General features: G+C 50.3%; 54 protein-coding genes, 2 pseudogenes and 1 other annotated feature (2 of these 57 cut by a window edge). Of the genes and pseudogenes, 32 read left to right on the top strand and 24 right to left on the bottom strand.

What is annotated here, in order from left to right; all coding sequences use genetic code 11:
* Positions 1–919, top strand: the 3' portion of a protein-coding gene (gene adeP / locus HUZ68_RS23065; protein ID WP_000082693.1) for an adenine permease AdeP. 419 nt of this gene lie to the left of the window's left edge; only the last 919 of its 1,338 coding nucleotides appear in the window; its start codon lies beyond the left edge, outside the window; the stop codon is at positions 917–919.
* 53 nt (positions 920–972) lie between these two features.
* Here the strand turns inward: adeP and yieF are convergent, their stop codons facing one another.
* The 7 genes from yieF to tnaC form a co-directional block, all read right to left on the bottom strand.
* On the bottom strand, positions 973–1,539 hold the full coding sequence (gene yieF / locus HUZ68_RS23060; protein WP_001291268.1) for a class I chromate reductase YieF: 567 nt from the start codon (positions 1,537–1,539) through the stop codon (positions 973–975).
* Positions 1,540–1,560: 21 nt separating this feature from the next.
* Positions 1,561–2,310 carry a 4'-phosphopantetheinyl transferase family protein gene (locus tag HUZ68_RS23055; protein WP_001296581.1) on the bottom strand — a complete coding sequence of 250 codons (750 nt, stop codon included), beginning with the start codon at positions 2,308–2,310 and terminating at the stop codon, positions 1,561–1,563.
* 156 nt (positions 2,311–2,466) lie between these two features.
* A complete protein-coding gene (gene yidZ, locus HUZ68_RS23050; protein ID WP_001362496.1) occupies positions 2,467–3,426 on the bottom strand; it encodes an HTH-type transcriptional regulator YidZ in 960 nt (319 codons plus the stop codon).
* Positions 3,401–4,576: a multidrug efflux MFS transporter MdtL gene (gene mdtL / locus HUZ68_RS23045; RefSeq protein WP_021578120.1), complete on the bottom strand. Its 1,176-nt coding sequence runs from the start codon at positions 4,574–4,576 to the stop codon at positions 3,401–3,403. The genes yidZ and mdtL overlap by 26 nt, the downstream gene beginning before the upstream one ends.
* Positions 4,577–4,707: 131 nt before the next feature.
* Positions 4,708–5,955 carry a low affinity tryptophan permease TnaB gene (gene tnaB / locus HUZ68_RS23040; protein WP_000131904.1) on the bottom strand — a complete coding sequence of 416 codons (1,248 nt, stop codon included), beginning with the start codon at positions 5,953–5,955 and terminating at the stop codon, positions 4,708–4,710.
* A gap of 90 nt (positions 5,956–6,045) precedes the next feature.
* Positions 6,046–7,461, bottom strand: a complete 1,416-nt coding sequence (gene tnaA / locus HUZ68_RS23035) for a tryptophanase (RefSeq protein WP_001295247.1) — start codon at positions 7,459–7,461, stop codon at positions 6,046–6,048.
* Between the two features lie 220 nt (positions 7,462–7,681).
* Complete coding sequence (gene tnaC / locus HUZ68_RS23030) at positions 7,682–7,756, bottom strand: tryptophanase leader peptide (RefSeq protein WP_001364348.1); 75 nt, start codon at positions 7,754–7,756, stop codon at positions 7,682–7,684.
* A gap of 399 nt (positions 7,757–8,155) precedes the next feature.
* Here tnaC and HUZ68_RS23025 point away from each other — a divergent pair.
* Positions 8,156–10,318: pseudogene (locus HUZ68_RS23025) on the top strand (ShET2/EspL2 family type III secretion system effector toxin).
* A gap of 138 nt (positions 10,319–10,456) precedes the next feature.
* On the opposite strand, the gene mnmE reads toward HUZ68_RS23025, so the two are convergent.
* The 6 genes from mnmE to HUZ68_RS22990 form a co-directional block, all read right to left on the bottom strand.
* The gene (gene mnmE / locus HUZ68_RS23015) at positions 10,457–11,821 is read right to left on the bottom strand and encodes a tRNA uridine-5-carboxymethylaminomethyl(34) synthesis GTPase MnmE (RefSeq protein ID WP_001282344.1); all 1,365 of its coding nucleotides are present in this window, start codon (positions 11,819–11,821) and stop codon (positions 10,457–10,459) included.
* A gap of 105 nt (positions 11,822–11,926) precedes the next feature.
* A complete protein-coding gene (yidC, locus tag HUZ68_RS23010; protein WP_000378250.1) occupies positions 11,927–13,573 on the bottom strand; it encodes a membrane protein insertase YidC in 1,647 nt (548 codons plus the stop codon).
* Positions 13,574–13,575: 2 nt separating this feature from the next.
* Positions 13,576–13,833 (bottom strand): membrane protein insertion efficiency factor YidD, encoded by a 258-nt coding sequence (gene yidD, locus HUZ68_RS23005; protein ID WP_001307474.1) that lies wholly within the window; start codon positions 13,831–13,833, stop codon positions 13,576–13,578.
* Positions 13,797–14,156 carry a ribonuclease P protein component gene (gene rnpA / locus HUZ68_RS23000; protein WP_000239730.1) on the bottom strand — a complete coding sequence of 120 codons (360 nt, stop codon included), beginning with the start codon at positions 14,154–14,156 and terminating at the stop codon, positions 13,797–13,799. Before rnpA ends, yidD begins: the two co-directional genes overlap by 37 nt.
* A 16-nt stretch (positions 14,157–14,172) precedes the next feature.
* The gene (rpmH, locus tag HUZ68_RS22995) at positions 14,173–14,313 is read right to left on the bottom strand and encodes a 50S ribosomal protein L34 (RefSeq protein WP_000831330.1); all 141 of its coding nucleotides are present in this window, start codon (positions 14,311–14,313) and stop codon (positions 14,173–14,175) included.
* Between the two features lie 229 nt (positions 14,314–14,542).
* Positions 14,543–14,623, bottom strand: coding sequence for a hypothetical protein (locus HUZ68_RS22990; RefSeq protein WP_122134670.1), 81 nt, complete (start codon positions 14,621–14,623; stop codon positions 14,543–14,545).
* 296 nt (positions 14,624–14,919) lie between these two features.
* On the opposite strand from HUZ68_RS22990, the gene dnaA reads away from it, so the two are divergent.
* The 6 genes from dnaA to yidA all read left to right on the top strand — a co-directional run bounded on the left by dnaA (position 14,920) and on the right by yidA (position 22,509).
* Entirely contained in the window at positions 14,920–16,323 is a 1,404-nt protein-coding gene (dnaA, locus tag HUZ68_RS22985; protein WP_000059111.1) for a chromosomal replication initiator protein DnaA, read from the top strand.
* Positions 16,324–16,327: 4 nt separating this feature from the next.
* Complete coding sequence (gene dnaN, locus HUZ68_RS22980; protein ID WP_000673464.1) at positions 16,328–17,428, top strand: DNA polymerase III subunit beta; 1,101 nt, start codon at positions 16,328–16,330, stop codon at positions 17,426–17,428.
* Positions 17,428–18,501 (top strand): DNA replication/repair protein RecF, encoded by a 1,074-nt coding sequence (gene recF, locus HUZ68_RS22975; RefSeq protein WP_000060112.1) that lies wholly within the window; start codon positions 17,428–17,430, stop codon positions 18,499–18,501. Before dnaN ends, recF begins: the two co-directional genes overlap by 1 nt.
* Positions 18,502–18,529: 28 nt before the next feature.
* Positions 18,530–20,944, top strand: a complete 2,415-nt coding sequence (gene gyrB / locus HUZ68_RS22970) for a DNA topoisomerase (ATP-hydrolyzing) subunit B (RefSeq protein WP_239593980.1) — start codon at positions 18,530–18,532, stop codon at positions 20,942–20,944.
* Positions 20,945–21,183: 239 nt separating this feature from the next.
* A complete protein-coding gene (locus HUZ68_RS22965) occupies positions 21,184–21,582 on the top strand; it encodes a YidB family protein (protein ID WP_033815327.1) in 399 nt (132 codons plus the stop codon).
* 114 nt (positions 21,583–21,696) lie between these two features.
* Positions 21,697–22,509 carry a sugar-phosphatase gene (gene yidA, locus HUZ68_RS22960; RefSeq protein ID WP_000985549.1) on the top strand — a complete coding sequence of 271 codons (813 nt, stop codon included), beginning with the start codon at positions 21,697–21,699 and terminating at the stop codon, positions 22,507–22,509.
* A 45-nt stretch (positions 22,510–22,554) separates the two neighbouring features.
* Here the strand turns inward: yidA and HUZ68_RS22955 are convergent, their stop codons facing one another.
* Positions 22,555–23,211, bottom strand: a complete 657-nt coding sequence (locus HUZ68_RS22955; RefSeq protein ID WP_000772950.1) for a YidX family protein — start codon at positions 23,209–23,211, stop codon at positions 22,555–22,557.
* 135 nt (positions 23,212–23,346) lie between these two features.
* On the opposite strand from HUZ68_RS22955, the pseudogene HUZ68_RS22950 reads away from it, so the two are divergent.
* A pseudogene (locus HUZ68_RS22950) lies at positions 23,347–23,460 on the top strand (hypothetical protein); the annotation flags it as partial.
* On the opposite strand, the gene cbrA reads toward HUZ68_RS22950, so the two are convergent.
* Complete coding sequence (cbrA, locus tag HUZ68_RS22945) at positions 23,457–24,521, bottom strand: colicin M resistance lipid reductase CbrA (protein ID WP_033815341.1); 1,065 nt, start codon at positions 24,519–24,521, stop codon at positions 23,457–23,459. The pseudogene HUZ68_RS22950 and the gene cbrA overlap by 4 nt on opposite strands.
* A gap of 100 nt (positions 24,522–24,621) precedes the next feature.
* Here cbrA and HUZ68_RS22940 point away from each other — a divergent pair, with 100 nt between their 5' ends.
* A complete protein-coding gene (locus HUZ68_RS22940; protein ID WP_033815340.1) occupies positions 24,622–25,836 on the top strand; it encodes a YidR family protein in 1,215 nt (404 codons plus the stop codon).
* Between the two features lies 1 nt (position 25,837).
* On the opposite strand, the gene HUZ68_RS22935 is transcribed toward HUZ68_RS22940, so the two are convergent.
* Entirely contained in the window at positions 25,838–26,170 is a 333-nt protein-coding gene (locus tag HUZ68_RS22935) for a YceK/YidQ family lipoprotein (protein WP_000620888.1), read from the bottom strand.
* A gap of 239 nt (positions 26,171–26,409) precedes the next feature.
* Positions 26,410–26,482: a sequence feature (ROSE (Repression Of Heat Shock gene Expression) occurs in the 5'-region of heat shock genes and acts as an RNA thermometer to modulate expression.), on the top strand.
* Between HUZ68_RS22935 and ibpA the strand changes: the two genes are divergently transcribed.
* The 3 genes from ibpA (at position 26,476) to HUZ68_RS22920 (ending at position 29,286) form a co-directional block, all read left to right on the top strand.
* Positions 26,476–26,889: a small heat shock chaperone IbpA gene (gene ibpA, locus HUZ68_RS22930; protein ID WP_001243437.1), complete on the top strand. Its 414-nt coding sequence runs from the start codon at positions 26,476–26,478 to the stop codon at positions 26,887–26,889. It overlaps the preceding feature by 7 nt.
* 111 nt (positions 26,890–27,000) lie before the next feature.
* Positions 27,001–27,429 carry a small heat shock chaperone IbpB gene (gene ibpB, locus HUZ68_RS22925; RefSeq protein WP_001243431.1) on the top strand — a complete coding sequence of 143 codons (429 nt, stop codon included), beginning with the start codon at positions 27,001–27,003 and terminating at the stop codon, positions 27,427–27,429.
* 195 nt (positions 27,430–27,624) lie between these two features.
* Positions 27,625–29,286, top strand: a complete 1,662-nt coding sequence (locus tag HUZ68_RS22920) for a putative transporter (protein ID WP_001279763.1) — start codon at positions 27,625–27,627, stop codon at positions 29,284–29,286.
* On the opposite strand, the gene HUZ68_RS22915 is transcribed toward HUZ68_RS22920, so the two are convergent.
* Positions 29,283–29,999 (bottom strand): GntR family transcriptional regulator, encoded by a 717-nt coding sequence (locus tag HUZ68_RS22915; RefSeq protein WP_001300779.1) that lies wholly within the window; start codon positions 29,997–29,999, stop codon positions 29,283–29,285. The two genes, HUZ68_RS22920 and HUZ68_RS22915, sit on opposite strands and share 4 nt — an antisense overlap.
* A 295-nt stretch (positions 30,000–30,294) precedes the next feature.
* Here HUZ68_RS22915 and HUZ68_RS22910 point away from each other — a divergent pair, with 295 nt between their 5' ends.
* The gene (locus HUZ68_RS22910; RefSeq protein ID WP_000952127.1) at positions 30,295–31,911 is read left to right on the top strand and encodes a PTS sugar transporter subunit IIB; all 1,617 of its coding nucleotides are present in this window, start codon (positions 30,295–30,297) and stop codon (positions 31,909–31,911) included.
* The gene (locus tag HUZ68_RS22905; RefSeq protein WP_000160112.1) at positions 31,911–33,233 is read left to right on the top strand and encodes a 6-phospho-alpha-glucosidase; all 1,323 of its coding nucleotides are present in this window, start codon (positions 31,911–31,913) and stop codon (positions 33,231–33,233) included. The genes HUZ68_RS22910 and HUZ68_RS22905 overlap by 1 nt, the downstream gene beginning before the upstream one ends.
* Here HUZ68_RS22905 and HUZ68_RS22900 read toward each other — a convergent pair.
* Positions 33,230–34,123, bottom strand: coding sequence for a helix-turn-helix transcriptional regulator (locus HUZ68_RS22900; RefSeq protein ID WP_239593979.1), 894 nt, complete (start codon positions 34,121–34,123; stop codon positions 33,230–33,232). The two genes, HUZ68_RS22905 and HUZ68_RS22900, sit on opposite strands and share 4 nt — an antisense overlap.
* Before the next feature lie 166 nt (positions 34,124–34,289).
* On the opposite strand from HUZ68_RS22900, the gene HUZ68_RS22895 reads away from it, so the two are divergent.
* Both HUZ68_RS22895 and HUZ68_RS22890 read left to right on the top strand, forming a co-directional pair.
* Positions 34,290–36,005 carry a solute:sodium symporter family transporter gene (locus HUZ68_RS22895; RefSeq protein WP_001087117.1) on the top strand — a complete coding sequence of 572 codons (1,716 nt, stop codon included), beginning with the start codon at positions 34,290–34,292 and terminating at the stop codon, positions 36,003–36,005.
* Positions 36,002–37,495, top strand: coding sequence for a sulfatase family protein (locus HUZ68_RS22890; RefSeq protein WP_033815326.1), 1,494 nt, complete (start codon positions 36,002–36,004; stop codon positions 37,493–37,495). The genes HUZ68_RS22895 and HUZ68_RS22890 overlap by 4 nt, the downstream gene beginning before the upstream one ends.
* Before the next feature lie 46 nt (positions 37,496–37,541).
* On the opposite strand, the gene yidI is transcribed toward HUZ68_RS22890, so the two are convergent.
* The gene (gene yidI / locus HUZ68_RS22885) at positions 37,542–37,991 is read right to left on the bottom strand and encodes a protein YidI (protein ID WP_000511299.1); all 450 of its coding nucleotides are present in this window, start codon (positions 37,989–37,991) and stop codon (positions 37,542–37,544) included.
* A gap of 108 nt (positions 37,992–38,099) precedes the next feature.
* On the opposite strand from yidI, the gene HUZ68_RS22880 reads away from it, so the two are divergent.
* Genes HUZ68_RS22880 through HUZ68_RS22870 form a run of 3 tightly spaced genes read left to right on the top strand, consistent with a single transcriptional unit; the run spans position 38,100 to position 39,293 of the window.
* Positions 38,100–38,447 carry a YidH family protein gene (locus HUZ68_RS22880; protein WP_000703959.1) on the top strand — a complete coding sequence of 116 codons (348 nt, stop codon included), beginning with the start codon at positions 38,100–38,102 and terminating at the stop codon, positions 38,445–38,447.
* Positions 38,437–38,799 carry a DUF202 domain-containing protein gene (locus HUZ68_RS22875; RefSeq protein WP_001113432.1) on the top strand — a complete coding sequence of 121 codons (363 nt, stop codon included), beginning with the start codon at positions 38,437–38,439 and terminating at the stop codon, positions 38,797–38,799. The genes HUZ68_RS22880 and HUZ68_RS22875 overlap by 11 nt, the downstream gene beginning before the upstream one ends.
* Positions 38,796–39,293: a radical SAM protein gene (locus tag HUZ68_RS22870; protein ID WP_021557341.1), complete on the top strand. Its 498-nt coding sequence runs from the start codon at positions 38,796–38,798 to the stop codon at positions 39,291–39,293. The genes HUZ68_RS22875 and HUZ68_RS22870 overlap by 4 nt, the downstream gene beginning before the upstream one ends.
* A 7-nt stretch (positions 39,294–39,300) precedes the next feature.
* Here the strand turns inward: HUZ68_RS22870 and emrD are convergent, their stop codons facing one another.
* On the bottom strand, positions 39,301–40,485 hold the full coding sequence (gene emrD, locus HUZ68_RS22865; RefSeq protein WP_001383664.1) for a multidrug efflux MFS transporter EmrD: 1,185 nt from the start codon (positions 40,483–40,485) through the stop codon (positions 39,301–39,303).
* Positions 40,486–40,816: 331 nt separating this feature from the next.
* Positions 40,817–40,906, bottom strand: coding sequence for a type I toxin-antitoxin system toxin TisB (gene tisB / locus HUZ68_RS22860; RefSeq protein ID WP_000060506.1), 90 nt, complete (start codon positions 40,904–40,906; stop codon positions 40,817–40,819).
* A gap of 564 nt (positions 40,907–41,470) precedes the next feature.
* Between tisB and ivbL the strand changes: the two genes are divergently transcribed.
* The 9 genes from ivbL to uhpT all read left to right on the top strand — a co-directional run bounded on the left by ivbL (position 41,471) and on the right by uhpT (position 52,039).
* Entirely contained in the window at positions 41,471–41,569 is a 99-nt protein-coding gene (gene ivbL / locus HUZ68_RS22855; RefSeq protein WP_033815324.1) for an ilvB operon leader peptide IvbL, read from the top strand.
* A gap of 105 nt (positions 41,570–41,674) precedes the next feature.
* Complete coding sequence (gene ilvB / locus HUZ68_RS22850) at positions 41,675–43,363, top strand: acetolactate synthase large subunit (protein ID WP_033815323.1); 1,689 nt, start codon at positions 41,675–41,677, stop codon at positions 43,361–43,363.
* Positions 43,364–43,366: 3 nt separating this feature from the next.
* Positions 43,367–43,657 (top strand): acetolactate synthase small subunit, encoded by a 291-nt coding sequence (ilvN, locus tag HUZ68_RS22845; protein ID WP_001181706.1) that lies wholly within the window; start codon positions 43,367–43,369, stop codon positions 43,655–43,657.
* Between the two features lie 262 nt (positions 43,658–43,919).
* A complete protein-coding gene (locus HUZ68_RS22840) occupies positions 43,920–45,215 on the top strand; it encodes a hypothetical protein (protein WP_033815322.1) in 1,296 nt (431 codons plus the stop codon).
* 608 nt (positions 45,216–45,823) lie between these two features.
* Positions 45,824–46,927, top strand: coding sequence for a hypothetical protein (locus HUZ68_RS22835; RefSeq protein ID WP_033815339.1), 1,104 nt, complete (start codon positions 45,824–45,826; stop codon positions 46,925–46,927).
* Between the two features lie 161 nt (positions 46,928–47,088).
* The gene (uhpA, locus tag HUZ68_RS22830; RefSeq protein ID WP_000633668.1) at positions 47,089–47,679 is read left to right on the top strand and encodes a response regulator transcription factor UhpA; all 591 of its coding nucleotides are present in this window, start codon (positions 47,089–47,091) and stop codon (positions 47,677–47,679) included.
* On the top strand, positions 47,679–49,181 hold the full coding sequence (gene uhpB / locus HUZ68_RS22825; RefSeq protein WP_001308147.1) for a signal transduction histidine-protein kinase/phosphatase UhpB: 1,503 nt from the start codon (positions 47,679–47,681) through the stop codon (positions 49,179–49,181). Before uhpA ends, uhpB begins: the two co-directional genes overlap by 1 nt.
* 9 nt (positions 49,182–49,190) lie before the next feature.
* Positions 49,191–50,510, top strand: a complete 1,320-nt coding sequence (gene uhpC, locus HUZ68_RS22820; RefSeq protein ID WP_000936560.1) for an MFS transporter family glucose-6-phosphate receptor UhpC — start codon at positions 49,191–49,193, stop codon at positions 50,508–50,510.
* A gap of 137 nt (positions 50,511–50,647) precedes the next feature.
* Entirely contained in the window at positions 50,648–52,039 is a 1,392-nt protein-coding gene (gene uhpT, locus HUZ68_RS22815; protein WP_000879194.1) for a hexose-6-phosphate:phosphate antiporter, read from the top strand.
* A gap of 47 nt (positions 52,040–52,086) precedes the next feature.
* On the opposite strand, the gene adeD is transcribed toward uhpT, so the two are convergent.
* Complete coding sequence (adeD, locus tag HUZ68_RS22810; protein ID WP_033815321.1) at positions 52,087–53,853, bottom strand: adenine deaminase; 1,767 nt, start codon at positions 53,851–53,853, stop codon at positions 52,087–52,089.
* Between the two features lie 174 nt (positions 53,854–54,027).
* On the opposite strand from adeD, the gene adeQ reads away from it, so the two are divergent.
* Both adeQ and HUZ68_RS22800 read left to right on the top strand, forming a co-directional pair.
* Positions 54,028–55,362 (top strand): adenine permease AdeQ, encoded by a 1,335-nt coding sequence (gene adeQ / locus HUZ68_RS22805; protein WP_001362489.1) that lies wholly within the window; start codon positions 54,028–54,030, stop codon positions 55,360–55,362.
* A gap of 52 nt (positions 55,363–55,414) precedes the next feature.
* Positions 55,415–55,867 (top strand): DUF1198 domain-containing protein, encoded by a 453-nt coding sequence (locus tag HUZ68_RS22800; protein ID WP_001295241.1) that lies wholly within the window; start codon positions 55,415–55,417, stop codon positions 55,865–55,867.
* A gap of 115 nt (positions 55,868–55,982) precedes the next feature.
* Here the strand turns inward: HUZ68_RS22800 and HUZ68_RS22795 are convergent, their stop codons facing one another.
* Both HUZ68_RS22795 and HUZ68_RS22790 read right to left on the bottom strand, forming a co-directional pair.
* Positions 55,983–56,306, bottom strand: coding sequence for a helix-turn-helix domain-containing protein (locus tag HUZ68_RS22795; protein WP_000125642.1), 324 nt, complete (start codon positions 56,304–56,306; stop codon positions 55,983–55,985).
* Positions 56,290–56,643, bottom strand: a complete 354-nt coding sequence (locus HUZ68_RS22790; protein ID WP_001521686.1) for a type II toxin-antitoxin system RelE/ParE family toxin — start codon at positions 56,641–56,643, stop codon at positions 56,290–56,292. Before HUZ68_RS22790 ends, HUZ68_RS22795 begins: the two co-directional genes overlap by 17 nt.
* Before the next feature lie 233 nt (positions 56,644–56,876).
* On the opposite strand from HUZ68_RS22790, the gene nepI reads away from it, so the two are divergent.
* On the top strand, positions 56,877–57,671 hold the 5' portion of the coding sequence (gene nepI / locus HUZ68_RS22785) for a purine ribonucleoside efflux pump NepI (RefSeq protein ID WP_001288548.1). 390 nt of this gene lie beyond the right edge of the window; the window shows 795 of its 1,185 coding nt (coding positions 1–795); the start codon lies at positions 56,877–56,879; the stop codon falls past the right edge of the window.

Raw genomic sequence — 57,671 nt, 5'->3', positions numbered from 1 at the left:
TCCGGTGAGTCTGCGTGTGGGCATTACCAGCGGTATCGGTCTGTTCATTGGCATGATGGGGCTGAAAAACGCAGGTGTGATTGTCGCTAACCCGGAAACGCTGGTCAGCATCGGTAATCTGACTTCTCACAGCGTGCTGCTGGGGATCCTCGGCTTCTTCATCATTGCTATTCTGGCCTCACGCAACATTCACGCAGCGGTGCTGGTTTCTATCGTGGTGACAACGCTGCTGGGCTGGATGCTGGGTGATGTCCACTACAATGGCATCGTTTCTGCGCCGCCGAGCGTAATGACTGTCGTGGGTCATGTAGATTTAGCCGGGTCGTTTAACCTCGGGCTGGCAGGGGTGATTTTCTCTTTCATGCTGGTCAACCTGTTTGACTCCTCCGGTACGTTGATTGGCGTGACCGATAAAGCAGGTCTGGCAGATGAGAAGGGGAAATTCCCGCGCATGAAGCAGGCGCTGTATGTCGACAGTATCTCTTCCGTGACCGGTTCGTTTATCGGTACTTCTTCCGTTACGGCTTATATTGAGTCCTCTTCCGGCGTATCGGTTGGCGGTCGTACCGGTCTGACGGCAGTGGTTGTTGGTCTGCTGTTCCTGCTGGTTATCTTTCTGTCGCCGCTGGCGGGAATGGTGCCAGGCTACGCTGCAGCTGGCGCGCTGATTTACGTTGGCGTGTTGATGACCTCAAGTCTTGCTCGCGTGAACTGGCAGGATCTTACTGAATCTGTTCCGGCGTTTATTACCGCTGTGATGATGCCGTTCAGCTTCTCGATTACCGAAGGTATTGCGCTGGGCTTTATCTCCTACTGCGTGATGAAGATTGGTACCGGGCGTCTCCGTGACCTTAGCCCGTGCGTAATCATCGTTGCGCTGCTGTTTATCCTGAAGATTGTATTTATCGACGCTCATTAAAATCGATAGCGCATTAAAAACCCGCCATGCATGATTGCTGGCGGGTTTTTTATTTAGATCTTAACTCGCTGAATAAACTCACCAAATGCGGTCAATTGCCCGGTCAGGTGGTCCAGCGTACCCTGATCAATCACTTCTCCGGTTTGCGGATCAACTTTGTTCTGAATCACGCCGCCCATAAATTCCGGCTTGTTCATCACCATTGCATCGAGGAAAACCAGAATCTGACGCAGGTGATACTGACAGCGCGCGCCGCCAATCACGCCCATTGAGCTGGTCTGAATCAACACCGGTTTACCGGCCAGCGGTTGATCCGGCAGGCGGGAAAGCCAGTCGATGGCATTTTTCAGCCCACCTGGTACCGAATAGTTATATTCCGGCGTGACGATCACCACACCGTCAGCCTGACGGATCTGTTCCGCCAGAGCTTCAACCGTTGCTGGAAAACCTTCTTCCTGCTGTACGTCAGCGTCATACAGGGGAATGTCGGCAATGGAAGGTAACGCATTGACTTCCATGCTCGCCGGAGCAATTTTCGGCAGGGTACGTGCAACCATGCCATTAAATGAGCCTTTGCGCAGGCTCCCCAGTAACGTAACCACCTGCAATTTTTCAGACATGATGACTCCTGTGGTTGTCTATCAATTTGGCGAAAAAGCCTTCACGGTAGAGAGCTGGGCAAAACGCATCATCCGGCTGGTAGGATTGTTGGCGCGGCTGTGAATATCGGGCAGGCTTTTCCAGCCGTGTTTGCCATCTAACTCCCAGACACTGAGCTTTTCAATCGTGGGCGTGACCGCCACGGACCACACCAGCACGTCCTCCGCGTCGCATAACGCTTCTACATGATTTACATGAGCACATTTCAGGCGTCCGGCAATGGGCAGTAGTTGCAGATCGCGCGGATCGTCATTCAAAACATCACCGGTTAGTTTTAGCACGCTTCGGCGCAGCGTGATGAGCTGCGCCCGCGCTTCGTTAGGATCGTTTTGTTTACTGATCCATAGCGATTCATTGCTGGAAAAGGTGTGGTTATCGGGCGCGTGTGGGCTATGAAACCCGCGCGTCGCACGCTGTAGTTCCATATCGAGGCCACATTCACCTTCGGTTGTTAACGCCACGCCAACCATATTCCCGGCATAGGAAATAGAAAACGAAGGCAAATTTTTATCACTGAAAACCGGTTTACCTTTCGGCAGGGTGACGATTTCCGGCAATTCGCCAATGCCATACAGCATGAACATCAGTTCTGCGAGTAAACCTCTGGACGCCAGAAAACGGCTTTGACGATGAGGGGGAATGTTTCGGGCTTCTTGATGACACTGGGAGGGGAGACGAACAGAAATCAGATGTCCTTCCGTTAAAATCCCTCGGGCAAAGTGAGTCGCCATTTTTCGCTCCATGCTTAATGGTCCATTATGAATACAAGAGTAATCATTTACTGGAATGATGGACAGACTAAAGCGGCTAAAAGTTCGATTCAGACAAGCTTATTACAACTTTTTTACATTTTATTGTGAAATCGGGTCGCGTTTCATACGATTCGGTTATGCCATCGACGCGTAAAGATTTTTAATGGTATCCCGTAACCAGACGATCTTCGGATTATGGCTGTTCCGTTTATGCCACAGCAGGGTAAAAGGGACTTCCAGCTTTTTTTGCTGGCTTTCGTCAAACGGGAGAGGAAGAGCAACCAACGGCAGTTGGTGGAGTTGATTGTAGTACTGACAGTAGCGCGGCGCGGTCGCCAGTAGCAGATTGTCGGGCTGCGCTGCCATAAACAGTGACTGCTCGAATTCCGGCAGGCTCATAGCAATCGTGCGTTCGCGCCCCAGCTCCTGTAACACATTGTCCAGCGCCCAGGTGTCGCTCTGTTCCCAGCAAATGCTGATATGCGGATAACGTAAAAAGGTGTCCAGATTCCACGTTTCATGCAGTGCCGGATGATCTTTGCGTAACCAGACGCAGGGCACATCACTAAACAACACTTCATAATCAATGGCTAACGGTAGCGAGCTTAATAGCTCCCGCGAGCGAGGATGGCTTTCGCGACCGGAAAAACCGATATCCACTTCACCACGAGTAATGGCATCTAAGGAATCGTAATCCCAGTTACGTAGTTTGATGGTCGCCTGCGGGTAACGTTGGTAGATCCGTTTCGACAGCGCATTAAGCATAATCATCATCAGCGGTGATTCTGCCGCCAGCTCAAACTTCAGGCCGCGCGGTGTCTGGTGATGCGGTTTATCCAGCAGCAGGTTGCTCATTTGCATCCACTCCGCCAGATTTTGCTCCATGCTGACCATTAGCGGTGTGGGCGACAGCCCCAGCGGTGAGTTCACAAAGAGCGGGTCGTCAAACCACGCTCTTAACTTTGCCAGCGACTTACTCACCGCCGAAGGGGTCACGTTCATCCGCTTCGCCGCTTTGGTTACGCTGCGCTCCTGCATCAGCAGTTGCAGACAAAGCAGCAGATTGAGATCAAGCGTGGTGATGGATTTCTTCATGAGCGGCAACGGGGCGTCCAGGCGCGACGAACATAATCAGCAACAGGCTCACTATGCTACAGGCAATCAGAATCCCGATCAGCATATTCCATGCGCCGATACCAACCACTGCTGCCAGCCAAATCCACAGTGACGAACCGCAAACCTGCGCAATACCTAAGGTCGAGCTGGCTACGCCCGCGCGTAATGAAAACGGCCCTAACGCCTGACTCATCGCCACACCAAAACCAACCGAGAAACCGGCGCAAATCAGCGTGATGCCAAACAGAGAAATCGCATGGGAAGGTGAAACGGCAAGGGTGATCCCCGCCGCCAGGAATAACATCTGCGAAGTGATCATCAACGTACGTGGCTTAAAGATTCCCAGCGCAAATGGCGTCGAGAATGAAACGGTCATGCTGACGCCAGCGGTCAACGCCATAATGGTGGCGTATTCTCCGCGCTCAAAACCCATGATTTCCATCAGCAATACTGGCGACGTGTTGACGAAGGTGAGGATCACCGAAACGCTGAGGGTGGTGATAACAACACGGCTGAGGAAAAACCGATTAAGCAGCGACTCGCTATTTTCTCGTGATTTGTCCGAAGCTGCGGGGGCGGCAGGGCGCGTTTCTTTTAAAATAAACAAAGACAACATCAGTACCGCGATGCCCATTATTGCCATCGTCCAGAACAGACTCTGCCACGGGAATTTAAGCATAATCAGATGACCGAGCACCGGCGCTAACACCGGAATGATGCAGGTAATGCCGTTGAGTAGCGACAGCACTTTTGCCCGACGTCGATCATCCAGCGTGTCGCGCAAAATGGCGAATGCCACCACGTAACAACAGCCCGCGCCCAACCCCTGTAGAAAGCGCCCTGCAAGAAATAACGTGCTGGTTTCAGCCAGTGAACAGAACACCGAGGCGATAATAAATAGCGCCGCGCCGGGGATGGCGACCGGTTTTCTCCCTGAACGATCGGCCACTTTACCGGCAAATAACATCGCAGCTGCCATACCTGCCAGATAAACGGAGAACGCAATATGTAACTGCGCTTCGCTGGCATTGAGATCGGCGGCGATGCGCGGTAAACCAACGAGGTACATATCAATCCCAGCGGGATAAAGTAAAACCAGGGCAAAACTACAAATCAAAAAGCGGGACATGGGCTAAAGCGTCCTGATAGTAAGGTGACGCAAAGCATACGTGGTGAAGGAGGATCAGGCGAGTTGCCATTTGGACATAAGTGATTTCCTGAGAGGCAAGAAGCCAGCGAATGGCTGGCTTCTTGAAGGATTTAGCCAAATTTAGGTAACACGTTAAAGACGTTGCCGAACCAGCACAAAATTACGGTTATACCAAAGAGAATGACAATCGCCGGAATAAGATTGCCGCCCCAGACCGTGAACATCTGATTGGGAAACTTTTTGCGAGCTTTGATTGCCAGCACCGCGGGGATAATGACCGCCCAGATAGTGGCGCACAGTCCGGCACCGCCGATCCCGTAAATAAAGCCGTTCGGGAAGATCAGATACAACAACGCGGGTGGCAGGAAGGTTAACAGCACGGTTTTGAAACGCCCGCCGTGGGAGTTATCAATCTTAAACAGGTCCGCCAGATAATCGAACAATCCCAGCGTGACACCAAAAAACGAGCTGGCGACAGCTAAGTTGGAGAACACCAGCAGGCAAAACTCGATAATGCCGTGCTGTTTGGTGCCGAGGAACGATTTCACCAGTGAATCAACGTTGCCGCCTGAGGAAATAATCGCCTTAAAGCTTTCTCGCGGAATATTCCCCATGGTGCAATAGAGCCAGAAGAGATAAATCACCAGCGCCAGCAGCGAACCGAAGACCACGCTTTTGATTAGCTTATCTTTGCGTTTGCCATAGCAAATAATCAGGCTGGGAATATTGCCGTGGAAACCAAATGACGCCAGACACACCGGCAAAGCCATAAAGATATACGGGAAGTAAGACGTTCCCGCAGTGGAGCTGGTGGCATCGCGCAGAATGGAGTAATCGACCTGGAAGAAGAAAGAACCAAACACGATCACAAAGGAGATAATCTTCAGCCCGAGGAACAATGAGGTAATACGACTGGCGGCTAACGAGCTTATCCACAATACGCTGGCAACGAAAATGGCTGTGCAGATCCCGACAATACGTGGATTAGCGTGATAACCCAAATTCATTGATATCGTTTCACTAATGATCGCACCATTAGCAGAGATATAGGCATAAGTGAGGATATAGAGAACGAAGGCAACGGTAATACCGCTGATAATGTTCCAGGTGTTACCGATTAAATCTTTGGTGATGGTGTTAAAACTGGAGCCGACGGGATAATTTAAATTTGCTTCTAATAACAATAACCCGGAATGAAGCATTGAAAACCAGGCAATGATAAGGATAAAGGCACCCCAGAAAAACCAGGCACCGGCAAGATCAACAGGTAAAGCAAACATACCTCCACCAATTACTGTACCTGCTATAACCATAACACCCCAAAATGCAGAGTGTTTTTTTTCAGCTTGATCAGTCATGATGCCACCTTTAGAGGAAGGCTATTTTTGTTATTGAGGATGTAGGGTAAGAGAGTGGCTAACATCCTTATAGCCACTCTGTAGTGTCAATTAAACTTCTTTCAGTTTTGCGGTGAAGTGACGCAATACTTTCGGTTCGTAGGTAAAGGTTAACCCTTTAATATTCGCCGCGTTCTCTTTCACATGTTTAAAGGCTTCAATAATGAAGTCCATATGTGTTTGAGTATATGTTGCGCGCGGAATGGTTAAACGCAGTAGTTCTGCCGGGCATGGCAGTTGTTTACCGGTTTTCGGATCGCGGCCTAACAGGAAAGAGCCAATTTCTACCGCACGGATACCGGCGACTTTATACAGCTCGCAGGCCAGCGCCTGTGCCGGGAATTGATCAGCCGGGATATGCGGCAACAGTTTACCGGCATCAACGAATGCCGCGTGACCGCCCGCCTGCTGGCAGACAACGCCAATCTCTTCCAGACCATCGACCAGATACTGCACCTGCGCAATACGATAAGCCAGCCAGTCCAGATTCATGCCGTCATACAGACCTACCGCCAGACGCTCCATCGCGCCGCCTTCCAGGCCGCCATACGTCGGGAAGCCTTCCTGAACTACGCAAAGGGTTCTGCACTCGGTGTACACATCAAAGAAACTGTCGTCTTTCATGCACAGCAAGCCGCCCATCGGCACCATCGCATCTTTCTTGGCGGACATCGCCAGCATATCGGCATATTTGTAGGTTTCGCGGGTGATCTGCTCGATGGTCCAGTCTTTGTATTCTGCTTCACGCTGCTTGATGAAATAGGCGTTTTCAGCAAAGCGTGCAGAGTCCATTACCACCGGAATATCGTATTTCTTCGCGATGCTGTACATCGCTTTTAAGTTTGCCAGTGAAACCGGCTGACCGCCTGCGGAGTTACTGGTGATGGTTGCAACGATATACGGCACGTTATTCGGACCAACTTCTTCAATACCGCGTTCTAATCCCTCAAGGTCAAAGTTGCCTTTAAAGTCGTAACGCACGCCCGTATCGAAGGCTTCTTTGATATAGACGTTACGCACGGTACAGCCGTTAATCTGGCTATGGCCCTGCGTGGTATCAAAGAAATAGTTGGAGAACGCCACCATTTTGCTGCGATCCAGGCCTTTTTCCTGCTCGCGCTTTTTAATCAGTACCGGAATATAGATTTGCTCTGCACCACGGCCCTGGTGAGTCGGAATGGTGTATTGATAACCAAAGATATTTTTCACTGACTCGGCTAACGCATAGTAGCTGCGGCTGCCGCTGTAAGCTTCGTCGCCGCGCATCATCGCGGCCTGCATACTCTGCGTCACCGCCCCGGTGCCGCTGTCGGTCAGTAAATCGATAAACACATCTTCGCTATCCAGCAGGAACGGGTTCATACCGGATTTAATAATTGCTTCTTCACGATAAGCGCGAGTGGTACGTTTTACAGGCTCAATAACACGAATGCGGAACGGTTCAGGGAGATGTTTAAAGTTTTCCATTACATAATCCTTCATTTATTTTAATTACAGTGATCCCTGTGAATATTACATTTGCAATATCCATTAATTCGCCATGTATATATGCAAGCACCATCATTTACTAACACAAGTAAATAAACGAGAGATGGCCTTTGCAAAAGGCAAATTTAAGATATAGCAAACAAATAGATCACATTGAATCTAATCGGTTTGGCTCTGGTGATGGCTACAGAAGGGCAAATCAAGGGCGGTGATCGACAATCTTGTTGTCAATATTGAACCATTTTGAGGTCACACATATATGTAAGATATTCATAATGCACTTATCCTCGAAAGACACGAAGCTACAGTATAATACTCAAGAAATTTGTCTATTATGAAATTGTTTAAATGTGAATCGAATCACATTTAGTTATTGGCTGTGTTTATGAGAGCTGACACATAAAGAATATTAACAAAAATACGTGAATGGATAATTTTTTTAATTTTTATCATTGTTGTTGAAAATGATGATATTGATTATAGGGATACCATTACAAGAAGCTGTTCCCCTCGTTGACGTCGCGGTTTACCCACCTCATTACCAGGTTGATGACCTGATGGGGAAATGACGTAAAAAGACAAATAACTCTATAAATGAGCGAAATTTGATAGTTGATATTTAAATAGTAACCTTATTATTACTACAACTTTCATATGAATGAGGAGAAAGAAAATGGTTGATAACGTAACTGTTAGCAGAGTATGTATACAATCTCCTTCTTTCGAGCCTGATTTGGATGGAGAAAAAAATAAATCTCAATTATTCGTTGACGATATAGTTGCGTATCTTAAAAGTCCTTCAGTTTATTCACTTGAAAAAGAGGGGCCGTTAAATCATTTTGTTAATCATTGTTCTGAAGTTGAGTTAGGTTTCTATAGCGATGGTGCATATTCAATTCTTGTCTCCAGATCTAAGCAACAACCTGAAGGTATGATTTTAACCGTAAGCGATGCAGACGCAATCAATATAGTACATATTTCCGTATCTCCAGTGCTTATAAAATTCCTGGATGATATTTTTACTTGCCTTCATACGTACCCTGATGATGAGAGTTTTACAAAAGAGCAGATAAAAGCTAATAGCAAATATGATATTGTAGATTATAATTGCCTGTTGCATTTCACTGGAAAACCAAAAAGTTTAATAGAATGTAGACATTTTGCTCTGCAATACTGTATAGATTCAATGAATGAACATACAGGGAAAGTTCCATTAAAGGCTTACTATTCATCTCCGGAAGATATACAAAAACATATTCCATTCGAGCTTGAGCAGCAATTTGACAATCTACAAAAAAATCCACCACCCGGTACATGCGTTGTTGCCTGTGATAAGTTTGGGGAGGCATTATCAGTCTTTTTTCACAGAATGGAAAAAGAGAAGTTAACGCATATGGCGGCAATCGTTCAATCTCAAACTCACGCTATGGCCGTCCGCTTGAGGATCAAAAAAACGCCTGTTGGTGAAACAGAATATGTTGTATCCTTTTATGATCCTAATGCAACCAATACTGCAGTACGCTATAAAGCAAACAACTGTGATTCTTTTGGATCATTGCGATCCTTTATGAATATTAAACAGGCACAAAAAGAATGGGTAATGACAGAAATTTGCTCCGACTGTGTAGGAATAACTCCTTATCTCCCTCGAGAACAAGCCCATTTATTAAGTGGTATAAATAATGAGTTGCAACCACCATTATCACCATTAGCATTACATCTATTAATACAAATGGGGATGCATGAAAACATTGTTCTTTTTTTTGATAAATTTAAAAACTCCCAAGAAATGACAGCATCAAAGGTTCTTGCTGCGAAATCAATTACAGGAACATATGGATTATATGTATTATGGTATCAAAATAGTATTGATGCTTTTAATGAATTCATAATAAATTTAAAAGAGTTGACCAGAAAGTATAATTTTAGCCATGGCGATCTGGAAAATATACTCCTTGCGAAAGATTACCTCGGTGTGAGCTGGATTCCTAAGGCTTTAAGAAATAATCAAAATAAAATTGTCAAAGCATGGCTGTTGGCGATAGATGACTTTGAGAAAGAATTTGAGGTAAATAAAAATGAAATGCTTCTTAGTATAGTAAATTAAATAGACTCAACTTATGATTTAAATAACGCTATTAGGACCAACAATTATAACGTTGTTAATATATTTTTGGACAATATAAAAGCCCGGATGTTTAAAAATGAATTAAATAAAGAAGATATATTGAAACTGATGGCAGCAAGAGAAAAAGTGGCGGGAGCATCAGACAAATGGACGAAGGCATCAGGCTTATATTCTGCGATAGTGAAAGGGCATACGGAGATTGTTGCTGCCTGGATGGAGACAGCTGAAGTGATAGCCAGCCATTATGAAAATGATAAAGATGTAGTGAGAGAACTACTGTCGTTAAGCAGAAATAATGCTGCCTGCTCTTTGCATATTGCAAGCTTTAAGAAAATGAGTAAAGAGGTCATTGACGTATATCTGAATGCGGCGATTCACCTGGCGTTGCAACACGGGTTCACTTTTGATGAAATTTTGGAGCAGTTTACCCGTGACTTTGATGGGAAGTCATTCTCTCATGTGATAACTAACGAGGATGATATACATATGGGACTTTGGCTGAAAATATTCAAAATTGTGGTTGGTGAAAATGAAAATTACCTTAAAGATGTGATGATGCAACTGGGAGCGAAGAATAATGAAGGTAAATCTGTAATAAGTCAGGCAAATGGCAATCCTGTATTTAAAGAACTATTCTGGAAAGCAATAGACGAATTTAACTTTCCGCAAGAGGAGCTTAATCGGTTAAACCAATATCGTTCTCTGTAAAGACAGGACTGCAAGATGTTGAAAGTCGCTCCAGCCAGTAGTAAAGGCAGTTTTGGTGCAGGATGCTCATAAAAAAACAAGCGCTGTTCCGTTCTGATAGTAGAACGGAACAGTGCCCTTTATATCAATTAAGACGACTTACTTACCAATACAGAAGCTGGAGAAAATCCGCCCCAGCAGGTCGTCAGAGGTAAATTCCCCGGTGATTTCGCTTAAGTTCTGCTGCGCCAGGCGCAACTCTTCCGCCAGTAGTTCGCCTGCCCAGGCACCTAACAGTTGCGCTTTGCCTTGCTGCAAATGCTCCGCTGCCTGTTCCAGCGCCTGTAGGTGGCGACGGCGCGCCAGGAAGCCGCCTTCCATGTTGGTGTCAAAGCCCATGCTCTGTTTGAGATGGTTACGCAGCACGTCCACGCCTTCGCCAGTCCTTGCAGACAGACGAATTAACGCGTGACCGTTCACTTCACTTATTCCCAGCGTTTCGCCGGTGATATCGGCTTTATTGCGCACCACGGTGATCGGCAGTTTCGCTGGCAGACGGGCGATAAATTCCGGCCAGATCTCTGCCGGATCAACGGCGTCTGTCGTGGTGCCATCGACCATAAACAGCACGCGGTCGGCCTGTTCAATTTCCTGCCACGCGCGCTCGATCCCAATACGTTCAACTTCGTCACTGGCTTCACGTAGCCCGGCGGTATCGATGATATGCAGTGGCATCCCGTCAATGTGGATATGCTCACGCAGCACGTCACGCGTGGTTCCGGCGATATCGGTTACGATTGCCGCTTCACGGCCCGCCAGCGCGTTTAACAGGCTCGATTTACCGGCATTAGGACGTCCGGCAATCACCACCTTCATCCCTTCGCGCAACAAACTACCCTGACGTGCTTCAGCACGCACTGCATCGAGATCGGCAATCACGTCATTAAGCTGGGCTTCAATTTTTCCGTCGGAGAGGAAATCGATCTCTTCATCGGGGAAATCAATTGCCGCTTCGACGTAAATGCGCAAGTGGGTGAGGGCTTCCACCAGATGGTTGACCCGTGCGGAGAATGCGCCTTGCAGCGAGTTAAGTGCCGAACGGGCTGCCTGTTCCGAACTGGCATCGATAAGATCGGCAATCGCCTCGGCCTGGGCTAAGTCGAGTTTATCGTTAAGAAACGCGCGTTCGGAAAACTCACCAGGGCGAGCAATCCGCAGGCCGGGAATGGTCAGAATGCGTTTTAACAGCAGGTCGAGGATCACCGGACCGCCATGACCTTGCAGTTCCAGCACATCTTCGCCGGTGAACGAGTTCGGGCCAGGGAACCATAGCGCAATCCCCTGATCGAGCACGCTGCCGTCGGCGTCTTTAAACGGAAGATAATCGGCGTAGCGCGGCTTAGGCAGTTTACCCAGCACGGTTTCGGCAACTTCACGGGCTTTGAAGCCGGAGATGCGCAGGATGCCAACGCCGCCACGTCCCGGAGGCGTGGCCTGGGCTACGATAGTGTCATTATCGCTCATGATGTTCCTGTTGCTTTGTGTGGCGGATGCGCGGTGCTTATCCGCCCTACGAAAAGAAAAAAGGCGGTCAACTGACCGCCCTTATTTTAGCGAAAACTCACCGAATCAGGATTTTTTCTTCTCGCGGCTATGCAGGCCACGTTTTTCCAGACCACGGTAAATCAGCTGCTGCTGAATAATGGTTACCAGGTTGCTGACGATATAGTACAGCACCAGACCTGACGGGAACCACAGGAAGAACACGGTGAAGATGACCGGCATAAAGGTCATGATCTTCTGCTGCATCGGGTCGGTCACAGTGGTCGGCGACATCTTCTGAATGAAGAACATCGTTACGCCCATCAGGATCGGCAGGATGTAGTACGGGTCCTGTGCAGACAGGTCGTGGATCCACAGTGCAAACGGTGCCTGACGCAGTTCAACGGAACCCATCAGCATGTAGTACAACGCCAGGAAGATTGGCATCTGGATCAGCAGCGGGAAGCAGCCGCCCAGCGGGTTAACCTTCTCAGCTTTGTACAGCGCCATCATTTCCTGGCTGATACGCTGTTTGTCATCGCCCAGACGCTCACGCATTGCCTGAATCTTCGGCTGCAGCATACGCATCTTCGCCATGGAGGTGTACTGCGCTTTGGTCAGCGGGTACATGATGCCACGAACGATAAAGGTGATGATGATAATGGAGAAGCCCCAGTTACCCACAAAGCTATGGATCCATTTCAGCAGTTTGAACAGCGGCTGAGAAATGAACCACAACCAACCGTAATCAACGGTCAGATCCAGGTGCGGAGCAACAGCTGCCATCTTGTCCTGGATTTCCGGGCCAACCCACAGGGTGCTGTTCATCGCGCCAGTCTGACCAGGCTGAACCAGTACCGGCTGAGATTTATAGCCGATAGCGGCGATGCCGTTACCCAGATTAGCGGTATAGAAGTTGTTGGTACCGTCGTTATGCGGGATCCACGCCGTCGCGAAATACTGTTGCAGCATTGCCACCCAACCACCTTTCGAAGAGATGTTCAGGTTTTCGTTATCGGCAATGGTATCGAACTTGTATTTCTCGTACTTCTCGTCAGGCGTAGAGTACGCCGCGCCACGGAAGGTGTGCAGTGCGAAGTTGCTGCTTCCGGTATCGAGATGCGGTGGCAGAGTGATGGATTGCTTCAACTGACCAAACGAGGAGATTTCCAGCGGTTTCTCGCCAGCATTCTGCACGTTGTAGTTGACGTTGACAGCGTAATCACCACGTTTCAGGACAAACGTTTTGGTAAACGTGTTGCCTGCCGCGTCGGTATACGTCATCGGTACCTGCAGTTCGTTTTGACCTTCAGCCAGCACATAAGCGTCTTTTTCAACGTTATACAGCGGACGCGGGCCGTTAGCCGGGTTATCCGGGCCATCACGACCGGTCAGACCGCTCTGTGCCTGATAAATAAACTGCGGTGAAGTTTCCAGCAGCTGGAACGGCTGGGTAGAGTTCAGCTCTTTCGGGTAAGCAGGCAGCAGAGCTTGCTCAACATCACCACCACGGGTGTTGATGGTCAGATCAAGCACGTCGGTCTTAACCGAGATCAGTTTCCCCTGGCCACTGGCCGGTACGCCCTGGTCGGCGGCGCTACCCGCTGCGGTGGTCGTTGTCTGCGTGGTCTGTTGGGCCTGAGGTTGCGGGTTTTTATCCTGCTCCCAGGCTTGCCAGATCATGAAAGACACGAACAGCAAAGCGATGACTAAAAGATTGCGTTGCGAATCCATCGTTAGTGTTCTCTGGTATCAAATGGTCCGGGCGGGACGGGATCGTCACCACCAGGGTGTAAAGGGTGGCATTTTAATACGCGTTTCACCGTCAACCAACTGCCTTTTATCACTCCAAACCTGCGCAATGCCTCAATTCCGTAGCTTGAACAGGTTGGAGTGAAACGACAATGCGGCCCGAGTAGCGGACTAATCAGGCGTTGATAGACCCGAATGAGGGCTATCAGGACCCGCGAGCCAGGCGACAGTGGCGGCGCCATAATTTTTCCAACGCTTCCGAGAGAGCACGGTTATCGAGGTCGGCAACCCCTTTTTTCGCCACCACCACGAAATCCATAGCCGGGAGTTCATGTTGGCGCAGACGGAAGCTTTCACGCGTCAGACGTTTAATCCGATTGCGTTCATGGGCGCGTCGAACGTTTTTCTTGGCGACTGTAAGACCGATACGGGGATGCCCCAGCGAATTCAGGCGGCCGAGAATGGTAATTTGCGGCGTGCCAGCCCGTTGTGGCTGCTGGAAGACGAATGTGAATTGACTGGGAGTTAACAAGCGTAACTCCCTGGGAAATGCGAGCTTAACCACTCAGGGGTTAGCTTTATTACTTAGAAACGGTCAGACGAGCGCGGCCTTTAGCACGACGACGTGCCAGAACCTGACGACCATTTTTAGTAGCCATACGAGCACGGAAGCCGTGAGAACGGTTGCGCTTCAGTACAGACGGTTGAAAAGTGCGTTTCATGGCGATTTCTACCTAAACTTGAATAAATTCAATGGCTTTATTGGATATCCGCCGAAAAATGAAACGATGGACACCGAAGCCATGGGTGATTAAAGAGGCCGGATTGTAATAATTGTACACTCCGGAGTCAATTCTCTTTCCTTATTTACCGCGCTTTTCCGCACCTTTTCGCAGGGAAAACGTACGGCCTCACACCAGTGAAAACCAGCATGGCGCGCCGGGTGGAGGATTATACGGGCTGACGGGTAAAGCGCAAGGATCGTCCTGGATCTTTATTAGATCGATTAAGCCAATTTTTGTCTATGGTCATTAAATTTTCCAATATGCGGCGTAAATCGTGCCCGCCTCGCGGCAGGATCGTTTACACTTAGCGAGTTCTGGATCATCCTGTGGATAAATCGGGAAAATCTGTGAGAAACAGAAGATCTCTTGCGCAGTTTAGGCTATGATCCGCGGTCCCGATCGTTTTGCAGGATCTTGATCGGGCATATAACCGCAGACAGCGGTTCGTGCGTCACCCTCAAGCAGGGTCTTTTCGACGTACGTCAACAATCATGAATGTTTCAGCCTTAGTCATTATCGACTTTTGTTCGAGTGGAGTCCGCCGTGTCACTTTCGCTTTGGCAGCAGTGTCTTGCCCGATTGCAGGATGAGTTACCAGCCACAGAATTCAGTATGTGGATACGCCCATTGCAGGCGGAACTGAGCGATAACACGCTGGCCCTGTACGCGCCAAACCGTTTTGTCCTCGATTGGGTACGGGACAAGTACCTTAACAATATCAATGGACTGCTAACCAGTTTCTGCGGAGCGGATGCCCCACAGCTGCGTTTTGAAGTCGGCACCAAACCGGTGACGCAAACGCCACAAGCGGCAGTGACGAGCAACGTCGCGGCCCCTGCACAGGTGGCGCAAACGCAGCCGCAACGTGCTGCGCCTTCTACGCGCTCAGGTTGGGATAACGTCCCGGCCCCGGCAGAACCGACCTATCGTTCTAACGTAAACGTCAAACACACGTTTGATAACTTCGTTGAAGGTAAATCTAACCAACTGGCGCGCGCGGCGGCTCGCCAGGTGGCGGATAACCCTGGCGGTGCCTATAACCCGTTGTTCCTTTATGGCGGCACGGGTCTGGGTAAAACTCACCTGCTGCATGCGGTGGGTAACGGCATTATGGCGCGCAAGCCGAATGCCAAAGTGGTTTATATGCACTCCGAGCGCTTTGTTCAGGACATGGTTAAAGCCCTGCAAAACAACGCGATCGAAGAGTTTAAACGCTACTACCGTTCCGTAGATGCACTGCTGATCGACGATATTCAGTTTTTTGCTAATAAAGAACGATCTCAGGAAGAGTTTTTCCACACCTTCAACGCCCTGCTGGAAGGTAATCAACAGATCATTCTCACCTCGGATCGCTATCCGAAAGAGATCAACGGCGTTGAAGATCGTTTGAAATCCCGCTTCGGCTGGGGGCTGACTGTGGCGATCGAACCGCCAGAGTTAGAAACCCGCGTGGCGATCCTGATGAAAAAGGCCGACGAAAATGACATTCGTTTGCCAGGCGAAGTGGCGTTCTTTATTGCCAAGCGTCTACGATCTAACGTACGTGAGCTGGAAGGCGCGTTGAACCGCGTCATTGCCAATGCCAACTTTACCGGACGGGCGATCACTATCGACTTCGTGCGTGAGGCGCTGCGCGACTTGCTGGCATTGCAGGAAAAACTGGTCACCATCGACAATATTCAGAAGACGGTGGCGGAGTACTACAAGATCAAAGTCGCGGATCTCCTTTCCAAGCGTCGATCCCGCTCGGTGGCTCGTCCGCGTCAGATGGCGATGGCGCTGGCGAAAGAGCTGACTAACCACAGTCTGCCAGAGATTGGCGATGCGTTTGGTGGTCGTGACCACACTACGGTGCTTCATGCCTGCCGGAAGATCGAGCAGCTGCGTGAAGAGAGCCACGATATCAAAGAAGATTTTTCAAATTTAATCAGAACATTGTCATCGTAAACCTATGAAATTTACCGTAGAACGTGAGCATTTATTAAAACCGCTACAACAGGTGAGCGGGCCGTTAGGTGGTCGTCCTACGCTACCGATTCTCGGTAATCTGCTGTTACAGGTTGCTGACGGTACGTTGTCGCTGACCGGTACTGATCTCGAGATGGAAATGGTGGCACGCGTTGCGCTGGTTCAGCCACACGAGCCAGGAGCGACGACCGTTCCGGCGCGCAAATTCTTTGATATCTGCCGTGGTCTGCCTGAAGGCGCGGAAATTGCCGTGCAGCTGGAAGGTGAGCGGATGCTGGTGCGCTCCGGGCGTAGCCGTTTTTCGCTGTCTACCCTGCCAGCGGCGGATTTCCCGAACCTCGATGACTGGCAGAGTGAAGTCGAATTTACCCTGCCGCAGGCGACGATGAAGCGTCTGATTGAAGCGACCCAGTTTTCTATGGCGCATCAGGACGTTCGCTATTACTTAAACGGTATGCTGTTTGAAACCGAAGGTGAAGAACTGCGCACCGTAGCGACCGACGGCCACCGTCTGGCGGTCTGTTCAATGCCAATTGGTCAATCTTTGCCAAGCCATTCGGTGATCGTGCCGCGTAAAGGCGTGATTGAACTGATGCGTATGCTCGACGGCGGCGATAATCCGCTGCGTGTGCAGATTGGCAGCAACAATATTCGCGCCCACGTTGGCGACTTTATCTTCACCTCTAAACTGGTGGATGGTCGCTTCCCGGATTACCGCCGCGTTCTGCCGAAGAATCCGGACAAACATCTGGAAGCAGGCTGCGATCTCCTCAAGCAGGCGTTTGCTCGCGCGGCAATTCTCTCTAACGAGAAATTCCGCGGTGTGCGCCTGTATGTCAGCGAAAACCAGCTGAAAATCACCGCCAACAACCCGGAACAGGAAGAAGCGGAAGAGATCCTCGACGTTACCTATAGCGGTGCGGAGATGGAAATCGGCTTCAACGTCAGCTATGTGCTGGATGTTCTGAACGCGCTGAAATGCGAAAACGTCCGCATGATGCTGACCGATTCGGTTTCCAGCGTGCAGATTGAAGATGCAGCCAGCCAGAGCGCGGCTTATGTTGTCATGCCAATGAGACTGTAATGTCCCTCACCCGCTTGTTGATCCGCGATTTCCGCAACATTGAAACCGCGGATCTCGCTTTATCTCCCGGCTTTAACTTTCTGGTAGGTGCCAACGGCAGTGGCAAAACCAGCGTGCTGGAAGCCATCTATACGCTCGGCCATGGTCGGGCGTTTCGCAGTTTGCAGATTGGTCGCGTCATTCGCCACGAGCAGGAGGCGTTTGTTCTCCACGGGCGATTACAGGGCGAAGAGCGCGAGACGGCGATTGGCTTAACCAAAGACAAACAGGGCGACAGCAAAGTCCGCATCGACGGTACTGACGGGCATAAAGTCGCGGAACTGGCGCACCTGATGCCAATGCAGCTGATAACGCCAGAAGGGTTTACTTTACTCAACGGCGGCCCCAAATACAGAAGAGCATTCCTCGACTGGGGATGCTTTCACAACGAACCCGGATTTTTCACCGCCTGGAGCAATCTCAAGCGATTGCTCAAGCAGCGCAATGCGGCGCTGCGCCAGGTGACACGTTACGAACAGCTACGCCCGTGGGATAAAGAACTGATCCCGCTGGCGGAGCAAATCAGCACCTGGCGCGCGGAGTATAGCGCCGGTATCGCGGCCGATATGGCTGATACCTGTAAGCAATTTCTCCCTGAGTTTTCTCTGACTTTCTCTTTCCAGCGCGGCTGGGAGAAAGAGACAGAATATGCTGAGGTGCTGGAACGTAATTTTGAACGCGATCGCCAGCTAACCTACACCGCGCATGGCCCGCATAAAGCGGACTTACGCATTCGCGCCGACGGTGCGCCGGTGGAAGATACCTTATCGCGTGGGCAGCTTAAGCTGTTGATGTGCGCCTTACGTCTGGCGCAAGGAGAGTTCCTCACCCGTGAAAGCGGGCGGCGGTGTCTCTACCTGATAGATGATTTTGCCTCTGAGCTTGATGATGAGCGTCGCGGGCTGCTTGCCAGCCGCTTAAAAGCGACGCAATCGCAGGTCTTTGTCAGCGCGATCAGTGCTGAACACGTTATAGACATGTCGGACGAAAATTCGAAGATGTTTACCGTGGAAAAGGGTAAAATAACGGATTAACCCAAGTATAAATGAGCGAGAAACGTTGATGTCGAATTCTTATGACTCCTCCAGTATCAAAGTCCTGAAAGGGCTGGATGCGGTGCGTAAGCGCCCGGGTATGTATATCGGCGACACGGATGACGGCACCGGTCTGCACCACATGGTATTCGAGGTGGTAGATAACGCTATCGACGAAGCGCTCGCGGGTCACTGTAAAGAAATTATCGTCACCATTCACGCCGATAACTCTGTCTCTGTACAGGATGACGGGCGCGGCATTCCGACCGGTATTCACCCGGAAGAGGGCGTATCGGCGGCGGAAGTGATCATGACCGTTCTGCACGCAGGCGGTAAATTTGACGATAACTCCTATAAAGTGTCCGGCGGTCTGCACGGCGTTGGTGTTTCGGTAGTAAACGCCCTGTCGCAAAAACTGGAGCTGGTTATTCAGCGCGAGGGTAAAATTCACCGTCAGATCTACGAACACGGTGTACCGCAGGCTCCGCTGGCGGTTACCGGCGAGACTGAAAAAACCGGCACCATGGTGCGTTTCTGGCCCAGCCTCGAAACCTTCACCAATGTGACCGAGTTCGAATATGAAATTCTGGCGAAACGTCTGCGTGAGTTGTCGTTCCTCAACTCCGGCGTTTCCATTCGTCTGCGCGACAAGCGTGACGGCAAAGAAGACCACTTCCACTATGAAGGCGGCATCAAGGCGTTCGTTGAATATCTGAACAAGAACAAAACGCCGATCCACCCGAATATCTTCTACTTCTCCACCGAAAAAGACGGTATCGGCGTCGAAGTGGCGTTGCAGTGGAACGATGGCTTCCAGGAAAACATCTACTGCTTTACCAACAACATTCCGCAGCGTGACGGCGGTACTCACCTGGCAGGCTTCCGTGCGGCGATGACCCGTACCCTGAACTCCTACATGGACAAAGAAGGCTACAGCAAAAAAGCCAAAGTCAGCGCCACCGGTGACGATGCGCGTGAAGGCCTGATTGCGGTCGTTTCCGTGAAAGTGCCGGACCCGAAATTCTCCTCCCAGACCAAAGACAAACTGGTTTCTTCTGAGGTGAAATCGGCGGTTGAACAGCAGATGAACGAACTGTTGGCGGAATACCTGCTGGAAAACCCAACTGACGCGAAAATCGTGGTTGGCAAAATTATCGATGCTGCCCGTGCCCGTGAAGCGGCGCGTCGCGCTCGTGAAATGACCCGCCGTAAAGGTGCGCTCGACTTAGCGGGCCTGCCGGGCAAACTGGCAGACTGCCAGGAGCGCGATCCGGCGCTTTCCGAACTGTACCTTGTGGAAGGGGACTCCGCGGGCGGCTCTGCGAAGCAGGGGCGCAACCGCAAGAACCAGGCGATTCTGCCGCTGAAGGGTAAAATCCTCAACGTCGAGAAAGCGCGCTTCGATAAGATGCTTTCTTCTCAGGAAGTGGCGACGCTTATCACCGCGCTTGGTTGTGGTATCGGTCGTGACGAGTACAACCCGGACAAACTGCGTTATCACAGCATCATCATCATGACCGATGCGGACGTCGACGGCTCGCACATTCGTACGCTGCTGTTGACCTTCTTCTATCGTCAGATGCCGGAAATTGTTGAACGCGGTCACGTCTACATCGCTCAGCCGCCGCTGTACAAAGTGAAGAAAGGCAAGCAGGAACAGTACATTAAAGACGACGAAGCGATGGATCAGTACCAGATCTCTATCGCGCTGGACGGCGCAACGCTGCACACCAACGCCAGCGCACCGGCATTGGCTGGCGAAGCGTTAGAGAAACTGGTGTCTGAGTACAACGCGACGCAGAAAATGATCAACCGCATGGAGCGTCGTTATCCGAAAGCAATGCTGAAAGAGCTTATCTATCAGCCGACGCTGACGGAAGCCGACCTCTCTGATGAGCAGACCGTTACCCGGTGGGTGAACGCGCTGGTCAGCGAACTGAACGACAAAGAACAGCACGGCAGCCAGTGGAAGTTTGATGTCCACACCAATGCCGAACAAAACCTGTTCGAGCCGATTGTTCGCGTGCGTACCCACGGTGTGGATACTGACTATCCGCTGGATCACGAGTTTATCACCGGTGGCGAATATCGTCGTATCTGCACGCTGGGTGAGAAACTGCGTGGCTTGCTGGAAGAAGATGCGTTTATCGAACGTGGCGAGCGTCGTCAGCCGGTAGCCAGCTTCGAGCAGGCGCTGGACTGGCTGGTGAAAGAGTCCCGTCGCGGCCTCTCCATCCAGCGTTATAAAGGTCTGGGCGAGATGAACCCGGAACAGCTGTGGGAAACCACCATGGACCCGGAAAGCCGTCGTATGCTGCGCGTTACCGTTAAGGATGCGATTGCCGCTGACCAGTTGTTCACCACGCTGATGGGCGACGCCGTTGAACCGCGCCGTGCATTTATTGAAGAGAACGCCCTGAAAGCGGCGAATATTGATATTTAATGGCGTTAACAATGCGAGCGTGCCTGATGCGCTACGCTTATCAGGCCTACGAGACTCCTGCAATATATTGAATTTGCATGTTTTTGTAGGCCGGATAAGGCGTTCACGCCGCATCCGGCAAGAAGCTATAAGAAAAGGGCGGAGATCATCTCCGCCCTTTTTATTTCTGCAATCCGCAATTATCATCCCGCAGTTCTATACTTTTTGGGTCAACACGTAACGCTTTACAGGTGATTATCATGGGGCTTTTTGATGAAGTTGTCGGCGCCTTTCTGAAAGGCGATGCGGGGAAATATCAGGCGATTTTAAGTTGGGTTGAGGAGCAGGGCGGCATTCAGGTGCTGCTGGAAAAACTGCAAAGTGGCGGCTTAGGGGCCATTCTCTCAACCTGGCTGAGTAATCAACAGGGCAATCAATCGGTGAGCGGCGAGCAACTGGAATCGGCGCTCGGCACAAATGCGGTGTCCGAGCTCGGGCAAAAACTTGGCGTGGATACCAGTACAGCTTCCAGTTTACTGGCAGAACAATTGCCGAAGATTATTGATGCGCTCTCACCGCAAGGTGAAGTGTCACCACAAGCCAATAACGATCTGCTTTCCGCAGGCATGGAACTGCTGAAAGGGAAACTCTTCCGCTAAGCAAATGGGGAGCACGCAACGCGCGTTGCATCCCCCTTTTCCCTCGGGTGTTGTACTGATTTTTGAGCGGAATCGCGTTAGCATGGGTCAGGAACCAATCTACCTGGGGAACTCATGGCTATCAAACTCATTGCTATCGATATGGATGGCACCCTTCTGCTGCCCGATCACACCATTTCACCTGCCGTTAAAAATGCGATTGCTGCAGCTCGCGCCCGTGGCGTAAATGTCGTGCTAACGACGGGTCGCCCTTATGCAGGTGTTCACAATTACCTGAAAGAGCTGCATATGGAACAGCCGGGCGACTACTGCATTACTTATAACGGCGCGCTGGTACAGAAGGCCGCTGATGGTAGCACTGTGGCGCAAACCGCTCTCAGCTATGACGACTACCGTTTCCTGGAAAAACTCTCTCGCGAAGTCGGTTCTCATTTCCACGCACTGGACCGCACCACGCTGTACACCGCCAACCGTGATATCAGCTACTACACGGTGCATGAATCCTTCGTTGCTACTATTCCGCTGGTGTTCTGCGAAGCGGAGAAAATGGACCCCAATACCCAGTTCCTGAAAGTGATGATGATTGATGAACCCGCCATCCTCGACCAGGCTATCGCGCGTATTCCGCAGGAAGTGAAAGAGAAATATACCGTGCTGAAAAGTGCGCCGTACTTCCTCGAAATCCTCGATAAACGCGTTAACAAAGGTACGGGGGTGAAATCACTGGCCGACGTGTTAGGTATTAAACCGGAAGAAATCATGGCGATTGGCGATCAGGAAAACGACATTGCAATGATTGAATATGCAGGCGTCGGTGTGGCAATGGATAATGCTATTCCTTCGGTGAAAGAAGTGGCGAACTTTGTCACCAAATCCAACCTTGAAGATGGCGTGGCGTTTGCCATTGAAAAGTATGTGCTGAATTAATCTATGGGCGGGCAAACAGCATAAACGCGTTTGCCCGCTTACTGATTATTGGTTTACTGCATATACAACCAGAAATTGCAGCGGTGCAGTAATGATGTCCAGCGTAACAGTCACTGGCAGTAATGCTGCGGAAACACCATCCGGAATGCCTCTGGGTGAATAGTATTCATAAAATCGCACTTTAAATGGATGGTAGAACGCCATCACCTTTGAGTAATCCATGTTTTTATTTTTCTCATGGATTGTGCCTTTTAGGTTTTCCAGTGACCTGGTACAGTGTTGAACACCACAGGCAAAACCATAATGCGTTGCCAGTGCCTTTTCTTCTTCGTTATTCCAGTAGTAGTAAAGCGATATTGTGCCGGTAAATTTCTTTTTCCCCGCATTTAAAACAAATCTTGCGTCATCGGCAACCTGAATATTGTGCCGGTTAAGTGCTGGATCATTGAGCATCTTAACGATGTCATCGGCACCATCAGTGATAAGGTAATCCAGCGATTCCCCTACAAAAACATAGCCTTTTGTTCCATTACTATCTTTTGCCTGCGATAGCCCAGTGATGGTGTCTGACTGCGATTGATACTTTCCTGAACTACCCTTTGCGGTATGGGAAACCAGAGCATACGAGATACAGCCTGAAAGCATCAGCGCCAGTGGGAATAAACTGGCAGCCTTAAAAAATCCCTTAAAATTCAACTTCATGATTAATCCTTTAAACGAGTAGCTAAGCCGTTGAAAGCATACTCTTCTTTCCCTCCTGTTTAGCGCCTGATCTCCCTTTTCAGATTTCTGCCCGATATAAGACCTTTTCTTATGAGGTGTTTTTTTGTGGACTAATATCTGTTGCAAGGCTATGGCTTTGCCCCGGCACTGGTTTATATCTCCGCCGTCGCGTTGATTGGCGCGCTCTCTTACATCCTGCTGGTGGGCGATGTGAAGCGCGTTGGCTAATCCTTCAACTGTGGAATATGTGCCACACCACTGCGCATAATCCACTTTCTTAAAGCCGGTGCGGTCAGGCATCGGCTTTTTACTATCTTGCCGAAGAGTTTTAAACGCAGTTTGCGGGTGGCGCGCCAGTAAGCGGCGTTGCTCTTCTCCGGCTGTTTCAGGAACACCGCACGCAGAATCTCTGCGCTATCCAGCGCATAGCTAATCCCCTCCAGCGAGCTGGCGCTGATAAATCCCGCCGCTTCGCCAATTAGAAAGGCGTTGTCCTTACCGCAGACAAAATCCTGCCAGCGTGAGGGAAACAGCACCGTGCATTTTTCGCTTTTCACCGCCTTACCAAACTGGAACTGAAAGGCGCTCATTTTCTCTTTCAGCGTCGCGAAACGCGTCTGACCGTCTTTCATTGGATAGGCACCGCCAAAGATAAAATAACCGTCTTTGCTGATGCTCCATGAGTAACAGTCAGTTATCGCATTATCAAAGATGCAGGAGTAGAACGGCACAGGATGTTTCTCTGCGAACCACTGCTGGATAGCGACATATTTACGGATTTGATGATCCGGGTAGAGATGTCGCCGCACCATCGAGTTTGCGCCATCGGCACCGACCAGATAGCGGGCGGTAATATGCTGCTCCCAACCGTCTGCACGAAAAATGACATGCCATTTATCATCCTCACGCCAGATTTTTCGGCACAGGCTATCGTGATAAACCTCAACGCTGGCGGGGATCAGCGATTTCATCCACAAGTCGAAAGCATGGCGATTAATATTGATATAGCTTCGCTGGTAGTTACGCGTGAGCGATGCGGCGACGTCGACGGTTTTGACGCTGAAAATCTGCGGATTAGCGATCACATCGACAGGAAGCGTCAGCCCATCGCGAATAAAAGATCGCTGCGCGTCCGGTGCCAGCAGACCGCCACAAGGTTTGCTGAAACCTTCAGTACCATGCTGGTGCTTTTTATCCAGCGCGATCACCTGCATTTTGCCTGCTAACTTTCGTGCCAACGCCGATCCTGCCGGGCCGAGGCCAATAATCGCCACGTCGAAATGTTCCATCTTTTCACTCACATTCATCACGATGGCAAAAGACTATTGTCTGAAAGTGAAGTCCTTGTGAAGTATGATGGCGGGAACCGTTTTGTATCAGGACCGCGCCATGAAACAGATAACCTTTGCTCCCCGCAATCACCTGCTCACTAATACCAATACCTGGACGCCCGACAGCCAGTGGCTGGTATTTGACGTGCGTCCTTCTGGGGCGTCGTTTACCGGCGAGACCATTGAGCGTGTGAATATCCATACCGGCGAGGTCGAGGTTATCTATCGCGCGTCACAGGGCGCACACGTCGGCGTGGTGACCGTTCATCCGAAGTCAGATAAATATGTCTTTATTCACGGCCCTGAAAATCCTGATGAAACATGGCATTACGATTTCCATCATCGACGCGGAGTCATTGCTGAAGGCGGCAAGGTGAGCAATCTCGATGCAATGGATATTACTGCACCGTACACCCCAGGAGCGCTGCGCGGCGGCAGCCATGTACATGTCTTTAGCCCGGACGGTGAAAGGGTGAGCTTTACCTATAACGACCATGTAATGCATCAACTCGATTCGGCGCTGGATTTGCGAAACGTCGGTGTTGCGGCACCGTTTGGCCCGGTCAACGTACAAAAGCAGCATCCGCGCGAATACAGCGGTAGCCACTGGTGCGTGCTGGTGAGTAAAACCACGCCCACGCCGCAGCCTGGCAGCGATGAAATCAATCGTGCTTATGAAGAAGGATGGGTAGGAAATCACGCGCTGGCGTTTATTGGCGACACACTTTCGCCAAAGGGCGAGAAAGTGCCGGAGCTATTTATCGTTGAGTTACCGCAAGATGAAGCTGGCTGGAAAGCGACAGGTGATGCGCCGTTAAGTGGAACGGAAACAACCCTGCCCGCGCCACCGCGTGGCGTCGTGCAGCGACGTTTAACCTTTACCCACCATCGGGCTTATCCGGGGTTAGTCAACGTCCCGCGCCACTGGGTGCGCTGTAATCCGCAGGGTACGCAAATCGCGTTTTTAATGCGTGATGATAACGGCATTGTGCAACTGTGGCTTATCTCGCCACAGGGCGGCGAGCCGCGCCAGTTAACCCATAACAAAACGGATATTCAGTCTGCATTTAACTGGCATCCATCAGGAGAATGGTTGGGCTTTGTGCTGGATAATCGAATTGCTTGTGCCCATGCGCAAAGCGGCGAGGTTGAGTATTTAACCGAAAACCACGCCAATCCGCCTTCTGCGGACGCTGTGGTCTTCTCGCCGGATGGTCAGTGGCTGGCGTGGATTGAAGGCGGCCAACTGTGGATCACCGAAACTGATCGCTAAATCAGTTATCAGGCATTCTGGCCGGTGGAATAACCGCATTGGTGGCTTGCGCGTTGGCTTCGCTTTTTTCAACGCGTGAGCGCACCGAGCTGTCTTTGCGGAACACATCCCACGGCAGTAAAAGCGTGTCCATCACAGCGGTAAACGGCATATCGAGAATCGCCAGCGACTTAGTGCCCCAGTTGGTTTCATCGTCGCCAATCATGGTGGCGCTGGCGCGGGTGCCGGGATACGTTCCTTCTTTCCCCCCGGTATGGGACATCACGCTGGAGCATCCTCCGAGTAATGTCATTCCGCTGCATATCATGAACGCTAACAACACATTTCTTATCATAATAAATTCATCTGTTGATCGTGGGTGTTGGCCTGATGAGTTATAGCGATCCCTTGCTGAAAATAACATCATCATTACGTCGCTCTGTGGCGGCTATCGCACTTTAACGTTTCGTGCTGCCCCCTCAGTCTATGCAATAGACCATAAACTGCAAAAAAAAGTCCGCTGATAAGGCTTGAAAAGTTCATTTCCAGACCCATTTTTACATCGTAGCCGATGAGGACGCGCCTGATGGGTGTTCTGGCTACCTGACCTGTCCATTGTGGAAGGTCTTACATTCTCGCTGATTTCAGGAGCTATTGATTATGCGTAACTTTGATTTATCCCCGCTTTACCGTTCTGCTATTGGATTTGACCGTTTGTTTAACCACTTAGAAAACAACCAGAGCCAGAGTAATGGCGGCTACCCTCCGTATAACGTTGAACTGGTAGACGAAAACCATTACCGCATTGCTATCGCTGTGGCTGGTTTTGCTGAGAGCGAACTGGAAATTACCGCCCAGGATAATCTGCTGGTGGTGAAAGGTGCTCACGCCGACGAACAAAAAGAGCGCACCTATCTGTACCAGGGCATCGCTGAACGCAACTTTGAACGCAAATTCCAGTTAGCTGAGAACATTCATGTTCGTGGGGCTAACCTGGTAAATGGTTTGCTGTATATCGATCTCGAACGCGTGATTCCGGAAGCGAAAAAACCGCGCCGTATCGAAATCAACTAATTCCCTAAGGCCGCCTGGCGCGGCCTGACATCTCCATGCTCGCCGTCAGGGAGCATATGCGAATCTTCGGATTTGCAGGTACTTACTCGCTTCTTAGAAGGAGAAATGACTATGCGTAACTTCGATTTATCCCCACTGATGCGTCAATGGATCGGTTTTGACAAACTGGCCAACGCACTGCAAAACGCCGGTGAAAGCCAGAGCTTCCCGCCGTATAACATTGAGAAAAGCGACGATAACCACTACCGCATTACCCTTGCGCTGGCGGGTTTCCGTCAGGAAGATTTAGAGATTCAACTGGAAGGTACGCGCCTGAGCGTAAAAGGCACGCCGGAGCAGCCAAAAGAAGAGAAAAAATGGCTGCATCAAGGGCTTATGAATCAGCCATTTAGCCTGAGTTTTACGCTGGCTGAAAATATGGAAGTCTCTGGCGCAACTTTCGTAAACGGTTTACTGCATATTGATTTAATTCGTAATGAGCCTGAACCCATCGCAGCGCAGCGTATCGCTATCAGCGAACGTCCCGCGTTAAATAGCTAACTAGCTATTCTCTTTGCCCCGCCATTCTGGTGGGGCTTTTTTTGTCTTTCTTCTTCAACAATGCGTTAAATTTCGACTGTTTAAGATATTTCGGCACGTTCTTTCCCGTGATAATGTGCGCTATAAGGCAAATCTGCTTCACCGATTCAGCCATAATCCGTAGCAATTAAAATGTTATCTCAAGAGAAATGGACGATGAGTGATATAGCATTAACGGTCAGTATTCTGGCTTTGGTGGCAGTCGTCGGTTTGTTTATCGGCAACGTCAAATTTCGCGGCATAGGATTAGGTATTGGCGGCGTGCTGTTTGGTGGGATCATCGTCGGCCATTTTGTTTCTCAGGCGGGGATGACATTAAGTAGCGATATGCTGCATGTTATTCAGGAATTTGGCCTGATCCTGTTCGTTTATACTATCGGGATTCAGGTAGGGCCGGGCTTCTTTGCCTCATTGCGCGTCTCCGGATTACGCCTCAACCTGTTTGCTGTTCTGATCGTCATCATCGGTGGTCTGGTTACCGCCATCCTGCATAAACTGTTTGATATTCCACTGCCGGTAGTGCTGGGGATTTTCTCCGGTGCGGTTACCAATACGCCAGCGCTGGGGGCAGGGCAGCAGATCTTGCGCGACCTGGGTACACCAATGGAAATGGTCGATCAGATGGGGATGAGTTACGCGATGGCGTATCCATTCGGCATTTGCGGGATTTTGTTCACCATGTGGATGTTGCGGGTTATTTTCCGCGTCAATGTCGAGACAGAAGCCCAGCAGCACGAATCTTCACGCACCAATGGCGGCGCGCTGATCAGGACTATCAATATTCGCGTTGAGAACCCTAACCTGCATGATTTAGCCATTAAAGATGTACCGATTCTCAACGGCGACAAAATTATCTGCTCGCGTCTGAAACGCGAAGAAACCCTAAAAGTTCCTTCGCCAGATACCATTATCCAACTGGGCGATTTGCTGCATCTGGTGGGTCAGCCAGCGGATTTACATAATGCGCAACTGGTGATTGGTCAGGAGGTCGATACTTCGCTGTCCACGAAAGGCACTGATTTGCGCGTCGAGCGTGTGGTGGTTACCAATGAAAACGTGCTTGGTAAGCGTATTCGCGACCTGCATTTTAAAGAACGCTATGACGTTGTTATCTCGCGCCTGAACCGTGCCGGGGTCGAACTGGTCGCCAGTGGCGATATCAGCCTGCAGTTCGGCGATATCCTCAATCTGGTGGGGCGTCCGTCCGCAATTGATGCCGTTGCCAATGTGCTGGGGAATGCGCAGCAAAAACTGCAACAGGTTCAGATGCTGCCAGTGTTTATTGGCATCGGGCTAGGCGTATTGTTAGGTTCTATTCCCGTCTTTGTGCCGGGATTCCCGGCCGCGTTGAAACTGGGGCTGGCGGGCGGTCCGCTGATTATGGCGTTGATCCTCGGGCGTATCGGCAGTATCGGCAAGCTGTACTGGTTTATGCCGCCAAGTGCCAACCTCGCGCTGCGGGAGCTGGGGATCGTGCTGTTCCTCTCGGTCGTTGGTCTGAAATCTGGTGGGGATTTTGTAAATACCCTGGTCAATGGCGAAGGGCTAAGCTGGATTGGTTATGGTGCCCTGATCACCGCCGTTCCGCTGATTACTGTTGGCATTCTGGCGCGGATGTTAGCCAAAATGAATTACCTGACCATGTGCGGGATGCTGGCAGGTTCCATGACCGATCCTCCGGCGCTGGCGTTTGCTAATAATCTTCATCCAACCAGCGGTGCGGCGGCGCTCTCTTACGCCACTGTCTATCCGTTGGTGATGTTCCTGCGCATTATCACCCCCCAATTACTGGCGGTGCTCTTCTGGAGTATCGGTTAACTCTTTTCCGGGTGGAGTCGCCGTAAATGGTACTCCACCTGGTATTCGCTGGCATTTCTGAACATCACTGAATAATTCAAAAACTCCCCGCTCTCGCTATATGACAACGAGGTGATCCGCAGCAGTGGCGTGTGTTCCGCTACCTTCATTTGCCGCGCCAGCAGTCTATCGGCGAGCACCGGCGTCAGGCTTTCATAATTACCGCCAATCAGAATCCCGCACTCTTGTTCAATATATTCAAACTTCGACCCTTCCAGATGTTGCAGCGAAAGGTTACGGAACAGTTTTACCGGCATATAGCTGTCTTCCAGCATCAGCGGTTTCCCTTCCACAAAACGAACGCGACGGGAGAAGTAGATCTGCTCGTTGATTTGAATCCGTAACTGGCTGGCAATGGCCGGAGGCGCAGGCATGATTTCAAAAATCAGCACCTGGCTGGTGACCGTTTTTCCCTGACGTTTTAACACCTCCACCAGCCCGGTCAGGCTGGCGGTTTGATGCAGTACATCTTTGCGTACCAGGTAAGTGCCGCTGCCGTGGCGGCGGACCACCAGCCCCCACGCTACCAGCAGGTCAATCGCTTTACGGATGGTCATCCGCGATACCGCAAACTCTTCTGCCAGCTTTTTTTCACCGGGAAGAAGGCTGTTTAGCGTGAAATCTGCGGAATTAAGTCTAATTCTTAACCGCTCCGCAATGCTTTTGTAGATCATCTCTAGATCTCTTTTTTGCCTGCAAGCCCGGGTAATGCGCCCACAAGTTCTGCTTAATCGATTGAAAAAACATCTTATTTTTAAAGATGTGTTCGATGCTGTGTACCTGTGCTCACAGAGGTCTACTTTTTCGCGAAAACGTAGATCTCTACCGCCCAACGAAAAGCATGAAAGCGATCACGAATCCCATTGGGTCGTCATGTTCTGCCGATCGCATCTTCCTATCCTCGCTCCAGGCCTGCCGCATAACCAATCAGGCTTCCTACTTACAGAATTGAGAAAAGAGGATGTGGAAATGCTCAGTCAAATTCAACGCTTTGGCGGCGCGATGTTCACGCCAGTGCTGCTGTTTCCCTTCGCCGGGATTGTGGTGGGTCTTGCCATCTTGCTGCAAAACCCGATGTTTGTCGGGGAATCACTGACCGATCCGAACAGTTTATTCGCGCAAATCGTACACATTATTGAAGAGGGCGGTTGGACGGTATTCCGTAATATGCCGCTGATTTTTGCTGTCGGTTTACCCATTGGCCTTGCTAAGCAAGCGCAGGGGCGAGCTTGTCTGGCGGTGATGGTGAGTTTCCTGACCTGGAACTATTTCATCAATGCGATGGGAATGACCTGGGGAAGTTACTTCGGCGTCGATTTCACTCAGGACGCGGTGGCAGGTAGCGGTCTGACAATGATGGCCGGGATTAAAACCCTCGATACCAGCATTATCGGCGCAATTATCATTTCCGGCATTGTGACGGCGCTGCATAACCGTCTGTTCGATAAAAAACTGCCGGTGTTTCTCGGCATTTTCCAGGGGACGTCTTATGTGGTGATTATCGCCTTCCTGGTGATGATCCCCTGTGCCTGGCTGACATTGCTCGGCTGGCCAAAAGTACAAATGGGGATTGAATCTCTGCAAGCGTTCCTGCGTTCGGCGGGTGCGCTTGGGGTGTGGGTTTACACCTTCCTCGAACGTATTCTGATCCCAACCGGTTTACACCACTTCATCTACGGACCGTTTATCTTTGGTCCGGCAGCTGTTGAAGGCGGAATTCAGATGTACTGGGCGCAGCATCTGCAAGAGTTCAGTTTGAGCGCCGAGCCGCTGAAATCGTTGTTCCCGGAAGGCGGTTTTGCCCTGCACGGTAACTCAAAAATCTTTGGTGCCGTGGGCATTTCTTTAGCGATGTACTTCACTGCCGCACCGGAAAATCGGGTAAAAGTGGCTGGCTTGCTGATTCCCGCAACCTTAACCGCCATGCTGGTGGGAATTACCGAACCGCTGGAATTTACCTTCCTGTTCATTTCACCGTTGCTGTTTGCGGTACACGCTGTGCTTGCGGCCTCAATGTCGACCGTAATGTATCTCTTTGGTGTGGTGGGCAACATGGGCGGAGGTCTGATTGACCAGGTTTTACCGCAAAACTGGATCCCGATGTTCAGCAACCACGCGGATATGATGCTGACCCAAATCGCCATTGGGTTGTGCTTTACCCTGCTGTACTTCGTGGTTTTCCGCACCCTGATTCTGCAATTCAACATGTGCACGCCGGGACGTGAAGATGCGGAAGTGAAACTCTACTCAAAAGCCGAATACAAAGCCTCGCGAGGCCAAACCACCGCGGCAGAGCCAAAAAAAGAGCTGGATCAGGCTGCCGGTATCCTGCAAGCCCTGGGCGGGGTCGGCAATATCTCCAGCATCAACAATTGCGCGACGCGTCTACGTATTGCACTGCATGACATGTCACAAACGCTGGATGACGAAGTCTTTAAAAAGCTGGGAGCGCACGGCGTCTTCCGTAGTGGCGATGCCATTCAGGTGATCATTGGTCTGCATGTATCCCAGCTGCGTGAACAGCTCGATAGCTTAATTAATTCTCATCAATCAGCAGAAAATGTTGCCATTACGGAGGCAGTATAATGACCAAATTCTCAGTGGTTGTCGCTGGCGGTGGAAGCACCTTTACGCCAGGCATCGTGTTGATGCTCCTGGCGAATCAGGACCGTTTCCCGCTTCGTGCACTGAAATTTTATGATAACGATGGCGCGCGGCAGGAAGTGATTGCCGAAGCCTGTAAAGTCATCCTTAAAGAGAAAGCGCCGGACATTGCGTTTAGTTACACCACCGATCCTGAAGTGGCGTTCAGCGACGTTGATTTTGTCATGGCGCACATCCGCGTCGGCAAGTACCCGATGCGCGAACTGGATGAAAAAATCCCGCTGCGCCACGGCGTTGTTGGTCAGGAAACTTGCGGACCCGGCGGAATAGCGTACGGCATGCGTTCCATTGGCGGCGTCCTGGAACTGGTGGATTATATGGAAAAATATTCACCAAACGCCTGGATGCTCAACTACTCCAACCCGGCAGCCATTGTCGCAGAAGCCACGCGTCGTCTGCGCCCGAATGCGAAAATCCTCAACATCTGTGACATGCCAATCGGTATTGAAAGCCGGATGGCGCAAATTGTTGGGCTGCAAGATCGCAAACAGATGCGCGTGCGCTACTACGGCCTGAACCACTTTGGCTGGTGGACATCAATTGAAGATTTGCAGGGCAACGACCTGATGCCCCAGCTGCGGCAATATGTCTCGAAGCACGGTTATGTTCCACCGCAGCAAGATACGCATACTGAAGCGAGCTGGAACGACACCTATGCAAAAGCGCGGGATGTCCAGGCACTGGACCCGGATACATTGCCGAACACCTATCTGAAATATTATCTCTTCCCGGATTATGTCGTTCAGCATTCCAACCCTGAACATACCCGCGCGAATGAGGTGATGGAACATCGCGAGAAACAGGTTTTCGATGCTTGCCGCGCCATTACGGCGGCAGGAAATTCAGCGGCGGGCAAGCTGGAGATTGACGAACATGCGTCATACATCGTCGATCTGGCGGCGGCAATTGCCTTCAACACTCAGGAGCGGATGTTGCTGATTGTGCCTAACAACGGGGCAATTCATAACTTTGATGATGAAGCGATGGTCGAGATCCCGTGTCTGGTCGGGCACAACGGACCAGAACCACTGGTGGTCGGCGATATCCCGCAGTTTCAGAAAGGGTTAATGAGTCAGCAAGTGGCGGTGGAAAAACTGGTCGTGGACGCCTGGGAACAGCGTTCATATCAGCACCTGTGGCAGGCGATTACGTTGTCGAAAACGGTACCGAGCGCCTCGGTCGCCAAAGCTATTCTGGATGAGTTGCTGGAGGCCAACAAAGCGTACTGGCCAGAGTTACGTTAATTGTGTGGACTGGCATCCGTTGGGTGCTGGTCCGTATTCTTTAGCACGGCTGACGGCGCATAACCAAATTTATGTTTAAAGGCTTTGCTGAAATGAAAGGAGTCGAAGAAGTTGAGCGTATCAGCGACTTCGCCAACCGAGTTTCCTTGTTGCTTTAATAGCGATAGCGCCAGATCCAGACGCGCATCGAGGTAATATTCTTTCGGCGTCTTTCCGGTATAGCGTAAAAACAGACGACGCAACCAGGCTTCGCTACAGGGGATCGTGGCAGCCATATCGGCTACGCTCCAGCGTTGTTGCAGACTGGCATGTAAAGTGGCAATTAATTTTTCAATTTGCCGCCGTTGTGGATCTTTTTTACCGTCTGCGTACATAAGACAAATCCACTGATAAATAATTTTCGTCAGAAAAGCGACTGCCAGATTATTTTTTATTGCTTCTGGTGAAGTTATTAACTCAGCAACTTCGGTGAGTTCCTGATTATAAATTTCGCCATTGTAAATAACGCTTTGCTGACCGACGGGAATATCCATCATACTGGTGGGGGTAAATTCCATCCAGTATTGTTCCCAGACTAAACCTTCACAGTGATAAGAGTGAATATCCATTGGCTTTAAAAATATAATACAGTTGCCATGCAGTGTTATTTGTTCGCCATTCTTTAAAAGAATTTTCCCACATCCTTGTACGGTATACACCGCAACCCATGAGTTGGCGATAAGCGGTTTCTTCTTGTCCCGCGGCCAGATCACCCGGTAATGCTCGTCGGTGTAGGTATGCCAGAGCGAGATCAGAGAAATTCCGCTGGAGATCACATTTTCGTTAATCAATAAGGGAATATTGTATGGAGTTTCGTTTTTTACATCTGAAGTTTGCAATTTTCCATTCATTTTAATATCCCTCCGGCGAATTATGCTCACAACCTGAACTTAACAGAAAACAATCCGTTCAGGGATACGACGTTTGTATTTTAAGAATCTGACTGCCTGACCCGACGCATTTTACCTCTCCCTATATTCATGCGTCCGGGACATAAACATAAATAAGGGCTATGAGATGAATTCGTTACAAATCTTGAGTTTTGTCGGTTTTACGCTGCTGGTGGCGATCATCACCTGGTGGAAGGTTCGCAAAACAGATACCGGATCGCAACAAGGCTATTTTCTTGCCGGACGTTCACTAAAAGCGCCGGTTATTGCCGCTTCGTTAATGTTAACCAACCTTTCCACGGAACAACTGGTTGGTCTTTCCGGGCAGGCCTACAAAAGCGGCATGTCGGTGATGGGCTGGGAAGTGACTTCAGCGGTGACGCTGATCTTCCTCGCGCTAATCTTTTTACCGCGCTATCTGAAGCGCGGCATTGCCACCATCCCCGATTTTCTGGAGGAACGTTATGATAAAACGACGCGTATTATCATCGACTTCTGCTTCCTCATTGCCACCGGCGTCTGCTTTCTGCCGATTGTTCTCTACTCCGGCGCGTTGGCGCTCAACAGCCTGTTTCACGTCGGGGAATCGCTACAGATTTCTCACGGTGCGGCTATCTGGCTATTGGTAATTTTGCTTGGTCTGGCGGGAATTTTGTATGCGGTGATCGGCGGACTGCGCGCAATGGCAGTGGCGGACTCCATCAACGGTATTGGGCTGGTTATCGGCGGGTTGATGGTGCCGGTATTTGGCCTGATCGCGATGGGCAAGGGCAGCTTTATGCAGGGCATTGAGCAAATTACCACCGTTCACGCCGAGAAATTAAACTCAGTCGGTGGCCCGACCGATCCCTTGCCGATTGGCGCGGCATTTACCGGTTTAATTCTGGTGAACACCTTTTACTGGTGTACAAATCAGGGCATCGTGCAACGCACGCTGGCGTCAAAAAGCCTGGCGGAAGGGCAAAAGGGGGCGCTGTTAACGGCGGTGCTGAAAATGCTCGACCCGCTGGTACTGGTGCTGCCAGGGTTGATTGCGTTTCATCTGTATCAGGATCTACCGAAAGCCGACATGGCCTACCCGACGCTGGTCAATAACGTTCTGCCAGTGCCACTGGTGGGTTTCTTCGGCGCGGTGTTATTTGGTGCGGTGATCAGTACCTTCAACGGCTTTCTGAATAGCGCCAGTACGTTATTCAGTATGGGTATTTACCGTCGCATCATTAACCAGAATGCCGAGCCGCAGCAGCTGGTCACCGTCGGGCGCAAATTTGGTTTCTTTATCGCTATCGTTTCGGTGCTGGTCGCGCCGTGGATCGCCAACGCGCCGCAGGGGCTGTATAGCTGGATGAAACAGCTCAACGGCATTTACAACGTGCCGCTGGTTACCATCATCATTATGGGCTTTTTCTTCCCGCGCATCCCGGCGCTGGCGGCAAAAGTGGCGATGGGGATTGGCATAATCAGCTACATCACCATCAACTATCTGGTGAAGTTCGACTTCCATTTCCTCTATGTGCTGGCCTGTACGTTCTGCATCAACGTGGTCGTGATGCTGGTGATCGGTTTTATCAAACCGCGCGCCACGCCGTTCACCTTCAAAGATGCGTTTGCGGTGGACATGAAACCGTGGAAAAACGTCAAGATCGCGTCAATTGGCATCCTGTTCGCGATGATTGGCGTCTATGCCGGGCTGGCTGAATTCGGCGGCTACGGTACGCGCTGGTTAGCGATGATCAGTTATTTCATTGCCGCCGTAGTGATTGTCTACCTGATTTTTGACAGCTGGCGGCATCGTCACGACCCAGCCGTAACCTTTACTCCCGACGCGAAGGATAGCCTATGAAACGCCCCAATTTTCTGTTCATCATGACCGATACCCAGGCCACCAATATGGTCGGTTGCTATAGCGGTAAACCGCTGAATACGCAAAATATTGATAGTCTGGCGGCGGAAGGTATTCGCTTTAATTCCGCCTACACCTGTTCACCGGTTTGTACACCGGCGCGCGCCGGGCTGTTTACCGGTATCTACGCTAACCAGTCCGGGCCGTGGACCAACAACGTCGCGCCGGGTAAAAACATCTCCACTATGGGGCGCTACTTTAAGGATGCCGGCTATCACACCTGTTACATCGGCAAATGGCATCTCGACGGTCATGACTATTTCGGCACTGGCGAGTGTCCGCCGGAGTGGGACGCTGATTACTGGTTCGATGGGGCGAACTATCTTAGCGAACTGACGGAAAAAGAGATTAGCCTGTGGCGCAATGGCCTAAACAGCGTCGAAGATTTACAGGCGAACCATATTGACGAAACCTTCACCTGGGCGCACCGCATCAGCAATCGGGCGGTGGATTTTCTGCAACAGCCCGCGCGCACCGAGGAACCCTTCCTGATGGTGGTTTCGTATGATGAGCCGCATCACCCGTTCACCTGTCCGGTGGAGTATTTAGAGAAATACGCTGATTTTTACTACGAGCTGGGCGAGAAAGCACAGGATGACCTGGCGAACAAACCAGAACATCACCGCTTATGGGCGCAGGCGATGCCATCGCCAGTCGGTGATGACGGGCTTTATCACCATCCGCTCTATTTTGCCTGTAATGACTTTGTTGATGACCAAATAGGACGGGTCATCAATGCCTTAACGCCAGAGCAACGTGAAAATACGTGGGTTATTTATACATCCGATCACGGCGAAATGATGGGCGCACATAAGCTGATCAGTAAAGGAGCGGCGATGTATGACGACATCACCCGTATTCCGCTGATCATCCGTTCGCCGCAAGGGGAGCGGCGACAGGTCAATACGCCAGTCAGTCATATCGATTTACTGCCGACAATGATGGCGCTGGCAGATATTGAAAAACCAGAGATTCTGCCGGGGGAAAATATCCTTGCCGTGAAAGAGCCACGCGGCGTGATGGTGGAATTTAACCGCTACGAGATTGAGCATGACAGCTTTGGCGGTTTTATTCCGGTGCGTTGCTGGGTGACGGATGACTTTAAACTGGTGCTCAACCTCTTCACCAGTGATGAACTTTACGATCGCCGTAATGATCCAAATGAAATGCATAACCTGATCGATGATGCCCATTTTGCCGACGTTCGCAGCAAAATGCATGACGCCTTATTGGATTATATGGACAAAATTCGCGATCCGTTCCGCAGTTACCAATGGAGCCTGCGTCCGTGGCGTAAAGATGCACAGCCGCGCTGGATGGGGGCATTTCGTCCACGCCCACAAGATGGTTATTCGCCAGTGGTACGCGACTATGACACCGGCCTGCCGACACAAGGGGTGAAGGTGGAAGAGAAAAAACAGAAGTTCTGACGATAATGCCCGCTGATGAACACCCGGCGGGCATTATTCAGGCTGCTTAAACCAGTGAACCGCCAGTCAGGAAGGAAAAGATAAGGAATATCAGCAAAATGCTGCACACGATGCCGATACCAAAAAGCAAGGTATGGAAAGCCAGCGTCCCGCCGCCAAAAACCAGCGCGCCGCGAATGCCCCAGCGATTTTCCTTACGCATACCGCCAATAAATGCGCAAAGTAGCGCAGCAATGGCCAGTGCGATACCGCTTTGATCGAGGATTTTATCGACATCCACGTCCTCTTTTCTCTCCACGGTGGTAATTTTTTCGCCTTTTATTCCGGCGAGAAGACCTCTTTTAATTTCAGCCGTTTTGTCCGCCACGATGCTTTCAAGCGTTGGCGGTGGTGCGGAAAAAGGGCCGAATGAAAAGTGGATAATCCCCATCATTAAAGCGATGGCACCGAATAGCATGCCCAATGAACTGATTTTATTTTGCGCTATGATACCCATCTGACCTCCTTGTAGCGGATGGCAAAAGCATATCAGGAAACGGGCGGACGAAATTCTTAAAAAAAACCGCTAAAGGTAGAGCGTTAGTGAAATTGCAAAGGAGCAACAATGAAAATTTCCCGCCTTGGAGAAGCGCCCGATTACCGCTTCTCGCTGGCTAATGAGCGTACTTTTCTGGCGTGGATCCGTACCGCACTAGGATTTCTGGCGGCGGGGGTTGGGCTTGATCAACTTGCGCCAGATTTCGCCACGCCCGTCATTCGCGAACTGCTGGCGTTGTTGTTGTGTCTGTTTTCCGGCGGGTTAGCGATGTATGGCTACTTGCGCTGGTTACGCAATGAAAAAGCGATGCGTCTGAAAGAGGACCTGCCCTACACCAACAGCTTATTAATCATCAGCTTAATATTGATGGTCGTAGCAGTGATCGTTATGGGACTGGTGTTGTATGCCGGATAGCCGCAAAGCCAGACGCATTGCCGACCCAGGGCTGCAGCCGGAGCGTACATCACTGGCGTGGTTTCGTACCATGCTGGGCTACGGCGCGTTGATGGCGTTGGCTATCAAACACAACTGGCACCAGGCGGGCATGTTATTCTGGATTTCGATTGGCATCCTCGCCATCGTGGCGCTGATCCTCTGGCACTACACCCGTAATCGCAATTTAATGGATGTCACGAATAGCGATTTTTCCCAATTTCACGTAGTCCGTGACAAATTTTTGATCTCCCTCGCGGTGTTATCTCTCGCAATACTGTTTGCTGTAACGCATATACATCAACTTATCGTATTTATTGAGAGAGTCGCATGACAGGAAGTCAGGTCATTGATGCTGAAGAGGACAGGCATAAACTGGTTGTAGAGTATAAGGATACTCTGCAACCTGCCGATTTTTATCACAATTTCAAACAGCGGGGCATCCGCTCCGTACAGCTTATTCCCCATCTTGAATTTGATGACCGGGGCGATATGACGGCCGCTTCGGTGACAGCAGAGCTGTGGGGGAAATTTTTAATTGCCCTGTTTGAGTGTTGGGTGCGGGCAGATATCAGTCGTATTTCGATTGAGCTTTTTGATGCCACTTTACAAAAATGGTGTGGCAGCGAAAACCCGCACCCGCGCCGTGACTGCCAGGCGTGCGACTGGCATCGGCTGTGTCCGCACGCTCGGGAGGAGACGCCAGACAGCATGCTATGTGCGGGCTATCAGGCGTTTTATTCTTACTCCGCACCGCATATGCGGGTAATGCGTGATCTGATAAAGCAGCATCGTTCTCCCATGGAGCTGATGACGATGCTGCGGTGATGTGCGCTTAAACGGGCTGCCCCTGATGCGACATCCGCGTCGCCAGCGGTAGCCAGCACAGCACGATCAACAATCCCATTAAGGTCATCAACAACCCCAGGCTGCCCTGACCGGTTTGCGGCAACATCGCTGATAGCGACGCCAGCACGCCGGAACCAATGTTTTGCAGACCACCGACCAGCGCGCCAGCCGTGCCCGCCAGGAAGGGGAACGGCTCCATCGCGCCGCTGGTCGCCAGCGGAAACAGCATCCCGGCACCGAAAAAGAACAGCGCGGCGGGAACAAGCAGCGTCCAGACATTCATCACGCCAAACCAGTCGGGGATCCACATCAGCAAGCCAGCCAGCAGGCAGCAGATAACCGACTGCCACATCAACGTTGAGAAGCGTTTATTAGGACGCCCGGCAAACCATGCCCCAAAAAATGCCGCCGGAATCGGCAGAATAAACAAAATACTGACCGTCATACTGCTCAGCCCTAACACCGCGCCCATCAGCACGCCGGAGCAGGCTTCAAAGGCGGCAATCCCGGCCAGACCGCCAATCAGCATCAGCAAATAACAGTTAAAACCGCCGTTACCGAAAAGCGTTTTATAACTGGTAAGCAGGCGCGTGCGCGGTGCATCGACCGGACGCGTTTCCGGCATCCAGCGGGCCATACTGAAGGTCACACCAGCACAAAGAACCAACAAAAAGAGATAACAGGCGCGCCAGTTCCACATCGTATCCAGCAGACCGCCGATTAGCGGTGCGAGCAACGGACTGACAAGAATCCCCATGTTTAACAGGCTGTTAGCATGGCGCAACTGTGTCCGTTCATATAAATCACGCGGCAAAGTACGCGCCATTACGCCGCCAACACCGGTGCCCATCCCCTGCATCGCGCTGGCGGCAATCAATACCGTCAAACTGGAGGTCGTGACCGCGACCAGCGTTGCCAGCATAAAAATGGACATTCCGACGAGGATCACTGGTCGGCGACCCACGCGGTCGGATATCGGGCCATAAAACAGCTGCGAGACACCGTAAGTCAGCAGATAAGCGCCCATTACGCTCTGCACCGCCCCTTCACGGACGTTGAGATCGCGCGCCATATCGGCAATAGCTGGAATATAAATGGTTTGCGCCATCTGACCGACGGCCACGAGTAATACCAACATCAATAACAAATTGACGTTTCTATGCCTTTTCATTATCACGGATGCTTTTATAAAAATAATTAGAATAAGTCACTACGCATTCCCATAAATGCGGGAGAGGAATCTATCACATTGATGAAGGTTAGCCAGATATGTGCCGGGAATGGCGAAAAGCAAAACGGCAGAATATGTAAACAAAAGCGGCAATAAATGTTGCCGGAAGGGATTACGTGCGAACTGTAACCCTCTCCCTGAAAGGGTGAGGGGCACAGGCAGCGCAGGTGCAAACATTCTGCTGGTAGAAGAAGCCCCCAACTCCAACCCGCACGCTAAATATAAAAGGGGAGCGGTTACCCGCTCCCCTTTGGTGCGACTTGAATCTGAATTACTTCAGGTATTTCAGAACAGCATCAAGTAGTTGCAGTGCTGCAACAATGAGTTTGAGGATAAGAATGGCGATATCCACCAGGCTCATACGCGTCTCCTGTGGTTCAGGAGCACTGCCAGCTGACGTACCTTTCCGCTGCCTGTTGCCAGCTGTTGTGCACGCGGTATCTCAAGGAGAAACGTTGTGCTTGTTGACATAACACAGTGTGCTCACGCGGGGTTAAGGCGCTGACGGCACCACCCGTTTCAGCCAGGACTTAGTGCGCCGGGTAACGATGCGGCCCCCGCATAACACATTGCGTACAGTGATATTATAGAACTTTACTGTATAAATAAACAGTAATATTTGGACAAAACGCAAACTGTGATCGATACTCAACTATGCACTAAATACGTCAAAATTCGTGCCGAAATTGCGCGTTCTGCGCGGAACACGTATACTTTCAGTGTTGACATAATACAGTGTGCTTTGCGGTTACCAGCCGCAGGCGGCTGACGAAACCTCGCTCCGGCGGGGTTTTTTGTTACCTGCAATTCAGTGCAAAACGTGATCAACCCCTCAATTTTCCCTTGCTGAAAAATTTTCCATTGTCTCCCCTGTAAAGCTGTGCTTGTATAAATATTGTTAAACACAAAACCAACAAGGTCCCCAATGACTACTTCCATGTTCAACGCAAAACTACTACCAACTGCGCCATTCGCCGCAGTGGTCGTCGTGCGTGTGGTGGTGGTCGTCGGCAATGCGCCGTAGGGACTGGAACAACACACGATTCCAAAACCCCGCCGGCGCAAACCGGGCGGGGTTTTTCGTTTAAGCACCTCCCGGAAAGTCGGCCCAGAAGAAAAGGACTGGAGCATGGCAAGTTCGGGCACAACATCGACGCGTAAGCGCTTTACCGGCGCAGAATTTATCGTTTATTTCCTGGAACAGCAGGGCATTAAGATTGTGACGGGTATTCCGGGCGGTTCTATCCTGCCTGTTTACGATGCCTTAAGCCAAAGCACGCAAATCCGCCATATTCTGGCTCGCCATGAACAGGGCGCGGGGTTTATCGCTCAGGGAATGGCGCGCACCGACGGTAAACCGGCGGTCTGTATGGCCTGTAGCGGGCCGGGTGCGACTAACCTGGTGACCGCCATTGCCGATGCGCGGCTGGACTCCATCCCGCTGATTTGCATCACTGGTCAGGTTCCCGCCTCGATGATCGGCACCGACGCCTTCCAGGAAGTCGATACCTACGGCATCTCTATCCCCATCACCAAACACAACTATCTGGTCAGACATATCGAAGAACTCCCGCAGGTCATGAGCGATGCCTTCCGCATTGCGCAATCAGGCCGCCCTGGCCCGGTGTGGATAGACATTCCTAAGGATGTACAAACGGCAGTTTTTGAGATTGAAGCTCAGCCCGCGGTGGCAGAAAAAGCCGCTGCACCCGCCTTTAGCGAAGAAAGCATTCGTGACGCGGCTGCGATGATTAACGCCGCCAAACGCCCGGTGCTTTATCTGGGCGGCGGTGTGATCAATGCGCCTGTGCGGATGCGTGAACTGGCGGAGAAAGCGCAACTGCCAACTACCATGACCTTAATGGCGCTGGGTATGCTGCCAAAAGCGCATCCGCTGTCGCTGGGTATGCTGGGGATGCACGGCGTGCGCAGCACCAACTATATTTTGCAGGAGGCGGATTTGTTGATTGTGCTCGGTGCGCGTTTTGATGACCGGGCGATTGGCAAAACCGAGCAGTTCTGCCCGAATGCCAAAATTATTCATGTCGATATCGACCGCGCAGAGCTGGGTAAAATCAAGCAACCGCATGTGGCGATTCAGGCGGATGTTGATGACGTGCTGGCGCAGTTGATCCCGCTGGTGGAAGCGCAACCGCGTGCAGAGTGGCACCAGTTGGTGGCGGATTTGCAGCGCGAATTTCCGTGTCCAATCCCGAAAGCGTGCGATCCATTAAGCCATTACGGCCTGATCAACGCCGTTGCCGCCTGTGTCGATGACAATGCGATTATCACTACCGACGTTGGTCAGCATCAGATGTGGACCGCGCAAGCCTATCCGCTCAATCGCCCACGCCAGTGGCTGACCTCTGGCGGGCTGGGCACGATGGGCTTTGGCCTGCCTGCGGCGATTGGCGCGGCGTTGGCGAACCCGGATCGCAAAGTGTTGTGTTTCTCCGGCGACGGCAGCCTGATGATGAATATTCAGGAGATGGCGACCGCCAGTGAAAACCAGCTGGATGTCAAAATCATTCTGATGAACAACGAAGCGCTGGGGCTGGTGCATCAGCAACAGAGTCTGTTCTACAAGCAGGGCGTTTTTGCCTCCACCTATCCGGGCAAAATCAACTTTATGCAGATTGCCGCCGGATTCGGCCTCGAAACCTGTGATTTGAATAACGAAGCCGATCCGCAGGCTGCATTGCAAGAAATCATCAATCGCCCTGGTCCGGCGCTGATCCATGTGCGTATTGATGCCGAAGAAAAAGTGTACCCGATGGTGCCGCCAGGTGCGGCGAATACTGAAATGGTGGGGGAATAAGCCATGCAAAACACAACTCATGACAACGTGATTCTGGAACTCACCGTTCGCAACCATCCGGGCGTAATGACCCACGTTTGTGGCCTTTTTGCCCGTCGCGCTTTTAACGTTGAGGGCATTCTTTGCTTGCCGATTCAGGACAGCGACAAAAGCCACATTTGGCTACTGGTCAATGACGACCAGCGTCTGGAGCAGATGATAAGCCAGATAGACAAGCTGGAAGATGTGGTGAAAGTGCAGCGTAATCAGTCCGATCCGACGATGTTTAACAAGATTGCGGTGTTTTTTCAGTAAGGAGCGACATTAAACCGCTCGGGGGGGTACTGATGAGCGATTTTTGATAGATCCGTTCAGATATATAGGGTGAAATTGTGCCAGAGACCATCTCAGGCACAATTTATTAGCCCTGAATGTTAATTTAAGTCGCTGCACCAGTAATTTGGGGGTTCACAGTTAGGGCTAAAATTTCCAGCGATGGTGTTAAATTCTGATTGCTGTCTATACCAATGGTCATGACCAGCATTCTATTAATTAATGGTTCATCGTGAGGTATATTATGGCAAGCCCTATAAACAGCGGAACAATGATGTCAAATCCCTGCCCTTCCACCTTTTTGGATAAAAATAGAGTTGTTGCTGCTGAGCTTAATATCACAAATAACGAGAAAAAATATTCACCTGGCAGTAATTTCGCAAAATGGATGTTGCAGGAAATAAAACGCTTAATAGCAAATATTATGTCCGGCTCTCGCAGTGTTAATACCGAAATCCTTAACTATTTTCACCCTATGCCAGGCACTGAAAATAATGGCAATCGTACCTGGATGGCGGCAACTGGAGAGAACGAATACACCGTAATTGAACAAACAGGTGGCAAATCCTTTAATGTTTTTCAGGTTGGTGCAGGTAAAAATAACATAAAAGAAATATTGGGGAATACATCATATTCTGGAGTGGCTGTAGCGACTATTATCAAATCGCTGTCTGAAAAAACTGCTGCGTTAGAAACACATTCTGCTGACACGGTTTTGAGGAAAAAATTAGTTAATAGTATTGTTATGATGAATACGGATTGTAGTTACGAAATGCCTGCAGACATTGTGAGTAATACATATGATTTATTAAACCTGCGAATTCAAAAAGATGAAGGGCATTTACCTGTTCAGGAAAAAATTGATATTCCTGAGAATTATTTACACTCTATGACTATGGATGCTCATAGATGTATAAAAGAACAAACTAAACCAAGTGGTGCTGCAAAAATAACTTGCTGTGGTGTTGAGTTAAGTAAAGATATTCTTAAAATATTTGCAGAGAAAATTGAAACAATTGAAAAAGATCCAAATTATAGTCAAAAGACACCTGAACAATTGGTTGCACAGGTTTGCTTTAAAGATGATGATTGTGCTCGGGTAAGAGAATTATTAAAAAAATCAAACGGTAACATTACGGATGATAAGATTGATGAAATAGTCGCTTGCTTAGCCAGCCGTCAGGGGATTACATGTTTTTATTATTCTTCCGCACAAGGCTATCAGAGTCGCTTACAACACACATCTCAAGATGTTCGCGAGTTACTCTCAAAGAGTTTTGATAGTTTCATTTTATTTACAACGGATTTAAAAAAATCAGGAAATGCTTTTTTTGGGTCTGGAAAGTATCTTAATGAAATGGATTTTACTATGAATGGGTTTAGTCAGAAGATATATTTGATGGCGGTTAATAAAAATGAAAATGAAGTTAATCTTCAGTGTGTTCGTTATATTACTACCGGTAGTGTCGACGAACAAAACACCATCAGCGATAAAACCGTTTTTAAATTTTTCGGTGCCGCAACAACTGCTGATTTATAAATTTTTTCCTGATAAAGCGCGTTTATCATTAAGTTGAACGCGTATTCTTAACCGTCTGTGTGTAAACAGTCTTTTTGAAAAAATGAGCGATTTTTGATAGTGAATAAGTAGTGTTAGTGATGCAATTGCATTGGGGAAATCGATAAAAATTAACTGCACTATAGTCTTATTATTGAAATAAATGAAATATAGCGGTTAGTATTGAGATATTTATCATGCTAACCATTGATGCTTCTAACAATGTCAAAATATGCAAAGTGTCATATTGCGAGGTTACTATGGTTAGTGTGACGAGTTATACATATCCAACGGAAACAGAGAATGATAATAGCCAGTTTCAGAGTCAGAGTCTAAGGGAGAGTATCGACAAAAGTCTCGAGGATAATCTTCATAAATTTAATATGATAGAACAAAGCGGCCTGCTCGATAATTATAGGGCAAGGTTTAAAGATGACACTTTTCGTGACATTTTTCGAAGTTTTTTATTATATCTTTTAGATTCATTTCATATCTATCGGCATGATATTAGTGATAAATTGGTTCCTTATTTTCATGTTACGCCTGAATCGGAGAATGCGAGTTATAAGACATGGATTGCCGTTACAGGCATGAATAGCTATATAAAAATTGAGCAGACCGGAAGTAATAAATTTAAAGTCACTGATATGTATCGTGAGTTTAATGACGAAACAAAGTGTTTTGATAAAAAGTGTAGGGATATGGATTTTAGTGGTCGAAACGTAAAAGAGTTTATAAGGTTATTATCAGATCACGATCAATTTGAAAAAGATCAAATCTCAGAATTAACAGTTGCTGCAAATGCTCTTAAGCTGGAAGTTGCTAAAAATAACTATAACATGAAATACTCTTTTGATAGGCAAACCGAACGCCGAATGATAGAGCTTATAAGGGAACAAAAAGATTTAATTCCAGAAAAGTATTTACATCAATCATCTATAAAAAACCTTAAGCTTCATGAGGATGAATTTAGCTCACTCCTTGCAGATACAGAAAGACAAGTTCTGGAGGGAAGTTCATTTGTTTTATGTTGTGGTGAAAAAATAAACGGCACTATAAGTGAATTACTTCGCAAAAAAATTACAGATTCAACACATTCCATCAAATCTCTCACTCTCTCTGAATCTCCTTCTTATGAAGTTTATGAGGAAATATTCAAGAAAGCTGTTTTCACACCTGATGAATGTCATCTGGTGAGAGATTCTTTAGTGCAGGATGGTATAAAGCCAGAAAAAATAGCAAAAATTATTTCTTGTTTATCCAGTCGTACCGGGATTGGAAATTTGTTTTATGCCTGTTCACAAGCATTTCATGTTGCTAATGATAACGCTGCACTTGATGTGCGTCGCGCCGCTACATCTGTTGGCGATACAATAGATGTTTGTCCGAGTTTGGTTGCTTTGAATGGTAGAAGTTACCATCAGCATGTCGATTTCTCAGAATACGGATTCACACAAACCCTTTGCATGTTAGGAGCAGTCGTAAATAACGCGAATGACACCTTTGATGTTGCTAATTATATCTATACCACTAAGGGCGAAAATATTATCGATAACGACGCTGAAGATGATTCTCCCTATGTACATTCCGATGAAAGTTATAGACACAAAGATGATTATTGGTCAAGGGATAATGATATCCGCAATCTAAGGAGAAATTTCTCAGGCAATATTACGATTGCAACCTACAAATAATTTGCTTTTTCTCAATAACACGCACCAAACGCTTACCTCTCAGGTAAGCGTTTTGACGATAAGCGCAACATCATTAAGCCAATACATACCCCATATCCAACTTGAACAACATCGCGCTTATCGTTAAGGTATGCGCGTTTTTTATCCGCCAGGACCCAATCATGATCACCGTTGCCCTTATAGACGATCACCTTATCGTCCGCTCCGGCTTTGCGCAGTTGCTGGGGCTGGAACCTGATTTGCAGGTAGTTGCCGAGTTTGGTTCGGGGCGCGAGGCGCTGGCGGGGCTGCCGGGGCGTGGTGTGCAGGTGTGTATTTGCGATATCTCCATGCCCGATATCTCCGGTCTGGAGTTGCTAAGCCAGCTGCCGAAAGGTATGGCGACAATTATGCTCTCCGTTCACGACAGTCCTGCGCTGGTTGAGCAGGCGCTTAACGCGGGGGCGCGCGGCTTTCTCTCCAAACGTTGTAGCCCTGACGAACTGATTGCTGCGGTGCATACGGTTGCCACGGGCGGCTGTTATCTGACGCCGGATATTGCCATTAAACTGGCATCCGGTCGCCAGGACCCGCTAACCAAACGCGAACGCCAGGTGGCGGAAAAACTGGCGCAAGGAATGGCGGTGAAAGAGATTGCCGCCGAACTGGGCTTGTCACCGAAAACGGTACACGTCCATCGCGCCAATCTGATGGAAAAACTGGGCGTCAGTAACGACGTTGAACTGGCGCGCCGCATGTTTGATGGCTGGTGATGAAGACGTTGTTCTCCCGCTTAATTACCGTTATTGCCTGCTTTTTTATCTTCTCTGCCGCATGGTTTTGCTTGTGGAGTATCAGCCTGCACCTGGTTGAGCGCCCTGATATGGCGGTGCTGTTATTTCCGTTTGGTCTGCGTCTGGGGCTAATGCTGCAATGCCCGCGCGGATACTGGCCGGTGCTGCTGGGCGCGGAGTGGCTGCTGATTTACTGGCTAACGCAGGCGGTCGGTTTAACCCATTTTTCCTTATTGATGATCGGTAGTTTACTGACGTTACTACCCGTTGCGCTGATCTCGCGCTATCGCCATCAACGTGACTGGCGCACCTTGCTGTTACAGGGGGCGGCCCTGACGGCGGCGGCGTTGTTGCAGTCGCTGCCCTGGCTTTGGCACGGCAAAGAGTCGTGGAATGCGCTACTACTGACTTTAACTGGCGGCCTGACGCTGGCCCCTATATGTCTGGTGTTCTGGCACTATCTCGCCAATAACACCTGGCTGCCGCTCGGCCCGTCGTTAGTTTCTCAACCGATCAACTGGCGCGGGCGGCATCTGGTCTGGTACTTGCTGCTGTTTGTTATTAGTCTCTGGCTCCAGTTGGGATTGCCGGACGAACTGTCGCGCTTTACACCATTCTGCCTGGCGCTGCCGATTATCGCGCTGGCCTGGCACTATGGCTGGCAAGGGGCGCTGATTGCGACGTTGATGAACGCCATCGCGCTGATCGCCAGTCAAACCTGGCGCGATCATCCGGTGGACTTATTGCTCTCGCTGCTGGTGCAAAGTCTGACAGGGTTGTTACTGGGCGCAGGTATCCAGCGGTTGCGTGAACTTAACCAGTCGCTGCAAAAAGAACTAGCGCGCAATCAGCATCTGGCTGAACGTTTGTTAGAAACTGAAGAGAGCGTGCGCCGCGACGTGGCGCGTGAGCTGCACGACGATATCGGTCAGACCATCACTGCTATTCGTACTCAGGCGGGCATTGTTCAGCGACTGGCGGCAGATAACGCCAGCGTGAAGCAGAGCGGGCAGCTCATCGAACAACTGTCGCTGGGTGTTTACGATGCGGTGCGCCGTTTGTTAGGGCGGTTGCGTCCGCGCCAGCTGGATGATCTCACCCTGGAGCAGGCCATCCGCTCACTGATGCGGGAAATGGAGCTGGAAGGGCGCGGCATTGTCAGCCATCTCGAATGGCGTATCGATGAGTCAGCGTTAAGTGAAAACCAGCGCGTGACGCTGTTTCGCGTCTGCCAGGAAGGGCTGAACAACATTGTGAAACATGCTGATGCCAGCGCGGTTACGCTGCAAGGCTGGCAGCAGGATGAACGGTTGATGCTGGTGATTGAAGACGATGGTAGCGGTTTGCCACCGGGTTCCGGGCAACAAGGTTTTGGCCTCACCGGAATGCGCGAGCGCGTAACGGCGCTGGGCGGCACATTACACATTTCCTGTCTGCACGGCACGCGTGTCAGCGTTTCTCTACCTCAACGTTATGTCTAAGGTTCGATGATGTTGCCGTTTCTGAAAGCGCCTGCCGATGCGCCATTAATGACTGATAAACATGAAATTGATGCCCGTTATCGCTACTGGCGTCGGCATATTCTGCTGACCATCTGGCTGGGTTACGCGCTGTTTTACTTCACGCGGAAAAGTTTTAACGCCGCGGTACCAGAAATCCTTGCTAACGGCGTGCTCAGCCGTAGCGATATCGGCCTGTTAGCGACCCTGTTTTACATTACTTACGGCGTGTCGAAGTTTGTCTCCGGCATTGTCAGCGATCGCTCAAATGCCCGTTATTTTATGGGGATAGGGCTTATCGCCACGGGCATTATCAACATTCTGTTTGGCTTCTCGACGTCGCTATGGGCGTTTGCCGTACTCTGGGTGCTGAACGCCTTTTTCCAGGGCTGGGGTTCACCGGTGTGTGCGCGTCTGTTAACCGCCTGGTATTCTCGTACCGAGCGCGGCGGTTGGTGGGCATTATGGAACACGGCGCATAACGTCGGCGGCGCACTCATTCCCATTGTGATGGCAGCGGCTGCACTACATTACGGCTGGCGTGCCGGGATGATGATTGCTGGTTGTATGGCGATCGTCGTGGGGATTTTTCTCTGCTGGCGGCTGCGCGATCGCCCGCAGGCGTTAGGTTTACCAGCGGTCGGTGAATGGCGGCACGACGCACTGGAAATTGCTCAACAACAAGAAGGGGCAGGGCTGACGCGTAAAGAGATCCTCACCAAATATGTGTTACTGAATCCGTATATCTGGCTGCTTTCGTTTTGCTATGTGCTGGTCTATGTGGTCCGGGCGGCAATCAACGACTGGGGCAATTTGTATATGTCCGAGACGCTGGGCGTCGATCTGGTCACGGCGAATACGGCAGTGACGATGTTTGAACTGGGCGGATTTATCGGTGCGCTGGTAGCCGGTTGGGGCTCGGACAAATTGTTTAACGGCAACCGTGGGCCGATGAATTTGATTTTCGCCGCCGGAATTTTGCTTTCAGTCGGCTCGCTGTGGCTGATGCCATTTGCCAGCTACGTGATGCAGGCAACCTGCTTCTTCACTATTGGTTTTTTTGTCTTTGGCCCGCAGATGTTAATCGGCATGGCGGCGGCAGAGTGTTCCCACAAAGAGGCGGCAGGGGCGGCGACGGGGTTTGTCGGCTTGTTTGCTTATCTGGGGGCGTCGCTTGCTGGTTGGCCACTGGCGAAAGTACTCGATACCTGGCACTGGAGCGGATTTTTTGTGGTTATCTCTATCGCCGCCGGGATTTCCGCACTGCTGTTACTGCCCTTTTTGAACGCCCAGACACCGCGCGAAGCGTGATGCATCTCACCTTTTCACTTCATATCCGGCAAAACTAAGAAATTTTCCAGGTTTTGCCTGGACGCTATCTCAGGCCTGATTTGCTGCTGATTTTTACAATGCATGCCTCACGCAGGTATTCATTTCAGGAGTAACCCATGCTGGCTTTCTTAAACCAGGTTCGCAAGCCGACCCTGGACCTTCCGCTCGAAGTGCGGCGCAAAATGTGGTTCAAACCGTTCATGCAATCCTACCTGGTGGTCTTTATCGGCTACCTGACGATGTACCTGATTCGCAAGAACTTTAACATCGCGCAGAACGACATGATCTCGACCTACGGGTTGAGCATGACGCAGTTGGGGATGATCGGCCTGGGTTTCTCCATCACTTATGGCGTGGGTAAAACGCTGGTTTCCTACTACGCCGACGGCAAAAACACCAAACAATTCCTGCCGTTCATGCTTATCCTGTCTGCCATTTGTATGCTGGGCTTCAGTGCCAGTATGGGCAGCGGCTCGGTTAGCCTGTTTCTGATGATTGCCTTCTACGCCTTAAGCGGCTTTTTCCAGAGCACCGGCGGTTCGTGCAGTTACTCCACCATCACCAAATGGACGCCGCGTCGTAAGCGCGGGACCTTCCTCGGTTTCTGGAACATATCTCACAACCTTGGCGGTGCAGGCGCAGCAGGTGTGGCGCTGTTCGGCGCAAATTACCTGTTCGATGGCCATGTCATCGGCATGTTTATCTTCCCGTCGATTATCGCGCTGATTGTCGGTTTTATCGGCCTGCGTTACGGCAGCGACTCCCCGGAATCTTATGGCCTCGGCAAAGCTGAAGAACTGTTCGGCGAGGAGATCAGCGAAGAGGATAAAGAGACAGAATCTACCGATATGACAAAGTGGCAGATCTTTGTTGAGTATGTGCTGAAAAACAAAGTGATCTGGCTGCTGTGCTTCGCCAACATTTTCCTCTATGTGGTACGTATTGGTATCGACCAGTGGTCAACCGTATACGCGTTCCAGGAACTGAAACTCTCTAAAGCGGTGGCGATTCAGGGCTTTACGCTGTTTGAAGCTGGTGCGCTGGTCGGTACGCTGCTGTGGGGCTGGCTCTCTGACCTGGCGAACGGTCGCCGTGGCCTGGTGGCCTGCATCGCGCTGGCGCTGATTATCGCCACGCTCGGTGTGTATCAACATGCCAGCAACGAATATATCTATCTGGCTTCTCTCTTTGCGTTGGGTTTCCTGGTCTTTGGCCCGCAATTGTTGATTGGTGTGGCTGCTGTTGGTTTTGTACCTAAAAAAGCGATTGGTGCTGCCGATGGTATTAAAGGCACCTTTGCTTACCTGATTGGCGACAGCTTTGCCAAGTTAGGTCTGGGAATGATTGCCGATGGGACGCCGGTATTCGGCCTTACCGGCTGGGCAGGCACCTTCGCCGCGCTGGATATCGCCGCGATTGGTTGTATCTGCCTGATGGCGATAGTGGCGGTGATGGAAGAACGCAAAATCCGCCGCGAGAAAAAAATTCAGCAGTTGACAGTGGCATAAACGTAACTGGTGACTTTTGCCCGGCATGACGCCGGGCTTTTTTTTTATTATTCCGTGACTTCCAGCGTAGTGAAGGCAAATTTCTCGCCATCAAATAGCCCCTGACTGGTTAGTTTCAGCGCGGGGATCACTGGCAGAGAAAGAAACGCCATCTGAATAAACGGCTCATCGGGTAACGGACCGCATTCACGGGCGGCGGCTTTCAAGGCGTCAATTTGTTCCGCCAGCGACTGCGCCGTGTCGGTGCTCATCAGCCCGGCAATGGGCAACGGTAGATGACTTTGTACCTGGCCGTTACGTACCACGCACAACCCGCCGCCATCCTGAATCACCTGATTGACCGCCAGCGCCATCTCTTCGGCACTGCGACCGATCACCACAATATTATGGCTGTCATGACTGACCGTCGCAGCCAGCGCACCTTCATTCAGGCCAAAGCCGCCGAGCAAACCACAAGCCGGAGCCAGTCGTTGCCCGTAACGCTCAAGTACGGCAATAAAGCACACATCATCGCGATCAAAACCATTTTCGCTGTAGACGCTGGAGCGGGAGTGCGTAATCAATTCGTTATGGATGACGTCAATGACCCGATAGCGTTTTCCGGGCATGAATTGCAGGGCAAAGTCGCTGGCGGAAACTGGCTGGCGGGCAATGGTATTGCCATACGGCGGAGCGGATTGTGCCAGTCTCGCCGACTCTTCCGCCTGTAAGGTTTGCGCATCAATCGGTTCGCCTTTCACCAGTACCTGCTGCACCGTGACCTTACGCGCATCGCTCAACAGGACGATATCAGCCTGCTTACCGGGTGCCAGTAAGCCCAGGTGATTCAGACCAAAGTGGCGCGCCGTCGACCAGCTGGCGACGCGATATGCCACATGCAGCGGCACATTGTGTTGTTCGATCAGGCGGCGAATTAAGGCATCGATATGCCCTTCATGAGCGATTTCCCACGGGTTACGGTCATCGGTACAGAGCATGCATTGCGGGCTGTTAAATTCGTTGATCAACGGTGCCAGTGCGTTGAGATTGCGGGCAGCGGACCCTTCGCGGATCATCAACGACATGCCGAGTTGTAATTTTCGGCGTCCTTCTTCCAGCTGATAACTTTCGTGGCAGTTTTCAATACCCGCGGCAATATAGGCGTTGAGTTCTTTACCACCCAAACCCGGGCAGTGACCGTCCAGCGTCAGGTGGCGAAATGCATCCAGTTTATCGAGCAGCGCATTCTGCCCGCTAATTACGCCAGGGTAGTCCATCATTTCTGCAAGGCCGGTAACCTGCGGATGGTCCCGCCAGGCGAGCATCTGTTCAAGGGTAAAACTGGCACCGTTAACATCGCAGCCTTCCAGAGCGGGCACGCAAGAGCTGACCTGTAAGTACTGGTTTTGCCTTGCCTGTTTGGCACAGCGGGCAAACCAGGCGAATCCGGCTTCGCCCATCACGTTGACGATTTCATGAGGGTCGCAAATAACGGTCGTCAGGCCGCGCGGCAGGGTAGCGGTTTCAAAGGTGACCGGCGTCATCATGCTGGATTCAATATGCAGGTGAGCATCAATAAACCCTGGCACTGCCGTTGCGCCGCGGGCATCAATCCGCTGCAAAGCCGGAGCATCAGTGTATTCTGCGCCAACACCGGCAATGTAACGTCCTTTAATCACAATTGGGCCGGAAATTTCTCCGCCATTGATCAGGTCGAGAATAGAGACATTATCAATAATATAATCGGCAACAGCGTCGCCACGGGAAACGGCTAACAATTCCTGGTATTCAGCCCGGCTAATGTGATGAAATTTATGGTTAATAGAATTATTCATATTTTTCTCATTTTGATTTTATCAATTTGATTATTATTTATCATAAAGAAACGTCGCGAGATTATTAAAGAATATCCATTAATGTGCAATTGAAATGTGATAATTATCACTGAACCGTTGTTGTCATTTGTTTTACAAAAGCAAGGGATTAAATCTCCTCCAATGGACAAAAAAATGAATAATGACAATACCGATTACGTGAGTAATGAATCAGGGACGCTTTCGCGATTATTTAAACTACCTCAGCATGGGACCACCGTCCGCACAGAATTGATTGCGGGGATGACCACTTTTTTAACCATGGTGTACATCGTTTTTGTGAACCCGCAAATCCTCGGCGCGGCACAAATGGACCCGAAAGTGGTGTTTGTTACCACCTGTTTGATTGCCGGTATCGGCAGTATTGCGATGGGGATATTTGCTAACTTACCCGTGGCGCTGGCTCCGGCAATGGGGCTGAACGCCTTCTTTGCCTTCGTGGTCGTGGGGGCTATGGGGATCTCCTGGCAAACCGGGATGGGCGCGATATTCTGGGGTGCAATTGGGCTATTTTTGCTCACGCTGTTTCGTATCCGGTACTGGATGATCTCCAACATTCCATTAAGTTTACGTATTGGTATCACCAGTGGAATTGGATTATTTATCGCCTTAATGGGATTAAAAAATACTGGCGTTATTGTCGCCAATAAAGACACCCTGGTGATGATTGGCGATTTAAGTTCTCACGGTGTGTTGTTAGGTATTTTAGGGTTTTTTATTATAACCGTGTTGTCATCACGTCATTTTCATGCCGCGGTGCTGGTTTCTATTGTGGTGACGTCTTGCTGTGGATTATTTTTCGGTGATGTTCATTTTAGCGGCGTCTATTCCATTCCGCCTGATATTAGCGGCGTCATTGGTGAAGTAGATTTGAGCGGCGCGTTAACACTTGAACTCGCCGGTATCATTTTCTCCTTTATGCTGATCAACCTATTTGATTCATCAGGAACATTAATTGGTGTAACTGATAAAGCTGGCTTAATAGATAGTAACGGTAAATTCCCCAATATGAATAAGGCGCTGTATGTTGATAGCGTCAGTTCGGTGGCGGGCGCGTTTATCGGTACCTCGTCTGTTACTGCCTATATTGAAAGTACTTCTGGTGTGGCAGTCGGTGGTCGCACGGGGCTAACGGCTGTCGTGGTCGGCGTTATGTTCCTGTTAGTTATGTTCTTCTCACCGCTGGTGGCGATGGTTCCTCCTTACGCAACCGCCGGAGCGTTAATCTTTGTTGGCGTGCTGATGACTTCGAGCCTGGCGCGCGTTAACTGGGATGATTTTACCGAATCAGTGCCCGCATTTATTACCACGGTGATGATGCCCTTTACTTTCTCGATCACCGAAGGGATTGCACTCGGCTTTATGTCGTACTGCATCATGAAAGTATGCACCGGGCGCTGGCGCGATCTGAACCTGTGTGTGGTGGTGGTCGCAGCTCTGTTTGCACTGAAGATTATTCTGGTGGATTAGTAACTGGCGAGGGTTTCCAGATATCATGAGTTCTGATTACGCAGGAGAACTCATGATCTGGATAATGCTCGCCACGCTGGCGGTAGTGTTTGTGGTTGGTTTTCGGGTGCTGACATCCGGGGCCAGAAAAGCGATTCGCCGTCTCAGCGATCGGCTGAATATCGATGTCGTACCCGTGGAGTCGATGGTCGATCAAATGGGAAAGTCAGCTGGTGACGAATTTTTACGTTATTTGCATCGTCCGGATGAGTCGCACCTGCAAAACGCCGCGCAGGTGTTGCTCATCTGGCAAATTGTCATTGTCGATGGTAGCGAACAGAACCTGCTGCAATGGCATCGGATTTTACAAAAAGCCCGCCTTGCCGCGCCGATTACCGATGCTCAGGTCAGGCTGGCGCTGGGTTTTCTGCGCGAAACTGAACCTGAAATGCAGGATATTAATGCTTTTCAGATGCGCTATAACGCATTCTTTCAGCCTGCCGAGGGCGTTCACTGGCTGCATTAAAACCGCTTCGTCTTATCAGCCTACAGACCGTGCCTGACCTGTCGAGTGGATAAGGCGTTCACGCCGCGTCCGGTATCGGAACTGACAGTAGGTGAACGCATTATCTACGTTCTATTTACAGCAGCACATCCAGCCCGTGTTTTTGCACAATGCTGAGCAGTTTTAATGAAATGCCATTGGGGCGTTTAGCGCCACTTTCCCATTTTTGTACAGTTGAAACGCTGGTATTGAGATAGTGAGCGAAGACGGGCTGACTCACTTTTAATTTTTCCCGCAGTGCTTTTATCTCAACAGGTTGTAAGTCTTGCACGCTGGTCAGGCAGGCTTTGTCAAAAGTACGCATTGTTTCGGCAGAAATAGCATCGACGCTGGACAATCCAGCCGCTGCGCTGTGAATAGCCTCAAATGCAGGACTTTTAAATTTAGTTTTTGCAGTCATAGCAGATCTCTGTCAGTTCTTTAGTGTTAATCATTGCTGTTAGCTGGGCTTTCGTCAGGAAGGCATAATGCTTTGCAAGTTCACGAAACCCAGCCAGTTCCTGACTATTGATGTTCGACATATCCTGTTTTGCATATAAAAACGTGTAAAACCAATTGCTTCCCCCTTTTGCCAGAATAATTGCACGCTCACGATTTTGGTGAAGGCGCTTTTTAAAAACGCCACCACCAAGTGCATCAGCTTTACCTTGCTCCGTTTCTAAAATGGCCCGGCACAACTCTTCATCTGTTATTGCATGAGACCTGGCTTCCCTTGCAAACCATTTGGTTTTAAACACGCGCATATCGTTGAGGTCCTGTTATTAAAGTATATCACCAAGTGCAATACTTTATCCCTTATTCCCAACCCAATCGCGAAAATGCATATCAGCTTGCCCTATGATTTTTGTTTCTTCGAGCAGCCTCGAACTTTTCCCACAACACCGTAAAAGTTGCAAAAACGTTAAATGCGTCACACATTTCAATGTTAAAGTGGTCGGCTTTTCCCCTGAAACATGCCACGGGTAACACCATGAGTGAATTTATTGCCGAAAACCGCGGCGCGGATGCCATCACCCGACCGAACTGGTCAGCCGTTTTCTCGGTGGCGTTTTGTGTCGCCTGTCTGATTATCGTTGAGTTTTTGCCCGTCAGTTTGTTGACGCCAATGGCCCAGGATTTAGGCATTTCGGAAGGGGTTGCCGGGCAATCGGTGACCGTGACCGCCTTTGTGGCAATGTTTGCCAGTTTGTTTATTACCCAGACAATTCAGGCCACTGACCGCCGCTACGTTGTTATTTTATTTGCCGTTTTGCTGACGCTCTCCTGTTTGCTGGTTTCCTTTGCTAACTCATTCAGTTTGCTTTTAATTGGTCGTGCCTGTCTGGGGCTGGCGCTGGGCGGGTTCTGGGCGATGTCGGCGTCGCTGACCATGCGTCTGGTACCGCCGCGTACGGTGCCGAAGGCGCTGTCGGTGATCTTCGGCGCGGTTTCTATTGCGCTGGTGATTGCCGCACCGTTGGGCAGTTTTTTAGGCGAGCTTATCGGTTGGCGCAATGTCTTTAATGCGGCGGCGGTGATGGGCGTGCTGTGTATTTTCTGGATTATCAAATCATTGCCTTCGCTGCCAGGCGAACCCTCGCATCAGAAACAAAATACTTTCCGCTTATTACAACGTCCGGGTGTGATGGCAGGGATGATCGCCATCTTCATGTCTTTCGCCGGGCAGTTTGCTTTCTTCACGTATATTCGCCCGGTGTATATGAACCTGGCGGGATTCGGCGTGGATGGCTTAACTCTGGTGCTGTTGAGTTTTGGTATCGCCAGC

The sequence above is a fragment of the Shigella dysenteriae genome (assembly GCF_022354085.1).
Lineage (GTDB): Bacteria > Pseudomonadota > Gammaproteobacteria > Enterobacterales > Enterobacteriaceae > Escherichia > Escherichia coli.
The sequence above is the reverse complement of the archived record's forward strand: the minus strand, read 5'-3'. Positions and strand labels throughout refer to the sequence as shown.

Coding starts and splice junctions, on each gene's coding strand:
- HUZ68_RS22990 (WP_122134670.1), bottom strand. CDS start 14,623: ATGACCATAGACAAAAATTGGCTTAATCGATCTAATAAAGATCCAGGA.
- HUZ68_RS22875 (WP_001113432.1), top strand. CDS start 38,437: ATGCCGGATAGCCGCAAAGCCAGACGCATTGCCGACCCAGGGCTGCAG.
- yidA (WP_000985549.1), top strand. CDS start 21,697: ATGGCTATCAAACTCATTGCTATCGATATGGATGGCACCCTTCTGCTG.
- ivbL (WP_033815324.1), top strand. CDS start 41,471: ATGACTACTTCCATGTTCAACGCAAAACTACTACCAACTGCGCCATTC.
- HUZ68_RS22915 (WP_001300779.1), bottom strand. CDS start 29,999: ATGATCTACAAAAGCATTGCGGAGCGGTTAAGAATTAGACTTAATTCC.
- ilvN (WP_001181706.1), top strand. CDS start 43,367: ATGCAAAACACAACTCATGACAACGTGATTCTGGAACTCACCGTTCGC.
- HUZ68_RS22840 (WP_033815322.1), top strand. CDS start 43,920: ATGGCAAGCCCTATAAACAGCGGAACAATGATGTCAAATCCCTGCCCT.
- HUZ68_RS22965 (WP_033815327.1), top strand. CDS start 21,184: ATGGGGCTTTTTGATGAAGTTGTCGGCGCCTTTCTGAAAGGCGATGCG.
- adeQ (WP_001362489.1), top strand. CDS start 54,028: ATGAATAATGACAATACCGATTACGTGAGTAATGAATCAGGGACGCTT.
- HUZ68_RS22890 (WP_033815326.1), top strand. CDS start 36,002: ATGAAACGCCCCAATTTTCTGTTCATCATGACCGATACCCAGGCCACC.
- yidC (WP_000378250.1), bottom strand. CDS start 13,573: ATGGATTCGCAACGCAATCTTTTAGTCATCGCTTTGCTGTTCGTGTCT.
- gyrB (WP_239593980.1), top strand. CDS start 18,530: ATGTCGAATTCTTATGACTCCTCCAGTATCAAAGTCCTGAAAGGGCTG.
- HUZ68_RS22910 (WP_000952127.1), top strand. CDS start 30,295: ATGCTCAGTCAAATTCAACGCTTTGGCGGCGCGATGTTCACGCCAGTG.
- tnaB (WP_000131904.1), bottom strand. CDS start 5,955: ATGACTGATCAAGCTGAAAAAAAACACTCTGCATTTTGGGGTGTTATG.
- HUZ68_RS22880 (WP_000703959.1), top strand. CDS start 38,100: ATGAAAATTTCCCGCCTTGGAGAAGCGCCCGATTACCGCTTCTCGCTG.
- ibpA (WP_001243437.1), top strand. CDS start 26,476: ATGCGTAACTTTGATTTATCCCCGCTTTACCGTTCTGCTATTGGATTT.
- yidI (WP_000511299.1), bottom strand. CDS start 37,991: ATGGGTATCATAGCGCAAAATAAAATCAGTTCATTGGGCATGCTATTC.
- yidD (WP_001307474.1), bottom strand. CDS start 13,833: ATGGCGCCGCCACTGTCGCCTGGCTCGCGGGTCCTGATAGCCCTCATT.
- adeD (WP_033815321.1), bottom strand. CDS start 53,853: ATGAATAATTCTATTAACCATAAATTTCATCACATTAGCCGGGCTGAA.
- HUZ68_RS22940 (WP_033815340.1), top strand. CDS start 24,622: ATGAAACAGATAACCTTTGCTCCCCGCAATCACCTGCTCACTAATACC.
- yieF (WP_001291268.1), bottom strand. CDS start 1,539: ATGTCTGAAAAATTGCAGGTGGTTACGTTACTGGGGAGCCTGCGCAAA.
- rpmH (WP_000831330.1), bottom strand. CDS start 14,313: ATGAAACGCACTTTTCAACCGTCTGTACTGAAGCGCAACCGTTCTCAC.
- HUZ68_RS23055 (WP_001296581.1), bottom strand. CDS start 2,310: ATGGCGACTCACTTTGCCCGAGGGATTTTAACGGAAGGACATCTGATT.
- uhpC (WP_000936560.1), top strand. CDS start 49,191: ATGTTGCCGTTTCTGAAAGCGCCTGCCGATGCGCCATTAATGACTGAT.
- uhpT (WP_000879194.1), top strand. CDS start 50,648: ATGCTGGCTTTCTTAAACCAGGTTCGCAAGCCGACCCTGGACCTTCCG.
- recF (WP_000060112.1), top strand. CDS start 17,428: ATGTCCCTCACCCGCTTGTTGATCCGCGATTTCCGCAACATTGAAACC.
- HUZ68_RS22955 (WP_000772950.1), bottom strand. CDS start 23,211: ATGAAGTTGAATTTTAAGGGATTTTTTAAGGCTGCCAGTTTATTCCCA.
- HUZ68_RS22905 (WP_000160112.1), top strand. CDS start 31,911: ATGACCAAATTCTCAGTGGTTGTCGCTGGCGGTGGAAGCACCTTTACG.
- HUZ68_RS22800 (WP_001295241.1), top strand. CDS start 55,415: ATGATCTGGATAATGCTCGCCACGCTGGCGGTAGTGTTTGTGGTTGGT.
- HUZ68_RS22900 (WP_239593979.1), bottom strand. CDS start 34,123: ATGAATGGAAAATTGCAAACTTCAGATGTAAAAAACGAAACTCCATAC.
- mnmE (WP_001282344.1), bottom strand. CDS start 11,821: ATGAGCGATAATGACACTATCGTAGCCCAGGCCACGCCTCCGGGACGT.
- HUZ68_RS22920 (WP_001279763.1), top strand. CDS start 27,625: ATGAGTGATATAGCATTAACGGTCAGTATTCTGGCTTTGGTGGCAGTC.
- uhpA (WP_000633668.1), top strand. CDS start 47,089: ATGATCACCGTTGCCCTTATAGACGATCACCTTATCGTCCGCTCCGGC.
- HUZ68_RS22935 (WP_000620888.1), bottom strand. CDS start 26,170: ATGATAAGAAATGTGTTGTTAGCGTTCATGATATGCAGCGGAATGACA.
- mdtL (WP_021578120.1), bottom strand. CDS start 4,576: ATGTCCCGCTTTTTGATTTGTAGTTTTGCCCTGGTTTTACTTTATCCC.
- tnaA (WP_001295247.1), bottom strand. CDS start 7,461: ATGGAAAACTTTAAACATCTCCCTGAACCGTTCCGCATTCGTGTTATT.
- cbrA (WP_033815341.1), bottom strand. CDS start 24,521: ATGGAACATTTCGACGTGGCGATTATTGGCCTCGGCCCGGCAGGATCG.
- uhpB (WP_001308147.1), top strand. CDS start 47,679: ATGAAGACGTTGTTCTCCCGCTTAATTACCGTTATTGCCTGCTTTTTT.
- HUZ68_RS22795 (WP_000125642.1), bottom strand. CDS start 56,306: ATGACTGCAAAAACTAAATTTAAAAGTCCTGCATTTGAGGCTATTCAC.
- HUZ68_RS22835 (WP_033815339.1), top strand. CDS start 45,824: ATGAATAGCTATATAAAAATTGAGCAGACCGGAAGTAATAAATTTAAA.
- dnaN (WP_000673464.1), top strand. CDS start 16,328: ATGAAATTTACCGTAGAACGTGAGCATTTATTAAAACCGCTACAACAG.
- ilvB (WP_033815323.1), top strand. CDS start 41,675: ATGGCAAGTTCGGGCACAACATCGACGCGTAAGCGCTTTACCGGCGCA.
- ibpB (WP_001243431.1), top strand. CDS start 27,001: ATGCGTAACTTCGATTTATCCCCACTGATGCGTCAATGGATCGGTTTT.
- emrD (WP_001383664.1), bottom strand. CDS start 40,485: ATGAAAAGGCATAGAAACGTCAATTTGTTATTGATGTTGGTATTACTC.
- HUZ68_RS22895 (WP_001087117.1), top strand. CDS start 34,290: ATGAATTCGTTACAAATCTTGAGTTTTGTCGGTTTTACGCTGCTGGTG.
- HUZ68_RS22870 (WP_021557341.1), top strand. CDS start 38,796: ATGACAGGAAGTCAGGTCATTGATGCTGAAGAGGACAGGCATAAACTG.
- tisB (WP_000060506.1), bottom strand. CDS start 40,906: ATGAGCCTGGTGGATATCGCCATTCTTATCCTCAAACTCATTGTTGCA.
- yidZ (WP_001362496.1), bottom strand. CDS start 3,426: ATGAAGAAATCCATCACCACGCTTGATCTCAATCTGCTGCTTTGTCTG.